The organism is Streptomyces scabichelini, assembly GCF_011045015.1.
GTDB classification, from domain to species: Bacteria; Actinomycetota; Actinomycetes; order Streptomycetales; family Streptomycetaceae; genus Streptomyces; species Streptomyces scabichelini.
In genome coordinates, this window is record NZ_JAAKZY010000039.1 from 1 (window position 1) to 55707 (window position 55707).

53 protein-coding genes and 6 pseudogenes (1 of these 59 only partly in view) are annotated in these 55707 nt (G+C 70.4%); 28 read left to right on the forward strand and 31 right to left on the reverse strand.

What is annotated here, in order from left to right; genetic code table 11:
- The 3 genes from G5C60_RS14850 to G5C60_RS14860 all read left to right on the forward strand — a co-directional run.
- Positions 1 to 657, forward strand: a 657-nt coding sequence (locus tag G5C60_RS14850; protein WP_206439539.1) for an SDR family oxidoreductase, incomplete at its 5' end; no start/stop codon positions are given.
- 206 nt (positions 658 to 863) lie between these two features.
- Complete coding sequence (locus tag G5C60_RS14855; RefSeq protein WP_053740676.1) at positions 864 to 1697, forward strand: alpha/beta fold hydrolase; 834 nt, start codon at positions 864 to 866, stop codon at positions 1695 to 1697.
- A gap of 182 nt (positions 1698 to 1879) precedes the next feature.
- On the forward strand, positions 1880 to 2536 hold the full coding sequence (locus tag G5C60_RS14860; protein WP_165259159.1) for a mycothiol-dependent nitroreductase Rv2466c family protein: 657 nt from the start codon (positions 1880 to 1882) through the stop codon (positions 2534 to 2536).
- 97 nt (positions 2537 to 2633) lie between these two features.
- Here the strand turns inward: G5C60_RS14860 and G5C60_RS14865 are convergent, their stop codons facing one another.
- A complete protein-coding gene (locus G5C60_RS14865; RefSeq protein WP_206439540.1) occupies positions 2634 to 3554 on the reverse strand; it encodes an IS3 family transposase in 921 nt (306 codons plus the stop codon).
- Positions 3542 to 3874, reverse strand: coding sequence for a transposase (locus G5C60_RS14870; RefSeq protein ID WP_165259171.1), 333 nt, complete (start codon positions 3872 to 3874; stop codon positions 3542 to 3544). Before G5C60_RS14870 ends, G5C60_RS14865 begins: the two co-directional genes overlap by 13 nt.
- A 322-nt stretch (positions 3875 to 4196) precedes the next feature.
- Here G5C60_RS14870 and G5C60_RS54130 point away from each other — a divergent pair.
- Positions 4197 to 4289, forward strand: a pseudogene (locus tag G5C60_RS54130) (transposase); the annotation flags it as partial.
- A 315-nt stretch (positions 4290 to 4604) separates the two neighbouring features.
- On the opposite strand, the gene G5C60_RS14875 reads toward G5C60_RS54130, so the two are convergent.
- On the reverse strand, positions 4605 to 4895 hold the full coding sequence (locus tag G5C60_RS14875) for a DUF4193 domain-containing protein (protein ID WP_165259173.1): 291 nt from the start codon (positions 4893 to 4895) through the stop codon (positions 4605 to 4607).
- 78 nt (positions 4896 to 4973) lie between these two features.
- A complete protein-coding gene (locus tag G5C60_RS14880; RefSeq protein ID WP_165259175.1) occupies positions 4974 to 7061 on the reverse strand; it encodes a HelD family protein in 2088 nt (695 codons plus the stop codon).
- A gap of 312 nt (positions 7062 to 7373) precedes the next feature.
- Between G5C60_RS14880 and G5C60_RS14885 the strand changes: the two genes are divergently transcribed.
- Complete coding sequence (locus G5C60_RS14885) at positions 7374 to 7745, forward strand: hypothetical protein (protein WP_241266805.1); 372 nt, start codon at positions 7374 to 7376, stop codon at positions 7743 to 7745.
- Between the two features lie 80 nt (positions 7746 to 7825).
- Positions 7826 to 8388, forward strand: a pseudogene (locus tag G5C60_RS14890) (ISKra4 family transposase); the annotation flags it as partial.
- A gap of 413 nt (positions 8389 to 8801) precedes the next feature.
- Here G5C60_RS14890 and G5C60_RS14895 read toward each other — a convergent pair.
- The 9 genes from G5C60_RS14895 to G5C60_RS14935 form a co-directional block, all read right to left on the reverse strand.
- Positions 8802 to 9476 (reverse strand): CoA transferase subunit B, encoded by a 675-nt coding sequence (locus tag G5C60_RS14895; RefSeq protein ID WP_277611328.1) that lies wholly within the window; start codon positions 9474 to 9476, stop codon positions 8802 to 8804.
- A complete protein-coding gene (locus G5C60_RS14900; protein WP_165259177.1) occupies positions 9473 to 10228 on the reverse strand; it encodes a 3-oxoacid CoA-transferase subunit A in 756 nt (251 codons plus the stop codon). Before G5C60_RS14900 ends, G5C60_RS14895 begins: the two co-directional genes overlap by 4 nt.
- Before the next feature lie 11 nt (positions 10229 to 10239).
- Positions 10240 to 11010 carry an SDR family NAD(P)-dependent oxidoreductase gene (locus G5C60_RS14905; RefSeq protein ID WP_165259179.1) on the reverse strand — a complete coding sequence of 257 codons (771 nt, stop codon included), beginning with the start codon at positions 11008 to 11010 and terminating at the stop codon, positions 10240 to 10242.
- Positions 11007 to 11768 (reverse strand): SDR family oxidoreductase, encoded by a 762-nt coding sequence (locus G5C60_RS14910; protein WP_165259181.1) that lies wholly within the window; start codon positions 11766 to 11768, stop codon positions 11007 to 11009. The genes G5C60_RS14905 and G5C60_RS14910 overlap by 4 nt, the downstream gene beginning before the upstream one ends.
- Positions 11765 to 12736 carry a fumarylacetoacetate hydrolase family protein gene (locus tag G5C60_RS14915; protein WP_165259183.1) on the reverse strand — a complete coding sequence of 324 codons (972 nt, stop codon included), beginning with the start codon at positions 12734 to 12736 and terminating at the stop codon, positions 11765 to 11767. Before G5C60_RS14915 ends, G5C60_RS14910 begins: the two co-directional genes overlap by 4 nt.
- A 104-nt stretch (positions 12737 to 12840) precedes the next feature.
- Positions 12841 to 13779 carry a VOC family protein gene (locus G5C60_RS14920; RefSeq protein ID WP_165259185.1) on the reverse strand — a complete coding sequence of 313 codons (939 nt, stop codon included), beginning with the start codon at positions 13777 to 13779 and terminating at the stop codon, positions 12841 to 12843.
- Between the two features lie 24 nt (positions 13780 to 13803).
- The gene (locus G5C60_RS14925; protein WP_241266806.1) at positions 13804 to 14889 is read right to left on the reverse strand and encodes an amidohydrolase family protein; all 1086 of its coding nucleotides are present in this window, start codon (positions 14887 to 14889) and stop codon (positions 13804 to 13806) included.
- A gap of 23 nt (positions 14890 to 14912) precedes the next feature.
- Positions 14913 to 15884 carry a cyclase family protein gene (locus G5C60_RS14930; RefSeq protein WP_165259188.1) on the reverse strand — a complete coding sequence of 324 codons (972 nt, stop codon included), beginning with the start codon at positions 15882 to 15884 and terminating at the stop codon, positions 14913 to 14915.
- Positions 15881 to 16879, reverse strand: coding sequence for a fumarylacetoacetate hydrolase family protein (locus G5C60_RS14935; RefSeq protein WP_420907374.1), 999 nt, complete (start codon positions 16877 to 16879; stop codon positions 15881 to 15883). The genes G5C60_RS14930 and G5C60_RS14935 overlap by 4 nt, the downstream gene beginning before the upstream one ends.
- 127 nt (positions 16880 to 17006) lie before the next feature.
- On the opposite strand from G5C60_RS14935, the gene G5C60_RS14940 reads away from it, so the two are divergent.
- Positions 17007 to 17948: a LysR family transcriptional regulator gene (locus G5C60_RS14940; RefSeq protein WP_165259190.1), complete on the forward strand. Its 942-nt coding sequence runs from the start codon at positions 17007 to 17009 to the stop codon at positions 17946 to 17948.
- 45 nt (positions 17949 to 17993) lie between these two features.
- Here G5C60_RS14940 and G5C60_RS52050 read toward each other — a convergent pair.
- A pseudogene (locus G5C60_RS52050) lies at positions 17994 to 18200 on the reverse strand (ABC transporter ATP-binding protein); the annotation flags it as partial.
- A 62-nt stretch (positions 18201 to 18262) separates the two neighbouring features.
- Here G5C60_RS52050 and G5C60_RS54135 point away from each other — a divergent pair.
- A pseudogene (locus tag G5C60_RS54135) lies at positions 18263 to 18399 on the forward strand (IS481 family transposase); the annotation flags it as partial.
- A gap of 181 nt (positions 18400 to 18580) precedes the next feature.
- Here G5C60_RS54135 and G5C60_RS14955 read toward each other — a convergent pair.
- A complete protein-coding gene (locus G5C60_RS14955; protein ID WP_165259194.1) occupies positions 18581 to 20098 on the reverse strand; it encodes a recombinase family protein in 1518 nt (505 codons plus the stop codon).
- A 136-nt stretch (positions 20099 to 20234) separates the two neighbouring features.
- On the opposite strand from G5C60_RS14955, the pseudogene G5C60_RS14960 reads away from it, so the two are divergent.
- The 5 genes and pseudogenes from G5C60_RS14960 (at position 20235) to G5C60_RS14980 (ending at position 25325) form a co-directional block, all read left to right on the forward strand.
- Positions 20235 to 20975 (forward strand): annotated as a pseudogene (locus tag G5C60_RS14960) (transposase family protein).
- A 45-nt stretch (positions 20976 to 21020) separates the two neighbouring features.
- Positions 21021 to 21542: pseudogene (locus tag G5C60_RS14965) on the forward strand (ADP-ribosylglycohydrolase family protein); the annotation flags it as partial.
- Positions 21543 to 21589: 47 nt separating this feature from the next.
- On the forward strand, positions 21590 to 22081 hold the full coding sequence (locus tag G5C60_RS14970; protein ID WP_165259198.1) for an NUDIX domain-containing protein: 492 nt from the start codon (positions 21590 to 21592) through the stop codon (positions 22079 to 22081).
- A gap of 167 nt (positions 22082 to 22248) precedes the next feature.
- Positions 22249 to 24528 carry a protein kinase domain-containing protein gene (locus tag G5C60_RS14975; RefSeq protein ID WP_165259210.1) on the forward strand — a complete coding sequence of 760 codons (2280 nt, stop codon included), beginning with the start codon at positions 22249 to 22251 and terminating at the stop codon, positions 24526 to 24528.
- 71 nt (positions 24529 to 24599) lie between these two features.
- Positions 24600 to 25325 carry an SIR2 family NAD-dependent protein deacylase gene (locus G5C60_RS14980; RefSeq protein WP_165259212.1) on the forward strand — a complete coding sequence of 242 codons (726 nt, stop codon included), beginning with the start codon at positions 24600 to 24602 and terminating at the stop codon, positions 25323 to 25325.
- A gap of 66 nt (positions 25326 to 25391) precedes the next feature.
- Here the strand turns inward: G5C60_RS14980 and G5C60_RS14985 are convergent, their stop codons facing one another.
- Positions 25392 to 26315 carry an RNA polymerase sigma-70 factor gene (locus tag G5C60_RS14985; protein ID WP_165259215.1) on the reverse strand — a complete coding sequence of 308 codons (924 nt, stop codon included), beginning with the start codon at positions 26313 to 26315 and terminating at the stop codon, positions 25392 to 25394.
- A gap of 199 nt (positions 26316 to 26514) precedes the next feature.
- On the opposite strand from G5C60_RS14985, the gene G5C60_RS14990 reads away from it, so the two are divergent.
- Together G5C60_RS14990 and G5C60_RS14995 are read left to right on the forward strand one after the other, a co-directional pair.
- Positions 26515 to 26997: a carboxymuconolactone decarboxylase family protein gene (locus tag G5C60_RS14990; protein WP_165259218.1), complete on the forward strand. Its 483-nt coding sequence runs from the start codon at positions 26515 to 26517 to the stop codon at positions 26995 to 26997.
- Between the two features lie 169 nt (positions 26998 to 27166).
- Complete coding sequence (locus G5C60_RS14995; RefSeq protein ID WP_165259230.1) at positions 27167 to 27559, forward strand: SgcJ/EcaC family oxidoreductase; 393 nt, start codon at positions 27167 to 27169, stop codon at positions 27557 to 27559.
- A 10-nt stretch (positions 27560 to 27569) separates the two neighbouring features.
- Here G5C60_RS14995 and G5C60_RS15000 read toward each other — a convergent pair whose 3' ends face one another.
- Together G5C60_RS15000 and G5C60_RS15005 are read right to left on the reverse strand one after the other, a co-directional pair.
- Entirely contained in the window at positions 27570 to 28073 is a 504-nt protein-coding gene (locus G5C60_RS15000; RefSeq protein WP_165259233.1) for a methylated-DNA--[protein]-cysteine S-methyltransferase, read from the reverse strand.
- A 35-nt stretch (positions 28074 to 28108) separates the two neighbouring features.
- Entirely contained in the window at positions 28109 to 29593 is a 1485-nt protein-coding gene (locus G5C60_RS15005) for an AlkA N-terminal domain-containing protein (RefSeq protein ID WP_165259328.1), read from the reverse strand.
- A gap of 264 nt (positions 29594 to 29857) precedes the next feature.
- Here G5C60_RS15005 and G5C60_RS15010 point away from each other — a divergent pair, with 264 nt between their 5' ends.
- The 7 genes from G5C60_RS15010 to G5C60_RS15040 all read left to right on the forward strand — a co-directional run bounded on the left by G5C60_RS15010 (position 29858) and on the right by G5C60_RS15040 (position 38117).
- Positions 29858 to 32116, forward strand: a complete 2259-nt coding sequence (locus G5C60_RS15010) for an MMPL family transporter (protein WP_165259235.1) — start codon at positions 29858 to 29860, stop codon at positions 32114 to 32116.
- Positions 32117 to 32228: 112 nt separating this feature from the next.
- Complete coding sequence (locus tag G5C60_RS15015) at positions 32229 to 33437, forward strand: sensor histidine kinase (protein WP_165259237.1); 1209 nt, start codon at positions 32229 to 32231, stop codon at positions 33435 to 33437.
- On the forward strand, positions 33434 to 34126 hold the full coding sequence (locus tag G5C60_RS15020; RefSeq protein WP_165259239.1) for a response regulator transcription factor: 693 nt from the start codon (positions 33434 to 33436) through the stop codon (positions 34124 to 34126). Before G5C60_RS15015 ends, G5C60_RS15020 begins: the two co-directional genes overlap by 4 nt.
- Before the next feature lie 182 nt (positions 34127 to 34308).
- A complete protein-coding gene (locus tag G5C60_RS15025; RefSeq protein ID WP_165259242.1) occupies positions 34309 to 34809 on the forward strand; it encodes a hypothetical protein in 501 nt (166 codons plus the stop codon).
- A 109-nt stretch (positions 34810 to 34918) separates the two neighbouring features.
- Positions 34919 to 35488 (forward strand): retropepsin-like aspartic protease, encoded by a 570-nt coding sequence (locus tag G5C60_RS15030; protein WP_165259244.1) that lies wholly within the window; start codon positions 34919 to 34921, stop codon positions 35486 to 35488.
- 115 nt (positions 35489 to 35603) lie between these two features.
- On the forward strand, positions 35604 to 37100 hold the full coding sequence (gene hpnR / locus G5C60_RS15035; protein WP_165259246.1) for a hopanoid C-3 methylase HpnR: 1497 nt from the start codon (positions 35604 to 35606) through the stop codon (positions 37098 to 37100).
- Positions 37101 to 37133: 33 nt separating this feature from the next.
- On the forward strand, positions 37134 to 38117 hold the full coding sequence (locus G5C60_RS15040; RefSeq protein WP_165259249.1) for a DMT family transporter: 984 nt from the start codon (positions 37134 to 37136) through the stop codon (positions 38115 to 38117).
- Between the two features lie 356 nt (positions 38118 to 38473).
- Here G5C60_RS15040 and G5C60_RS15050 read toward each other — a convergent pair whose 3' ends face one another.
- Positions 38474 to 39763 carry a glycosyltransferase gene (locus G5C60_RS15050; RefSeq protein WP_338145823.1) on the reverse strand — a complete coding sequence of 430 codons (1290 nt, stop codon included), beginning with the start codon at positions 39761 to 39763 and terminating at the stop codon, positions 38474 to 38476.
- Positions 39764 to 40124: 361 nt separating this feature from the next.
- Here G5C60_RS15050 and G5C60_RS15055 point away from each other — a divergent pair, with 361 nt between their 5' ends.
- Positions 40125 to 41015, forward strand: a complete 891-nt coding sequence (locus tag G5C60_RS15055; protein WP_165259253.1) for an SDR family NAD(P)-dependent oxidoreductase — start codon at positions 40125 to 40127, stop codon at positions 41013 to 41015.
- Positions 41016 to 41279: 264 nt separating this feature from the next.
- Here the strand turns inward: G5C60_RS15055 and G5C60_RS15060 are convergent, their stop codons facing one another.
- The 6 genes from G5C60_RS15060 to G5C60_RS15085 form a co-directional block, all read right to left on the reverse strand.
- Positions 41280 to 41972, reverse strand: coding sequence for a CBS domain-containing protein (locus G5C60_RS15060; protein WP_165259265.1), 693 nt, complete (start codon positions 41970 to 41972; stop codon positions 41280 to 41282).
- Between the two features lie 115 nt (positions 41973 to 42087).
- The gene (locus tag G5C60_RS15065) at positions 42088 to 42486 is read right to left on the reverse strand and encodes an SseB family protein (protein ID WP_165259268.1); all 399 of its coding nucleotides are present in this window, start codon (positions 42484 to 42486) and stop codon (positions 42088 to 42090) included.
- Positions 42487 to 42546: 60 nt separating this feature from the next.
- A complete protein-coding gene (locus tag G5C60_RS15070) occupies positions 42547 to 42933 on the reverse strand; it encodes a DUF2267 domain-containing protein (RefSeq protein WP_165259270.1) in 387 nt (128 codons plus the stop codon).
- A 26-nt stretch (positions 42934 to 42959) separates the two neighbouring features.
- Positions 42960 to 43358, reverse strand: a complete 399-nt coding sequence (locus tag G5C60_RS15075) for a ChaB family protein (RefSeq protein WP_165259273.1) — start codon at positions 43356 to 43358, stop codon at positions 42960 to 42962.
- Positions 43359 to 43472: 114 nt separating this feature from the next.
- Positions 43473 to 44480 carry an SDR family oxidoreductase gene (locus tag G5C60_RS15080; RefSeq protein WP_165259277.1) on the reverse strand — a complete coding sequence of 336 codons (1008 nt, stop codon included), beginning with the start codon at positions 44478 to 44480 and terminating at the stop codon, positions 43473 to 43475.
- 149 nt (positions 44481 to 44629) lie between these two features.
- The gene (locus G5C60_RS15085; protein WP_165259291.1) at positions 44630 to 45877 is read right to left on the reverse strand and encodes a cytochrome P450; all 1248 of its coding nucleotides are present in this window, start codon (positions 45875 to 45877) and stop codon (positions 44630 to 44632) included.
- Between the two features lie 171 nt (positions 45878 to 46048).
- On the opposite strand from G5C60_RS15085, the gene G5C60_RS15090 reads away from it, so the two are divergent.
- From G5C60_RS15090 to G5C60_RS15100, 3 genes are all read left to right on the forward strand, one after another.
- On the forward strand, positions 46049 to 46519 hold the full coding sequence (locus tag G5C60_RS15090; RefSeq protein ID WP_165259294.1) for a DUF2243 domain-containing protein: 471 nt from the start codon (positions 46049 to 46051) through the stop codon (positions 46517 to 46519).
- Positions 46516 to 47355, forward strand: coding sequence for a cytochrome c oxidase assembly protein (locus G5C60_RS15095; RefSeq protein ID WP_206439542.1), 840 nt, complete (start codon positions 46516 to 46518; stop codon positions 47353 to 47355). Before G5C60_RS15090 ends, G5C60_RS15095 begins: the two co-directional genes overlap by 4 nt.
- A gap of 88 nt (positions 47356 to 47443) precedes the next feature.
- Positions 47444 to 48541: a glycosyltransferase gene (locus tag G5C60_RS15100; protein WP_165259296.1), complete on the forward strand. Its 1098-nt coding sequence runs from the start codon at positions 47444 to 47446 to the stop codon at positions 48539 to 48541.
- Positions 48542 to 48583: 42 nt separating this feature from the next.
- Here the strand turns inward: G5C60_RS15100 and G5C60_RS15105 are convergent, their stop codons facing one another.
- A complete protein-coding gene (locus tag G5C60_RS15105; protein WP_165259298.1) occupies positions 48584 to 49102 on the reverse strand; it encodes an O-acetyl-ADP-ribose deacetylase in 519 nt (172 codons plus the stop codon).
- Positions 49099 to 50508 (reverse strand): phytoene desaturase family protein, encoded by a 1410-nt coding sequence (locus G5C60_RS15110; RefSeq protein ID WP_165259335.1) that lies wholly within the window; start codon positions 50506 to 50508, stop codon positions 49099 to 49101. The genes G5C60_RS15105 and G5C60_RS15110 overlap by 4 nt, the downstream gene beginning before the upstream one ends.
- A gap of 98 nt (positions 50509 to 50606) precedes the next feature.
- Between G5C60_RS15110 and G5C60_RS15115 the strand changes: the two genes are divergently transcribed.
- Positions 50607 to 51269, forward strand: a complete 663-nt coding sequence (locus G5C60_RS15115; RefSeq protein ID WP_165259300.1) for a hypothetical protein — start codon at positions 50607 to 50609, stop codon at positions 51267 to 51269.
- Here the strand turns inward: G5C60_RS15115 and G5C60_RS15120 are convergent.
- The gene (locus G5C60_RS15120; RefSeq protein WP_165259302.1) at positions 51205 to 52050 is read right to left on the reverse strand and encodes an inositol monophosphatase family protein; all 846 of its coding nucleotides are present in this window, start codon (positions 52048 to 52050) and stop codon (positions 51205 to 51207) included. The genes G5C60_RS15115 and G5C60_RS15120 overlap by 65 nt on opposite strands.
- 146 nt (positions 52051 to 52196) lie before the next feature.
- On the opposite strand from G5C60_RS15120, the gene G5C60_RS15125 reads away from it, so the two are divergent.
- Positions 52197 to 53252 carry a lipoate-protein ligase LplAB gene (locus G5C60_RS15125; RefSeq protein WP_165259337.1) on the forward strand — a complete coding sequence of 352 codons (1056 nt, stop codon included), beginning with the start codon at positions 52197 to 52199 and terminating at the stop codon, positions 53250 to 53252.
- A 120-nt stretch (positions 53253 to 53372) separates the two neighbouring features.
- Here the strand turns inward: G5C60_RS15125 and G5C60_RS53165 are convergent, their stop codons facing one another.
- The 3 genes in view from G5C60_RS53165 to G5C60_RS15140 are tightly spaced (at most 35 nt apart) and all read right to left on the reverse strand, a layout consistent with a single transcriptional unit that may run on beyond the window.
- Complete coding sequence (locus G5C60_RS53165; RefSeq protein ID WP_165259304.1) at positions 53373 to 53999, reverse strand: DUF4232 domain-containing protein; 627 nt, start codon at positions 53997 to 53999, stop codon at positions 53373 to 53375.
- A 35-nt stretch (positions 54000 to 54034) separates the two neighbouring features.
- Positions 54035 to 54703: a response regulator gene (locus tag G5C60_RS15135; RefSeq protein ID WP_165259307.1), complete on the reverse strand. Its 669-nt coding sequence runs from the start codon at positions 54701 to 54703 to the stop codon at positions 54035 to 54037.
- On the reverse strand, positions 54700 to 55707 hold the 3' portion of the coding sequence (locus G5C60_RS15140; RefSeq protein ID WP_165259309.1) for a sensor histidine kinase. It continues 93 nt past the right edge of the window; 1008 of the gene's 1101 nt are visible here — the last part of the coding sequence; its start codon lies off the right edge, out of view; its stop codon occupies positions 54700 to 54702. The genes G5C60_RS15135 and G5C60_RS15140 overlap by 4 nt, the downstream gene beginning before the upstream one ends.

Below are 55707 nucleotides of genomic sequence, written 5' to 3' on the forward strand. Positions count from 1 at the left end.
GCCCCCGACCCCGTGGAACCCCGCCGCATCCTCCTCACTGGCGCCACCGGATTCCTCGGCGCCCACCTCCTGTTCGACCTGCTGCGCCGCAGCGACGCCCACGTCGTCTACCTGGTCCGCGCCACCGACCAGGAAGCGGCCGAACGCAAGCTGGCCGACGCCCTCACCGGCTACTTCATGCCCTGGTCTGACGCGCTTTCGCCGGACGATTTCCCGCCGGGGGTTGAGACGCTCGAGGATCTGCTCGCCATGAGGAAGCGCAGCTGGGCTGCGCTCCAGGCCACAGGCATCGACGGCGAGGCGGGCTATGTCAGCCTGGACCCCGACGAGGCCGAGGCCGAGCTGCGCCGACTGTTCGACGGGCAGTCGTTCGGGGTGGTGCTCATCGGTGGCGGCATCAAGGCGGCCCACGGCGCCGGCCACCGCCGGGACCTTGCCCAGCAACGGCAGCAACTGCGTGACGTCGCCTGCGGCTTCCTCTGGTCAGCGACACCGCGAGCGGGTGCTCCACCTGTTTCCACTGCCCGTCCAGCAGTAGGCACCGCAGATGCACCCCCGCCCCGCCGGCGCCGATCCGCCCGAGCGAACGGCTCGAACACATCGCCGCGAAGTCCTCCAGTCCGCACCGGACTTCAGGCATCACGCACCGGTCAATGACACAGCCCTCGACCGGCCACGCCACCAACAAACGAACCTGACCAGGCCCTGCCTCCAGTGCGCCACGCCTTGAACAGGCGGGAGGGGGGCGTTGACCACATCAATAGTTGATGCATCGTCAACTTGGTCGTACCTCCTCCCGTATGCGCCGTCCCGCACGCGGGAGCCCCCACCGCAGAAATGATCAGCCCGAATAGGAGCCACACATGCTTGAAGGATTCGAAGACCGTTATGCCGACGTGAACGGCACCCGGCTCCACTACGTCATCGGCGGCGAAGGCGAGCCGCTGGTCCTCATGGACGGGTTTCCGCGCACCTGGCACGGCCTCCACAAGATCATGACCCCGTTGGCCGAACACTTCCGCGTCATCGCCGTGGACTACCGCGGCCAGGGAGAGTCGGACAAGCCCGAGGGCGGCTACGACAAGAAGACCATGGCGAAGGACATCTACGAACTGGTCCGCGGCCTGGGCCACGAGCAGGTGAACATTGCCGGTGCTGACATCGGTGCGATGGTCGCCTACAGCTTCGCCGCCAACTATCCGCAGGCCACCAAGAAGCTCGCCCTGTGGGAAGGCGCCCCCTTCTCGCAGGCATTCCAGCACTTCGCCAAGCCGTTCCCCGGGCCCGGTGATCTGAACCTGTGGACATACCCGTTGAGCCAGATCGAGGGACTGCCCGCCAAGCTTCTCGCGGGGCGGTTTCGGCACGTGATCGACTGGTCGGCCGAACACCTCGCGCGCCACCCCGAGCGGATCAGCGAGGAGAGCCGGGCCATCTACGCCCGGGCCTACGACACACCCGAGGCACTGACCGCGGGCTTCGGCGTATTCCACACCTTCCACCAGGATGTGGCCGACAACGACTCGTATCCCCCGCTGGAGATGCCCGTCTTGGCCATCGGCGGCGACTTCATGCGGCCCATGATGGAAGACAAGGCCAACGACATCCGCTACAGCGGCATCGAGGACAGCGGCCACTTCGTCGCGGAGGAGCAGCCGGAGGCCCTGGCAGCCGAACTGGAAAAGTTCTTCGGCTGACTCCCCGCACGGTGAGCGGCTTGAGCCGCAACCTCCCACAGTCGGCAAGGTCGTCACCACCCTCACCGCCTACCTGCTCGACCAGGCGGCCACGTCCCAGCAGGCCGGCGACGCGGGCGGTCCGGCGACAGCACTCAGGCAGCGACCGTTGCCGCCCCTTTTGCCCTTTTTCGAGGAGAGCCATGTCCGAGCAGGCCTCAGTCAAGACCCCCGTCGACTTCTGGTTCGACCCCCTGTGCCCCTGGAGTTGGATGACCTCGCGCTGGGTCCTGGAGGTGGAGAAGGTCCGGGACATCGAGGTCCGCTGGCACATCATGAGCCTCGCCGTCCTGAACGAGCCGAAGCTGGACGAGCTGCCCGAGGAGTACCGGGAGCTGCTGTCCACCAAGGCCTGGGCCCCGGTCCGGGTGGTGACCGCCGCCTGGCAGAAGCACGGCGCCGAGGTGCTCGGCCCGCTCTACACGGCCATGGGCACCCGATTCCACAACCAGGGCGAGGGCCCGACCCGCGAGGTGATAGCGGCCGCCCTCGAAGACGCCGGCCTCCCCGCGGACCTGATCGAGTACGCGGACCAGGAGGACTTCGAGTTCGACGCGGAGCTGCGCGCCTCCCACAAGGAAGGCATCGACAAGGTGGGCCAGGACGTCGGCACCCCCGTCATCGCCGTGCCCGGCGCCGACGGCGAACAGCTCGCCTTCTTCGGCCCCGTCGTCACGCCGACCCCCAAGGGCGAGGAGGCCGCCAAACTCTGGGACGGCACCCTGCTGGTCGCCTCCGTCCCGGGCTTCTACGAGATCAAGCGCACCCGCACGGCGGGTCCGGACTTCAGCAACCTGTGAGGGAGCGGGGGCTCGAAGCGGGGGCTCAATCGGGCTTGGGCATCTTCACGGGAGGGTCGAAGGGGTTGTGTCAATCCCCTCGCAGCGTGGAGACGATCTATGCGGCCAGTCCCTCGGCGAGGGTGGCTCGGTAGTCACGTTCGTAGTCGATCGGGCTCTTGAACCCGCACACGCTGTGTAGCCGCCTGGCGTTGTAGAAGTCGGTGATCCAGGTGGCGATCTTGATGCGTGCCTCGGTGCAGGTGCGGAAGGTGTGCCGGTGGACGTACTCGACTTTGAGGACGCTGTTGAACGCCTCGCTCACGGCGTTGTCGAAGCAAGATCCGACTCTGCCCATGGACTGGACCACGCCGAGCTTGCGACAGGCCCGCCTGAACCGCCGCGAGCAGTACTCGCTACCCCTGTCCGTGTGCATGATCACGCCGCGCACGTCGCTGCCGCGGGTGGCCGCGGCCATGTTCAGCGAGGCGACGACCAGGTCGGCGTCGTGACGCTCGGCCATCGCGTAGCCGAGCAGGCGGCGGGAGAACAGGTCGATGACCGTCGCCAAGTACAGCTTGCCCTCGCCAGTTTCGATCTCGGTGAGATCGCCCGCCCAGACGAGATCGGGCTCCTCGGCGGTGAAGTCCCGGCGCACGAAGTCCGGGGCGGCAGGCCGCTTGCCCGGCCTGGTCAGCGACCGGCGGCGGCGCACCTTCCGTCCGGCCAGCCCAAGCTCGGCCATGACCTTCGCGACCGTGTTCACCGACACTCGCCAGCCTCTGCGCGCCAGCTCGATGAACACCTTCGGCGAGCCGTAAGTGCCGCCCGAGCCGTGGAAGACCTCCTCGATCTCCTCTGCCAGCTGCTGCCAGCGCGCCTCACGCGCTGTCGGCGGACGATCCCGCCGCTTGTAGAACCACGACTCGGACACCCCCAGCGCCCGGCAGGCGGTGCGGTACGGAATCTTCTGCTCGGCCTTGCAGCTGCTGATCACCCCGACCGCAACGGCCGGGTCCGCCTCAGCTACTTCACCCACAAGGCCACGAATCGCTTGCACACATCACGCTCCATCTCCAGCTCGCGGATGCGCTTGTCCTTCTCCCGAGCCTCGGCCCGCAGCCGCTCCAGCTCCGCCCGCTCACTCTCCCGCAGACGACCGCCGGGCGACGGCTCGGCCACCGGCTGGTCCCGCGACGGCGACCCGTTGCGCCGCGCCCGCGACACCCAGCTGTGCAACGTCCCCGAGTGGATGCCCAGATCCTCAGCCACCTCCGGAATCGGCTTCCCGGTCTCCGTCACGATCCGTACCGCTCCCTCGCGGAACTCAGCGTCGTAGATGCGCTTCCTGGATGCCATGACCCCCAACTATCCCTCCGGTCACGGTCTCCACAGTAGGAGGGGAACCTCAAGGTGCGAGAGTGCGGCCTTGAAACCCGTGGCCGCCCACAGGATCACGTCGACCGGCGTGAAGGAGCCGTCCTCCTCGCGCACTCCCCCGGTTCGATCGCGGTGAACATGGGACGGCGTTCGAGGACCCCGCGCTCCTTGGCCGCCAGCGCGTACGGGGTCCAGCCCAGAGCGGTGTAGGAGACGACGCTCCCGGGGCGGGCCGGCCCGCCTCCACGTCGGCGGCGACGTTGGCGATGATCTGACGTCCCTCGGGATCGAACCCGCCCTCCAGCGGGACTTCATCGCACTCGTCGACGGCGTCCACCAACTCGTCAAGGCGCCGATCCTGTTGGTCTGGGACCGTCTGAACACTCACGTCACCTAAGCTTCTAAAGCCGAATCCTGAAGGTCTCAGACCGGGAACTGGTGGCAACTTGCACCCGGTCACGCGCGGTCTGACGTGGGGGTTCGCGTGCTTTGGGGTACGCGCCGGCCGGCCGCGAGGACCTACTTTTCGGTGGAGGTGCCCGCAACGCCCCCGATGAGGACACAGTGACCGGCTGAGTGAAGGACACGTGGACCAAGCGGCAGCGCCGGTTCTGTGTCGCAGACTTCAGAAGATCCCATACCGGTCCGACCCCATCGACAGCTACCTCGCCGCGACTGACCTCCCAAGGACGACATCACGCGCGCACGGTCAGACGTCACAGTCGCGGCAGACGGGAGGGCCGCTGCTCGCATCGGCCAGTTGGCTGCGGTGGCGCACGAGGAAGCAGACCGTACAGATGAATTCGTTGTCCAGCTGCGGAAGCACCTGGATTGTCAGCTCCTCGCCCGAAAGATCGGCACCGGGCAGTTCGAGGCCCTCGGCGGCCTCGGACTCGTCCATGTCGATGGCAAGAGTGGATTTGCTGGTGCTTCGGGTGTTGAGCTCCTCAAGGTTGTCGATGATGCCGTCGTTGCGTGGGGTGTCGAAGTCCTTCGCCATCTTGCCTTCTTTGTCTTGGTGTTTGCCGTGCTCGCGTATGTCTGCGCTGTCTGAGCGGTGGGAAGCGGACGGAGTGTGTCAGGCGGGCTGGACGGTGATCGTGCAGAGCCGCTTGGTCGCCCGGGTCAGGGCTACGTACAGGTCCCTCTCCCCGCCGGGGCGCGCCGTGGTGATCTCTTCGGGGCTGATGACGACGACTCCGTCGAACTCCAGCCCGCGCACTTCGGATGCTGGAACGATGCGTGCGTGCTGTGCGATGTCAGAGGCTGTCAGGTCGTCCACCCTCGCCTCTGCGCAGATGACCCCGAGGAACTCGCCCGGGTACGCGGAGCTCTGGTCGCGAAGTTCCTGGACGACGGTGGCGACCAGCTTCTCAGCAGGTGTGGTCACGGTGCGGGGAGTCTCGCCAGTGCGCAGTGACCGTGTCGGCTCCTGGTCCGGAGCGATCCGGGCGAGCAGTTCTCGGGTACTCGCGAGAATCTCCTGCGTGGTGCGGTAACTGACCGTCAGACTGTGCAGCTGGAACCGCGGGCCGACATGCGGACTCAACGCCTCCTTCCAGTCATGCGCCGTCGTGACCGGGCCCGCCTGGGCGAAGTCGCCCACCAGCGTCATGGCTTTTGCCGGGCAGCGGCGGACGATCATCCGCCACTGCATGGCGGTCAACTCCTGTGCCTCGTCGACGACAACGTGCCCGTACACGCGCTCCGGCGGGCCGTCGACCAAGCTGGCCGCCTCGTCCAGCAGCGCTACATCGGCATCGGTCCACGGCGCGTCCGGGGCACGCAGCAGACGCGACCGCTCGTCCGGTGTCAGCCAGGGAAGGTACTCGGCGAGAGTGCCGAGGTCTGTCAGGAGAGCCCGCACGAGGCCACCGGGTGTCAAGTGCGGCCACAGCGCTTCCACGGCCTGGTCGACGTGGGGGTCGTCGAGGAGCTCGGCCCGGACGACGTCCGCGTCGAAAAGGGCGGCCGATCCCGAGGCGGCTGCATCGTCGGGGCTGGGGTGGGCCAGGTCCGCCGCCGTGAATCGGTCGAGGTTCCGGCCCGTCAGCTGGGCCACCTCGTTGTCGATCTGCTCCAAGAGGTCAGCCGTATTGCGTTCCAGCGTCTCGGTGAGGGCGTCGACCAGAAGCTCCTTGAACACCTGGCGCGCTGGATTGTGTCCCAGCCCGGTCGCCACAGCGGCGTCGCGTGCGGTGCGGACTGTGGCTTCCGTAAGGTGAACCACGTCCTGCCCGACACGCAAGGTGAGGTCGCCGCGCGGACTTTGACGGGTGCGCAGCAGGTCGGCAAGTGCGTCAGCGAGAGCGGAACTGCCCTTGAGGCGCGCGGTGTCGAACGACTCCACCGCGGTGGGGACCACTCCGGCCAGTTCCTGGCATGTCGCCAGCACGACGTCGTTCTCGCCGAGCGAGGGCAGGACCTGGGAGATGTAGTCGAGGAACCGCGCGTTGGGCCCGACCACCAGGACGCCTTCCTTCGCAGCGCGCGGGAACGCGTACAGGACATACGCCGCCCGGTGCAGCGCGACCACCGTCTTGCCCGTCCCGGGCCCGCCCTGCACCACCGTCACGCCGCGGTGCGCGGAGCGGACGATCTTGTCCTGCTCGGTCTGCAACGTTGCGACGGCCGCGCGCATTCGGCCCGTACGCCGTGCCGAAAGGGCCTCGGTCAACGGGCCGTCGCCCACGACGTCCTCGGTGGTCGGGGCGGAACCGTCCAGCAGCTCGTCGCTCACCGAGACCACCGCGCGCCCGTCCAGGCGCAGGTGCCGGCGTCGCCGCAGGTTCATCGGGTGAACGGGCGTGGCCTCATAGAAGGGCCGCGCCGCGTGCGCACGCCAGTCGACGAGCAGGGGCAGGTCGTCGTCCTCTGTCTGCAGGCCGATCCGGCCTATGTGCAGTGTGGTGCCGTCCGCCCAGTCGATGCGGCCGAAGGCCAGTCCGTTTTCGGCCCCTTCGAGCCGTCCGATCTCCTGCGTCAGGCGGTCGGCGGCGATCCCGCGCTCGTATGTCTCGCTCGCACTCTCGGCCGGGGTCCTGAGTACTTCCGCCAGACGTGTCCGTGCCTCGGAGATCCGCTCTGTGAGCAGCTCGTACAGCGTGGAAACTCGCGCCCGTTCCCACTCGACCTGACGCGCAGCGGAGTCGTTGGACAGTGACAACGGAGGGCTCCTCTCGATTCGGGTGCCCACTATCGACTAGAGCCCAGGGAAAGTAAATTTTGACCTATTCGAGAAAGTAGTCACCGTCACCAGAGGTAATGCTGAGCCGCTTTGGCCTCCGTCTCAGTGCTCACGCGTGCGTGTTTTTGTCAAGAGTGATTTTGTCTGCATCGCGTAGGAGTCGCGGTGATCCTGTCTTCGGTTTTGAAGGGTCTCATGGATGTATACCTGGATCTTTATTTACTGAGCCCATTCCAACCTCAGGCGACAGCCGATCGGCGCTGTGTCACGGGCATCTGGTAGACCCTGGCTATGACTTTCTTGGCGGTGGTCGAGGGTGAGGCCGGCGGATGGCGCATCGATCGGGACGCGCTGACAGACGCGATCCGTGACCGGTGGTCTGAGGTCGAGATCCACTCGGTGCACCGCAGTGAAGCGCGCAGCCTCGTATGGCAATTTGAGACGGGGAACGGTCCAGGGGAGGCATATCTGCACGAAGACGGGACCTGCCTGTACATGGACGTCTGGGAGGAAGACGCGATCTGGCTGGCGATCGTCTTCCGCAGGCTGGCACCCATGGACCTTGACCTGGTGTTCTGCGATGAGGGTTACACCTTCGACGTTTGTCTGCGGGCTGGGACGACCGAGGCCGAATTGACGGACCTGGTAAATGCTGCGGGTTGATCTCAGCACGTGGCAGCGAGCTGGAGGACCAGGACGGCTTGGACAAGGCTCGTGGTCCGGGTCGTCGAGCAGCGGAGTTTAACGGCGCCCACCACCAGCTCGGCCTCATCCACGCCGAAGCCGAACGCCGCAACATCACCGTCCACATCCTGCTCGACTTCGTCCACGTCGCGGAGTACGTCTGGGCCGCCGCACACGCCTTCCACACCCCGGCAACCGCGAGGCCGAGACATGGGCCGCCGACCATCTCACCACGATCCTCGCAGGCCAAGCCCTCCGCGCCGCCGACGAGATGCTGACCCAGGCCGACCGTGAACGCCTGCCCGGCTCACGCCGCCAGGCCGTCACCGCATGCCACCGCTACCTCACCGGCCACCTCGACCAGCTCCACAACGACACCGCACTCGAAGCCGGCTGGCCCATCGCCACCGGCGCCATCGAAGGCACCTGCCGCCACCTCATCGGCGACCGCCTCGACATCACCGGCGCCCGCTGGAGACTCGAAGGAGCCGAAGCCGTCCTCCGCCTCCGCGCCCTCACCGCCAACAACGACCTCGACGCCTACTGGACCTTCCACACCCAGCGCGAACACCAGCGGCTCTACCCCAGCCCCGACCAGGCCGGACACACACCGACCGCCTGATCCACGACCTTCACTTCAAAGAGCCGCACCCGTCGCCAATTGAGCGGGTTGAGAACACTGCTACGGACCGGCTCGCTGAACACCAGGTCGACAAACCCCTGATCGACTGCGGCGGCAGAAGCCCCGGGAACGGTCAGGGCGTTGAGGACCATGGCACAGAAGCGCAGAACTACCTCCACGGGAACACGCTGCAACTGTCGCATGGTGTAGTCAGCAGTCAACGGTGCCCCGAAGATCTCATCCGGCGTGAGGAAAGCCGCAGCCAAACCGATCGGTGCCGGTTCCGCTCAAGCGGTTCGGGCGGAAGCGGACCGCGATTGCGGGCATGCCCGAGACCTACCGGGTCGGCCGCGTTCGGGCAGTGGTGACGGGCCGCTGCCCGAACCTGCGAGCGGGGTCGTGGACGACCGCGTTCAGCAGGCAGCGGTGACGGAGTCGGTCCGCAGGGGCGCGGCCGTCTTCGCGGTGATCTCGTCGAGGGTGATGCCGGGTGCGGTCTCGACGACGGCAAGGCCGTCGGGTGTGATGTCGAGGACGCCGAGGTCGGTGATGACGCGGTGGACGCACCGTTCGCCGGTGAGCGGCAGGGTGCACTCGGTCAGGATCTTCGGGCTGCCGTCGTTGGCGGTGTGCTCCATCAGGACGATGACGCGGCGGGCGCCGTGTACCAGGTCCATCGCTCCGCCCATGCCCTTGACCATCTTTCCGGGGATCATCCAGTTGGCCAGGTCACCGCGTTCAGACACCTGCATGGCGCCCAGCACCGCGGTGCCGATGTGACCGCCGCGGATCATGCCGAAGGACAGGGCCGAGTCGAAGAAGGACGCGCCGGGCACGACGGTGACCGTTTCCTTGCCCGCGTTGATGAGATCCGGGTCGACCTCGTCGGCGGTCGGATAGCGGCCGGTGCCCAGGATGCCGTTCTCGGAGTGCAGCACCACCTGCACGCCGGGCGGGAGGTGGCCGGGGATGAGGGTGGGCAGGCCGATGCCCAGGTTGACGTAGGAGCCGTCGGTGAGTTCGGCGGCGGCGCGGGCGGCCATCTGGTCGCGGGTCCAGCCCCGGGGCGTGTCCATCGTCGGGCTCATGCTCGTACCGTCCTCTTCTCGATCTGCTTGTCGGCGGCCTGAGCGGGGGTGAGCTCCACGATCCGCTGGACGAAGACGCCGGGGAGGTGGACGGCGTCGGGGCTCAGCTCGCCCGGTTCCACGAGCTCTTCGACCTCGGCGATCGTGATCCGGCCAGCCATCGCCGCGAGCGGGTTGAAGTTGGCCGCGGCGCGGCGGAAGACCAGGTTGCCGTGCCGGTCCCCCCGCCAGGCCCGGACGAGGGCGAAGTCGGTGGTGATGGCGTGCTCCAGGACGTGCGGTCGGCCGTGGAAGTCGCGTGTCTCCTTGGGCGGGGAGGCCACGGCGACCGAGCCGTCCGCCGCGTACCTCCACGGCAGACCGCCGTTGGCGACCTGGGTGCCCACACCGGCCGGGGTGTAGAACGCGGGGATGCCCGCGCCGCCGGCGCGCAGCCGTTCGGCCAGTGTGCCCTGCGGCACCAGTTCCACCTCCAGCTCGCCCGACAGGTACTGGCGGGCGAACTCCTTGTTCTCGCCCACGTAACTGCCCGTCACGCGGGGGATCCGGCCGGCGGCGAGCAGCACGCCCAGCCCGCGGCCGTCCACGCCGCAGTTGTTCGACACGACCTGCAGGCCGGTGGCGCCCTGTTCGTGCAGGGCCCGGATCACCACTTCGGGGATGCCGCTGAGGCCGAAGCCGCCGACGGCCAGTGACGCGCCGTCGGGAATGTCGGCGACCGCCTCGGCGGCGTTCGTGCTGACCTTGTTCACTGAGCGACCTTTCAGCCGGGGAGTACGGATGACCAGCCGCCGTCGACGACGAGGTTGGCGCCGGTGATGTACGAGGCCTCGTCGGAGGCGAGGAAGACGGCGGCGCCCACGACCTCGTCGGGGAGGCCGACGCGGCCGAGGGGGATGTGGCGGGCGATGGTGCACATGGGGTGATCGGCGGCGAGCAGGTCACCGCGCGAGCCCTCGGTGTCGACCATCCCGGGGCTGACGCAGTTGGCCCGGATGCCGTGCGGGGCGCCTTCGGCGGCGAGTTGGCGGGTCAGGGCGATCACGGCGCCCTTGGAGGCGGAGTGCGCCGAGCGCTGGTTGGTCAGCGAGCCGGTCAGTCCGGCCGTCGAGCCGACGGTGAGGACGCAGCCGCGGCTGCGCACCAGGTGCGGCCAGGCGCCGTGCGCGGCCAGCCATACTGAGTCCAGCTCCGTGCGCAGGGTGAAGGTGAAGTCCTCGTACGGCTGGGTGTCCACGGCTCCGAAACGGACGGCGCCGGCGTTGGCGTAGAGGATGTCGATCCCGCCGAAGGCGTCCACAGCCTCCTGCACCCACGCGCGGACGGACGCCTCGTCCGTGACGTCCAGCGGGCCTGGAGTCAGGGCCGTGCCGCCCGCCTCCCCCACGAGCCGCTGAGTCTCCAGCGCCTCCTCGTGCAGCAGGTCTCCGCCGACGACGATCGCGCCCTCGGCCGCGAAGCGCAGCGCCGCCGCCCGGCCCTGGCCACGGGCGGTGCCGGAGATCAGGGCCACCTTGCCTTCGAGGCGTCTCATGACGCCTCCGGGCGCAACGCGTCGGCGATGGACTTCACGCCGCCGTGCGCGGTGAGTCCGCCGTCGACCGGGATCTCGGCGCCGGTGATGAAGGAGGACTCGTCGGACAGGAGGAAGACCACGAGCGGGGCGACCTCGTCCACCGTGCCGGTGCGGCCGAGCGGGGTCTCGCGGATGTTCGCCTCGCGGAAGGCGGGGGCGGCGGAGGCGGTCATCTCGGTCTCGATGAAGCCGGGGTGGATCGTGTTGACGCGGATGCCGCGCGGGCCCAGCTCCGTGGCCGCGGTCTTCGACAGGCCGCGCAGTGCCCATTTGCTGGTCGTGTAGGCGACCGGGTAGTGGCCGGTGAGCGCGGCGGTGGAGCCGACGTTGACGATGGACGAGCCGGGCGGCACGCGCCGCGTCAGCGGCGTCAGGTGCTGGATGGCAAGGAGCGGGCCGGTGACGTTGACGGTGTGGACGCGGGCGAAGTCGTCGGGGGTCACTTCGCCGAGGCGGGCACGCCAGGTGATGCCCGCGTTGTTGACCAGACCGTGCACCCGGTCATACGACTCCCGCAGTTCGGCGGCCAGCTCCGCCCAGTGCTCCTCGTCGGTGACGTCGAGTTGGCGGCAGCCGGGGGCCTCGGTGACGTCGGTGGCGATGACGCGGGCGCCCTCGCGGGTCAGGGCCTCGGCCTCGGCGGCGCCCTGGCCGCGCGCGGCGCCGGTGACGACGACGACCTTGCCGAGGAGTCTCTTGGGGTGCAGGTCGTTCACGGCCGTTCCCGGGTGCGGCGGCGGGCGGTCGGCAGGGGCTCCGGATTCCTCCCCGCGACCACGGTGTTGGAGACGGTCCCGATGCCCTCCACGGTGAGGGTGACGGTGTCGCCCGGCTTCAGCGGGGGCGGGGACTGCTCGCCCCGGACGCCCCACAGCTCGGCGAGGCAGCCGCCGTTGCCGCAGGTGCCGGAGCCGAGCACGTCGCCGGGGCGGACGACGGTGCCACGCGAGGCGTAGGCGACCATCTCCTCGAAGGTCCAGCTCATGTTGGACAGCAGGTCCTTGCCGATGACCTCGCCGTTCACCGACGCGGTCAGCGCCAGGCGCAGAAAGCCGTCGGTGTCCCGGTACGGCTCCAGTTCGTCGGCGGTGACCAGGTACGGGCCGAGGGTGGTGGCCGTGTCCTTGCCCTTGCACGGGCCGAGGCGGACCTGCATCTCGCGGGACTGCAGGTCGCGGGCCGACCAGTCGTTGAAGACCGTGTAGCCGATGATGTGGTCCCGTGCCTGTTCCGGCGTCAGGTCCCGCCCTTCGCGGCCGATGACGGCGGCGACCTCCAGCTCGAAGTCGAGGACTTCGCTGCCCGGCGGCACCGGGACGTCGTCGTGGGCGCCGATGACGGCGTACGGGTTGGTGAAGTAGAACGTCGGGGCGTCGTACCAGGCTTCGGGCGCCCCGCCGACGCCGTCCATGGACCGCCGTACCCCTTCGACGTGCTCCTCGAAGGTGACGAAGTCCCGCACGGTGGGCGGCTGAAGCGGTGGCAGCAGCCGCACCTCGGACACGTGAGGGCCCGGCGGGACGTCGAGCGTGGCGGCGCCGGCGCGCAGGAGTGCGTCGAGTCCGTCGCCGCCGCTGATCAGCTCCGTGAGCGAGCGCGCCCCGGGAACCGGGTGGAGGGTGCCGTCCTCCTCCACGACGGCGACCCTGCGCTGGTGTCGGTGTTCATAGGTGGCGAAACGCATGCACGGCTCCAGGCTCTGGCGGTCTTCGACAGCGGTGGGAAGCGGGGACGCGGCAAGGGCGTCAGGGCGGTGACAGGGCCACCGCGTCCCCGCGGTTCGAGGCGTCAGACCGGCGGGGCGACGAAGCAGCCGCGGTCGACGTCGTTGAACGACTCCTTGGCGATCAGCTCGTTCATCGGGTTCGCCGTGCCCCACTGGTCGGCGACCCCGGGCTGGGAGAAGTCGTAGACGTGGGGGTGCCAGGTGTCCTCGTCCAGCAGCTCCAGTTCCGTCGTGTATTCGACGGTGTTGCCGTGCGGGTCGAGGAAGTAGGTGAAGGTGTTGTCGCCCGCCAGGTGCCGGCCGGGCCCCCAGACCTTCTGGAAGCCGGCGCGGATCACGCGGCCGGAGCCGCGCATGTACTCGTCGATGCCGCGCATCTCGAAGGAGACGTGGTGCAGGGCGGTGTGCGGCCCTTGGGCGATGGCCATGGAGTGGTGCTGGTTGCTGATGCGCATGAAGTGCATCGCCTCGCCCATCTTCGGATGCATCAGCGTGTCGGAGAGCCGGAATCCGAGGTGACGCTCGTACCACTCCCGAGTGCGGTTCAGATCCGGGGAGTTGAGGACGACGTGCGACAGCTTGACCGGGATGGCCTCCTTCTCCTCGATCTTGCGGTGCTGCCGGACGTTGACGTCCGCGGAGACCTCGATGGTGCGTCCGTCGACGTCGAAGAACCGGAAGCCGTACCCGCCTCCGGGGGTGTCGACCTTGCCCGGCTGGGAGATCAACTGCACTCCTCCGGCGAGGAGTTGCTCGGCGAGGGTGTCCACGTCCGCCGCGCTCGCGGCGCCGTACGAGACGAGGTCGAGGCGCTTCTCCTCGGCCTTGCGCAGCCGTACCACGTACTGCTCGGGGCTGCCTTCGGCGGCGAGGAAGGAGATGCCGGAGTCCTCGGCGACCTTGGTCAGGCCCCAGACGTCGGCGTAGAAGTCGAGTTGCTTGTCGTAGTCGGGCACGGCGAGGTCGACGTGCCGGAGATGGGTGAGCAGGCGTGCGCTCATGATGGGTTTTCCTCCTGCGGGGGGTCAGGTGAGGCGCAGCAGCGTTGCGGCGTTGCCGCCGCGCACGGCGTGGAAGTCGTCGTCGGGCAGGCGGGCGGCGCGCAGTGCGCCGACGGGGTCCTCGGTGCCCATATCGAAGGGGAAGTCGGAGCCGAGCAGCACACGGTCCGGGCCGGCCGCGCCGATCAGTGCCCGCAGTACCTGCGGGTCGTGGACCAGTGAGTCGAAGTACAGGCGCTTGAGGTAGCTGCTGGGCAGGTGGGCGCAGCCCGCGCCCGCGTCGGAACGGGCCGACCAGGCGTGGTCGGAGCGGCCGATGTGGGTGGGCAGATAGCCGCCCCCGTGCGCGGCGATGACCTTCAGCTCCGGATGCCGGTCCAGCACCCCGGAGAAGATCAGGTGCGAGAGCGCGACGGCGTTTTCGGTGGGCTGGCCGACGGTGTTGGACAGGTACCACTGGTCGAGGCGTTCGTCGAGCGTGCAGCCGAAGGGGTGCAGGAAGAGGATCGCTCCCGTTTCCTCGGCCCGGGTCCAGAAGGGTTCGTAGGCGGGGTCCGACAGCTCCCGGCCAGGCGCGTGCGAGGAGATTTCGACACCCAACAGGCCCATACTCACGGCGAGGTCGAGCGCGCGCACCGCCGATTCCGGGTGCTGCAGGGGGACGAGGCCCAGACCGTGCAGCCGGCCGGGCACCTGGGCGCAGTGGGCGACCGTCGCCTCGTTGGCCAGGCGGTACACCTTCTCCGCCGTCTCCTCGTCCGCCCAGTAGTGGTAGTGCGAGGGCGACGGGCTGACCAGCTGGACGTCCACGCCCTGCGCGTCCATCGCGGCCAGTCGTACGGCGACGTCCGTCAGCCTCGGGATGCGTTCGGCGACCATGGGGCCGGTGACGGCGAGGGCCGCGGGCCCGTTGCGACGGGCATCGAGGGCCTTGGCCTGTGCCAGGCCCGGCAGGCCGGCCACCAGGGCATCGACCTCGGGGATCAGGACGTGCGCGTGGACGTCGACCGTCGGGGAAGTGTGCGCGTCCGTGCTCGACGAGGGGCGGCTCCCGGCGGTAGCCGGGGGCTGGGTGCCTCCTCCGATGACCAGTGCTCTCTGGCCTTCCATCGCCAACTCCTTTGTTGGGCGGATTACTTGACGGCGACCGGGTTGACGGGGGAGCCGACGGCTCCGGTGATGGGCAGGGGCGCGGCGGTGAGCCAGAACTCGTACACGCCGTCGGAGGCGCAGTCGTCCGCGAGGGCGTCGGGGTCCCATATCTCGCCGATCAGCAGGCCCATGTGGGGGATGACGACCTGGTGCAGCGGCTGGAAGGCGCGGTCGAACTCGTTCGGCCGTACCTCGAAGCCCCAGGTGTCGGTGGCGATGGCGGCGATCTCGCTCGTGTGCAGCCAGCCGGCGGTGGTGAAGGACAGGCCGGGAGAGTCGCCGCCCGCATAGTCGCCCCAGCCCTCGCGGCGGGCGCGCGCCAGCTGCCCGGTCCGGACGACGACGATGTCCCCGCGGCCGACGGCCACGCCGTGCGCCTCGGCCGTCGCGGTCAGGTGTTCCTCGGTGATCGCGAAACCGTCCGGCAGCTCTCCGCGTTCACCGCCGATCACCCGGCCGACATCGAGGAGGACTCCGCGCCCGGCGACGTACGGGGCCATGTGCTCGATGCCGGTGACGAGGTCGCCGTCGGAGGTGACGACCTTCTCCGCCGCCCGACCGTTCCATGCCTTGCCATGGTCGAAGATGTGCCCGAGCCCGTCCCACTGGGTGGAGCACTGCAGCGGCATCGCGATCACGTCGTCGGCGCCGCCGAAGCCGTGCGGCATGCCCTGGTTGCCGAGGGCCGCGTCCGTTCCCGTGGCCAGCATGGTGTGGACGGGGTTGGTGCGGCGGCGCCAGCCCTTCTGCGGGCCGTCCATGTCGAACGGCTGCGACAACGAGAAACTCACGCCCCGGCGGACCAGTGCCGCACCCTCGCGTCGCTTGGCTTCGTCGAGGAAGTTCAGCGTGCCGAGCACGTCGTCCTCGCCCCAACGCCCCCAGTTGGAATACCGCTTGGCGGCCTCGTTGATCGCGCCCTCGGCGTCCGTGGGGTCGAGCGGGGCCGTCACGACGCGGTCCTGTCGGCGACACAGCGGGTGCGCTGCGCGCCCAGACCCGTGATGGAGCCCTCCATGACGTCGCCGTCGCGCAACAGCCGTCCCCAGTACATGCCGTTGCCGGCCGGGCTACCGGTCAGCACCAGGTCGCCGGGCAGCAGCCGGGAGGTCTGGGAGATGTAGGACACCAGCCGGGCGATGCCGAAGAGCATGTCCTTGGTGGACTCGTCCTGCATGGTCTCGCCGTTGAGCTTCAGTGTGACCCGCAGGTCGCCCGGGTCGGCGATTGACTCGGCGGGCACGATCCACGGGCCCAGCGGGGTGAAGCCGGAGGCGTTCTTGCTGCGCAGCCAGTCGGTGCCGATGGCCTTCATGTCCCGGCGGAAGACGGTGGCGCGGTCGGTGAGGTCGTTGGCGATTGTGTACCCGGCGACGTACTCCAGGGCCTCCTCGACCGTCACCCGGTAGGCGGGCTTGGCGATGACGGCCGCCAACTCGAGCTCCCAGTCGGGCTGTTCGGCCCAGTCCGGGAGTACGACATCGTCGAAGGGGCCGGTGATTGCGCTCGGCAGGCCGATGAACACATACGGCAGGTCCTCAGCGGCCCGGCGGTCCATGACCGCGGCGACCTCCGCGCGCGCCTCCTCCACGGTGCGCGGGTCGTCGGGCGAGCGGTGGGCGACCTCCAGGTCGATCACGTGCTGCCGGTAGTTGGCGCCGGACTGGAAGACCTGGCGGGGCTCGACCGGTGCGTGCACCCGCAGGCGCTCCGACGGTAGCCAGTCGGCCGTCTCGTCGGCCGCGAGTTCGTGCGGGCGAGGGAGCATCTCGTCCCAGCGGTCGAAGATCGCCCGGGCCGTCAGGGCCGGCTCCCCGAGGGCCGTGCGAAGATCCAGCACGCGCCCCCCGGGGATCACGAGACCGGGGAAAGGCGCCTGGTCAGAGGCGGAGAGAACGCCAAGGGCGAAGGGTCCGGAGAAGGACGCGGGAGCAGCTGCGGGTTTCACGGGAATGTCCTCCAGATTGCGGTGGGACCACTGTCGCCCTCAACGAGTAATCTGGGAAATCGATTCTTTAGATGTTGATCATCCGTGGTGCAAATGCCGCTGCCTGCGGCCTCGCTCTGGAGGCGTCGTGTCCCTCGCCGGCCTCGATCTCAATCTCGTCCTGTCCCTGCGGGCCCTGCTGGAGGAGCGCAACGTCACCCGCGCCGGGCAGCGCGTCGGGCTCAGTCAGCCGGCCATGAGCGCGGCCCTGGCCCGCCTGCGCCGCCACTTCGACGACGACCTGCTCGCGCGCGCCGGCAAACAGTACGAACTGACCGCCCTCGGCCGCGCTCTGCTGGACCGCACCTCCACCGCCTGCGACCTGCTGGAACTAGTCTTCAGCAGCAGGGCCGACTTCGCCCCGGGCAGCGAGGAGCACGAGTTCACCCTGCTTGGCTCCGACTACGCAGTCGCCGTGTTCGGCGCCGAGCTCGCCCGGACCGTGCACGCCGAGGCCCCGGGGGTACGGCTGCGCTTCCAGCGGACGCCCCTCGACTTCATGGAGGACACCGCAGCGCAACTCAGCACGGCCGACGGGCTTCTGATGCCGCACGGCATCATCAGCGGTTTCCCCGCCGTCGACCTGTTCACCGACCGCTGGGCCTTCCTGGTGGCCGAGACCAACGACGAGATCGGCGACCAGCTGACCATGGACGACCTGGCACGGCTGCCCTGGGTCATCTACCAGCGCGCCTACGACTCTCCGGCCGCCCGGCAGCTGAGCATGCTCGGTGTCGATCCCCGCGTGGAGATCTCCGTCGACAGCTTCCAGTCGCTGCCCTTCCTGGTCGCCGGGACCCGCCGGATCGCCCTGGTACAGCAGCGCCTGGCCGAGCTGCTGCGCGGCGTGGCCGCCGTACGCCTCATGGAACCGCCCTACGGGGCGGTGCCTCTCCAAGAGGCACTGTGGTGGCACCCGGTGCACACCCACGACGCGGCCCACATCTGGCTGCGCGAGACCGCGGCCCGCGTGGGAGCGCAGCTGGCCGCTTCCGATCCCGGCCGTAGCGCCACGGTCGCACCGAGATAGCGGGCTCCTACAGGTGCCCAGCATCCAAGGCCCGGACGAAGCTGGTGGTGGCCAGGGGGAGGTGTCCCTCGGCAAGGCCTGCATGCCGGCGAGGTAGAGCGAGGTGTGGAACATTGCGGCGCCGTTGATGACGACCTGGGCGAGAGCGGCCAGGGTGGTCTGGACGGCAACCACCGCGGTGGCCGCGATCGGGAGGGCGATGCGGCCGGTGATGGCCAGGGCGGCGAGCGTGGCCCAGGTGCACAGCAGGAAGTGTCGTCTAAAACTGACGATCACCGTTGACACCTGGGTCTCCGATCGCTATGGAGATCCGCATGCCGAAGTCCGCTCCCACCACTCCGCCGCTTGACCGTGAGTCCAAGCGGCGCCTGGCGGTGATACGCCACGTCGAAGAGGTCACCGGGAACGTCTCGCGATGTCCTGTCGGTACTTCGGGATCAGCCGGCAGGCGGAGTGCACCGTGCCGGAGTTCGGGCCCGAGTACGCCGACCTGCACGCCGACTGTCGCCAGACCAAGGACGTGCCGTTGATCCACAGCGGCGGCATCCTGCTCGTGCGCCGGTGCAGATGCGGGTGTCACCGAGGCAAGTAGTCCCCCGCACAGCACTGAGCCCCCGTCACGCGACGGCCGCTCAGCGGCTCGACGGGGTCACGTCGCGGCCGTCGGCGTCCACCCACGTGAGCCGGTCCGTGACGTCCGGCGAGGCGCTGGCGGACACCTGCTTGACCCGCACCTGCCCGAGCACGTCAGGCGCCAGCAGCATGCGGGCAATGGAGCGCTGCGCCTCCACGGGCGTGGCATCCCAGCGCTTCTCCACGTCGGGCCCGTAGCCGAACAGGGCGGCCAGCGGCGACGGGCCGGGCGTCAGCTCCATCTCGCCATTCTCCAGCTCACGGATCTCGCCGGACAGCCTCTCGATCTTGCGGCCGATGAGCCGCGCCTCGCCCGGGGTCTCCACGTCCTCGGCCTCGAACGCCTCCAACTGGCTCCGCTTCAGGATCAGTTCAGCCTGCACGGTAACCAGCTTCGCGCCGAGGTATGCGAACACCACCGTGCGGAGCAGGCAGTCCGTCTTCTCCTTGTTGATGCGGGTGCAGCCCCGGCCATGGCACTGGTAGGCCGGGGGCTGGGGAGTACCGGCCGCCTTGCGGTAGGTGACGGTCATGGGGGCGTCACAGACGTCGCACACCAGCGTGCCGCTGAAGGCGTGCCGGGCACCGCCCGAGAAGTTCGTGCGCCGGTCGCCGTCCTTGAAAATGCCCTCCACCTCGTGGAACACCTTGACGAACTCCGCCACGCTGACGGGCTTGCCGTCGTACGAGGCGCCTTCAAAGTCAGCGACGACCGGCCACGACGCGGGCAGCTCCTTGCCCTTGTGGGTGCGCTTGCCGATGTAGGCGACGCGCTGCGCCATGCCGCGCATGGTCCGCGCGTTCAGCGGCTTGCCCTGGCGGCCGACGAGGCCGCGCGCCTTGAAGTCCCGCTCGATGGCGGCCATGGAGTGCCCGGCCCGGATGCGGAAGAACAGCTCGATGACGGCCTGCGCCTCGTTGGGCTTGGGTCTCTGCTCGGTGGGGCGCATGACCCGGCGGCCACTGGCGTCCCGAACACGCTCGTAGCCGCGCTCGCAGCCGAAGGGGCATACGCCGTGGCCCCTGGCTCCGCCGGGATGGTTGAGGTTGGTCTTCACGCCGCGCGTCACCCTCTTGTGGGTCTTGTAGCTCTCGTACTCAGAGTCGACCGCGTCCAGCAGCAGCGTCCGCCGGTCGTTGCCGTTGCGGGGGTCGAGGATGCGCTCGTGGGTCTGCACGTAGAAGCGCACGCCCTTCTCCTCGCACAGGTCGAGCAGCGTCACCCACTCGCCGGTCTTCCGGCTGCCGCGCGAGGACTCCCACAGCCACAGCAGGTCGGCGCCGAACCGGTTGTTGCGCAGGTCGGCGAGCAGCCGCTCGAAGTCGTCGCGGGCCTTCTTAGCGTACCGACTGGCAGAGCCGATGTCCTTGTAGGGCTTGCCGAGGGTGACGCCGAGGTCGGCGGCCGTCTCGGAGTGCTCCGCGTGCTGCTGCTCGGGGCTGCGCTCGGTGCCCGACTTGTCGACGCTGACGCGGAGGTACTCGCGGGCGGTGAGCGCTGCTGTGGCGGTGGTCATCGGTCCTCCCCTGGGTCACTGAGCCCTTTCAGCACGGCCACTGATCGGGTGACGACGCCGACGTCCGCAACAGACAAGGCTCCTGTGCCGTTGAGGGAGGTGTTCGACGTCTCAACTCATCGGCGCAGGAGCCCTATTGCTTCCCTATCCTGCCGCACTCGACCTGCCGCATGCCCTGGTCGAGTGGGTCACCCTGCTCATCGTCACCCGGGAGGGTGACCGCCGCTGCAAGCTCCGCCGCACCAGCGTGCGCTGGTCGGCCTGGTGTACCTCCGCCGACATGACACCCTCGCCAAGCTCGCGGTCGGCTTCGGTATTTCTGTCGGCGCCGCCCACGCCTACGTAGCAGCCGTCGTCGACCTGCTGGCCAACCGCGCGCCCGGCCTGCTGCGCGCCCTGCGCGAGGCCGATCCCGACTTCGTCCTGCTGGACAGCACTCTCGCGGAGTGCGACCGGGTCAGCGACAGCCGAGCCGACTTCTCCCACAAACACCGCCGACACGGGGTGAACGTGCAGGTCGTGACCGACCCGGCCGGGCGACTGCTGTGGATCTCGCCTGCGCTGCCCGGCCGCACACACGACCTCACTGCGACCCGAACCCACCGGATCATCCGGATCTGCGAGCGCCAAGGCGTCCCGGTCCTCGCCGACCGCGCCTACATCGGGGCCAGCTCGTGGGTGACGACAGCCCTCAGACGTCCGCCGGGCAGTGCCCACCCAACAGAGCCTCAACCGTGCGCTGTCCTCAGCCCGGGCACCGGTCGAGCGCGGCATCGCGCGGCTGAAGGCATGGGGGATCTTCCACAGAACTCGGTGCAGCCCGAATCGAATGACGTCAATCGCCTCCGCCGTCCTCACCCTGGAGCGGCAACGCTGAAAACGCCCACTTCCTGTACCCCTTCCAAGGTAGCGCTTAGAACGGGGTTTTAGCGTGTACGGGGCGATGTGGGCGGCGGCGCTGGTGGCCGCCGCGTTCACCGCGCCGAGTGTGCGCGCCGCCCTGGACACCGCGCTGACGGTGATTCCGGCGAGCAGCCGCCTGGCCCGCACCGTACGCCGGGTGCACTCACTCCACGCCTCCCGGCTGACCTGGGAGGAGACGCTCACCACGCTCGCCGAGGAGACGTCCGGGCTCGGCTGGATCCACACCGTCCCGAACGCCGCGGTTCTGACGGCCGGACTCCTGTACGGCGACGGGGACTTCACCCGCACCATCGCCCTGACCGTACGCGGCGGCCTCGACACCGACTCGAACGGCGCGACCGCGGGCTCCGTGGCGGGCGTCCTGAACGGAGCCACCGCGATCCCGGCCCAGTGGAAGGACCCCCTGGAGGACACGGTGCGCAGCGCGGTGTTCGGCTTCGACGGCGTACGCATCAGCGAACTGGCCGAACGGACACTGCGCTTGACGCAGACGAAGCCGAAGACGAAGACGGAGCCGTGAACGCTTCACGGCTCAGCTCCATGTCGTGGCCTCGTTAGGCTTTCCCAATGACCACTCTTGACTACGCCGCATACATCGCCGGCCTCCCCCGCGTCCTGGCCGGTGCCGCCGCGCTCATCCGTGACGGCGCGGGCCGGGTTCTGCTCGTCGAGCCCAACTACCGCGAGGGATGGGCGTTGCCCGGGGGAACCGTCGAGTCCGATGCCGGTGAGACTCCGCGGCAGGGGGCCCACCGGGAGACCGTGGAGGAGATCGGCCTCGATGTGGAGCTCGGCCGGCTGCTCGCGGTGGACTGGGTGCCGGGTGCGGCGCGGCCTCCGATCGTGGCGTACCTGTACGACGGCGGTGTCCTGGAAGAGGACCAGTTCAAGGCGATCCGGCTCCAGGAGGAGGAACTGCTGTCCTGGCGCCTCGTTTCCCCCGAGGAGTTCGGCGAGTATCTGCCGGGCGCGCTGGGGCGGCGGGTGCTGGCCGCGCTGGACGTTCTGGCGGACGGTTCGGGGGCGGTGGAGCTGGAGAACGGTCACCGGGTGGCCTGACTGACGGATACTGACCGTTTCGGCCAACCAACTAACTGAAAATCGCCCCCAGTTGTCACTCCAGCCTCTATTCTAACTTTCAAGTGTGCACGGGCGATCCTGCCGGCACGCCTCGTCCCAGAGCTGGGGCACTCCTGCGCATGCCCCGAGAACAGGCAGCTGAGGTCATGGATCCACTGGGCCCAGACGATCCCGAGGAGCTAGGTCCCTACCGCCTCCTGGCGCGGCTCGGCGCAGGGGGCATGGGCCAGGTCTATCTGGCCGCCTCCTCGCACGGACGCGCGGTCGCGGTCAAGGTCATCCGCCCCGAGAAGCTTGCGGACCGGACCTTCCGTATCCGCTTCCGTCGGGAGGTGGCGGCCGCGCAAGCGGTCGGCGGCAGATACACGGTGCCCTTGGTGGACGCCGATCCGGATGCCGCGACGCCCTGGCTGGCCACCCCCTACATACCCGGTCCGACCCTGGAAGAGGCGGTCGCCGAGCATGGGCCGCTACCGGTGCCGTCGGTGCTGGTGCTGGGAGCCTGCGCAGCTCAGGCGCTGCTCGACGTGCACTCCGCGGGACTGGTGCACCGCGACCTCAAACCGTCCAATGTGCTGCTCGCCGCCGACGGTCCGCGCGTCATCGACTTCGGCATCGTCCGGGCGAACGACGGCTATGACCTCACCAACGCCGGAACCATTTTCGGGTCCCTCGAGTACATGTGCCCCGAGCAGGCCACCGGTGCTCCGACCGGGCCGGCCGGGGACGTCTTCTCCCTCGGTTCGGTGCTCACGTACGCCGCTTCCGGTCACGCCCCGTTCATCGGTTTCGCGGCGGCCACCCTTCTCTACCAGGTGGTGCACGACGCGCCCGACCTGACGGGCGTACCCAAGCCGTTGGACGAGATCATCAGCCTGTGTCTCCCCAAGGATCCACGTCTTCGGATCACCGCGGACCGGTTGTACGCGGCCTGTGCGCCCGGTGGCGTGGAGCAGACGCTGGAGCGCGGCTGGCTGCCCGCGCCGGTGGCGTCGTCGATCGCCCGCCGCACGGCGGCCTTGAGGGCTCTGGACACCCCGTCGCGCAGCCGATCGCGCGACCGGGTCCCGGTCTCCGCCGTCCGGGGCGGCTCGGCTCCGCGCGCGTACGGCCGGTATGGGGCGCCCGCCACCCCGGCGTCGCCGCCGACAGGCCACTCCTACGGCTCCGGCCACGCGTCCGAGGTGCCCGCCGTCCCCCAGCCCTGCGGGCCGGAACCCTCCGCCTCCCCCGTGCATCGCCGAGCCCCTGCGCGACGTGGCCTCTCCCGGCGCGCGATTCTCGCCGCGTCAGCGGGCACCACCGCCGTCGTCGTCAGCACCACCCTGCTGATCACCCGAGGAGACAAGGCGGACAAGCAGGCCGTGGAACCGCTCGGCCCGGCTCCGCGACCGCTCTGGACGTACCGCAGCGATCCGCTCGTTCAGGCACCCCCTGTGTTCCGGGGCGGAACGGCACTGGTCAAGACCCGCCCGGGCAACATGGTCGCCCTCGACCTCAAGGACGGAACCCGGCCCAAGTGGGTCTACCAGGGCATCAGCCAGTCGCCCACCCCGGTCGTTTTCGCCCGCGGCGCCGCGGTCGCGCTGGGCGAGGGCGCGACGGTGATCGGTGTCGACCCGGACAAGGGCACGGAGCGTTTCACGTTCGACTTCGGAGCGGATTTCCGGTTCGACACGCTGTTCGGCAGGATCAGTGACCGTGTCGTCACCGTCTTCGGTCTCCGGCTCCAGCGCCGGTCCGATGAGCAGGGCGTCGCGACGTCCACGAACACGGTCTTCGGCATCGACCTCAAGGCCGGCCGGGCCGACATCACGCCCATCAGCCCCGAGGACGTCGGTATCCCGCTGGAACCGGTCGTCTCCCCCGGCAATTTCATCTATGCCGACGGGTTTCGCAATGTGACGGCCCGGGACACCGACAGCAGCGACAGCCCTGTCCGGTGGAGGCATCCCGTCGGCTACGATCTCCGGCCGGGTCTGGCAGTGCTGGGCCAAACGGTCTTCGCCGTCGGCCGGGAACTCATGGCGCTTCACCTCGCCACCGGGGGAACCCGCTGGAATGTGCGCGCCGAACGCGGCCAGTTCGCCTCCCTCGGCGTCGCCGGCAACACGGTCTACGCCACCGGCACGGCCCCCTCCGGCGTGTACGCCTTCAACGCGGCGAACGGCAACAAGCGCTGGTTCTGCCCGACCCCACGCCTCAACACCGACCACCCGATCGTCGCCACCCCCCGTGAGGTCTACGTCCCGGCCTTCCAGAACGGCAACGGCTTCTACGCGATCGACGCCGCTCGGGGCAAGCTCCTGTGGAACTTCACCGACGGCCTGGAGACCGGCGTCCACGACTGGCAGCTCGCCAGCGACGGCGCCGGGCACCTGGTGGCCCACCATTTCGACCGGACGTACGGGGTGCCGACTCCCTGACGAGACCTGTTTCCCCTGCCAAGACCTATTTCCGCTGGCTCGGATCGGACGGGGGTCCTTACCCTCGCCACATGGACAAGCCTCTCGTCGCGATTCTCAGCGGGGCCGGTATCAGCACCGACTCCGGCATCCCCGACTACCGCGGCCCGAACGGGCTGTGGCAGCGGGATCCGGAAGCGCAGAAGCTCGTGACGTACGAGTACTACATGGGTGATCCGGAGATCCGACGGCGGTCGTGGCAGATGCGGCGCAAGAACCGGACGCTGCTGGCCGAGCCGAACGCCGCCCACCGGGCGGTGGCCGATCTTGAGCGGACCGGGGTGCCGGTGCGGGTGATCACGCAGAACGTGGACGGGCTGCACCAGCTGGCCGGGATGCCGGCCAGGAAGGTGCTCGAACTGCACGGCACCGCACGGACCGTGGTGTGTACGGGCTGTCAGGCGAAGGCCCCGATGGAGGACGCCCTGGCGCGGGTCGCGGCGGGCGAGGAGGATCCGCCGTGCCTGGAGTGCGGCGGGATCCTGAAGTCGGCGACGGTGATGTTCGGCGAGCGGCTCGACCCCGCGGTCCTCGGTGAGGCGATCGCCATCACCAAGGCCTGCCAGGTGTTCATCGCCGTCGGCACCAGCCTCCAGGTGCAGCCCGCCGCCGGTCTCGCCGGTCTCGCCGCCGAGCACGGGGCGCGGCTGGTCATCGTCAACGCCGAGCCGACGCCGTACGACGACCAGGCCGACGAGGTCGTACGGGAGCCGATCGGGACGGCCCTGCCGGAGCTGCTGCGCAAGATCGCCGGTTGATCTGCAGGACCTCGGATGGCACAAAGGGCAGCAACAACGTGTCCCTGCATGCGGATCGGTCCGGGCTCAGCGGCCCACTGCGGTTTCCCGGTCGATGCGTGACAGCTTCTCGGGGTTGCGAACGGCGTAGAGCCCGGTGATGAGGCCGCCTTCGAGGCGTACCGCCAGCACGGTGTCGATCTCGCCGCCCGTGCGCAGGATCAGGGCCGGGTGGCCGTTGACCTGGGCCGGCTGCCAGGTCGCGGACGTGAGCCTGCTCAGCACGTCGGCCACCGCTTCGGCGCCCACGACGGGCTCCAGTGCGGCCCGTACGACTCCGCCGCCGTCGGTCAGCAGCACGACGTCCGGAGCGATCATGTCCAGCAGGTGCTGCAACTCGCCCGTTTGGACGGCCTGTTGGAAAGCCGCGAGCGCACTGCGCGTCTGGGCCGGGGAGACGACCTCGCGCGGCCGGCGCGCCGCGACGTGGGCTCGTGCGCGGTGGGCGATCTGCCGGACCGCAGCGGGGGACTTGTCGACGGCCTGTGCGATCTCGTCGTACCCGAGATCGAAGACGTCGCGCAGCACGAACACGGCCCGCTCGGTCGGCGCGAGCGTCTCCAGCACGAGCAGCATCGCCATGGAGACGCTGTCGGCCAACTCGATGTCCTCGGCGACATCGGGCGCGGTGAGCAGGGGTTCGGGCAGCCAGGGGCCGACGTAGGACTCCTTGCGCCGACGCAGCGTACGCAGCCGGGTCAACGCCTGGCGCGTGGTGATGCGGACCAGGAAGGCACGCGGCTCCCGCACCGTGTCGTGGTCGACGTCCGCCCAGAGCAGCCAGGTCTCCTGAAGGACGTCCTCGGCGTCGGCTGCGGAGCCGAGCATCTCGTAGGCGACGGTGAACAACAGGTTGCGATGGGCGACGAACGCCTCGGTGGCGGAGTCCGTCCGCCCGGCGCGAGGGCCCTGCCCGGTCACGCCGGTCGCTCGCTCGGTGCGCTCGTCCATCGTCGGCTCCCGCCTGTCGCGTCTGTGGTTCGTGTCGCGCACAAGACGCCGCCACTCCCTGTCTTGTGACACAGAAGCTCGGTGGTCTACGTCACATCGCCGTGCTGTCACAGGGCCGTGGCGACCTGCGCCTTGTGTGCGTCAGGACGCTGCGCGGACGATCCGCGCGGCACACGATTCCACAAGCGAGGACGTTGTGATGGAACCCCGTATGAACCTGTTCGCCCACGAGATCGGCACCAAGATCGCCAAGCGGATCTTCGCCGTCAGCCAGGTGATCCAGGAGTCACCGCTGCCCAAGCCGACCCAGGAGTTGGTGCAGTTGCGCGCCAGCCAGATCAACGGCTGCGGTTTCTGCGTCGACATCCATGGCAAGGACGCCGCGGCCGCCGGTGAGACCTCGGCCCGGCTGAACCTGGTCGCCGCCTGGCGCCACTCCACCGTGTTCACCGAGGCCGAGCGGGCCGCACTGGCCCTCACCGAGGAAGGCACGCGCCTCATCGCCTACGAGGGTGTCTCCGACGAGACCTGGGGCCAAGTGCGCAAGCACTACGACGACGACCAGGTCATCGCGCTGGTCTCCCTGATCGCCATGATGAACGCGACCAACCGGCTCGGCGTGATCTTCAACAACCAGGGCGGCGCCTACGAGCCCGGCAATCTCGCCACCATCGCCGTCTGATCGCCGTCTGATCGCCATCGATGCCGCCGGGCCGGCCCTGGATCGTTCGACCCGGGCCGGTCCAGCAGCGCGGTCACCTCCACCCCCGCGGGTCTCAAGCCCTTTAAGGACTCGTGTTCGAGCCCGTGCGCTTGACCTCAAGCATGCTTGAGGTCACAGAGTGATCTGCATGAACACTGAAACCGCAGATCTCAAGGCCATCGAACAGGTCGTGGCCACCGTCGAGCGCACTCAGCGCACCAAAGACGCCGAAGGGTTCCTCGACCTGTTCCACCCCGACGCCCTGTGGACGACCGCCCACGGCAAGGTCCTCATCGGCTTGGACGCGATCGCCGAGTTCACCCGCGCCGTTCTGCCCCAGGCAAGCTGGGACGGCGAGGTCACGTACGAGGTGGCCCACACGCAGTTCCTGCGACCCGATGTGGCGGCCGTGAAGGTCCGGCAGGTCTACCACTCGGCAGAGGGCGACTCGGAGGGCGCCCCGCTGTACGTCATGACCAAGCAGCCTGACGGGAGTTGGCGGCTGCACGCCTGCCAGAACACCGAAGTGCAGGACCATTGAGGCTCATCTGTCAGGAGCTCTGAAAGAGGCCCGCACCCCGTTCGAAGTCCAGCAGCCGCTTCTTGCGGTCGAGGCCGCCGCCGTAACCCGTGAGGCTTCCGTTCGCGCCGACCACGCGGTGGCAGGGCACGATGATGCCGACCGGGTTCCTGCCGTTGGCGAGGCCCACCGCGCGGGAGGCCTTCGGGTTGCCGAGGGCGTCGGCGAGTTCGCCGTATGAGCGGGTCTCGCCGTAGGGGATGCGCCGGAGTTGGTCCCAGACCGTGCGCTGGAAAGGTGTGCCGTCGAGGCGCAGGGGCAGGTCGAAATCCTTCAACTCGCCCGCGAAATAGGCCTTCAGCTGGTCGATCGTCTCGCCGAAAGGCGTGTCGTCGGGTACGCCGAAGGTCTCCTCCGGTGGTCGGTGGCGCTGGTCGGTCATGTAGAGGCCGGACAGGACGCCGTCGGTGGCGACGAGCGTGAGGGGTCCGTACGGGCTGTCGATCACGGTGTGCTGTTTGGTGTGCTGTTTCATGAACGTCCTTTACCGGCTCATGCAGGCTTACGGGCTTATACGGGAAGGAAGTTGATCGGGTGGTCGCCGGTCGCCCACAGGTACTGGACGGCGTACGCCCGCCAGGGGCGCCAGGCCGCGGCGCGGGCCGTGAGCGCGGCGGGTGTGGACGGCAGGCCCAACTCCTGTGCGGCGTAGCGGACTCCGAGGTCGGTGGGCAGGAAGGCGTCGGGATCACCGAGGGCACGCATCGCGATGACGTCGACGGTCCACGGCCCGAACCCGGGCAGCGCGAGCAGCCGGGCACGGGTCTCCTCCCAGTCACTCTCGACGCCCAAGTGAAGAGCCCCGTCGGCGAGTTGGCGTACGAGCGTGGTGAAGGTCGTGCGGCGGGTGGCAGGCATCGCGAGGGACTCGGGGTCGAGCGCGGCCAGCGCCTCGGCGGACGGGAAGAGATGGGTGAGGCCGCCCTCGGGATCGTCGACCGCCTCGCCGTGGGCCGTGACCAGGCGTGCCGCGTGGGTGCGGGCAGCGGCGGTGGACACCTGCTGACCGAGCACCGCACGTATCGCGAACTCGGCCTCGTCGACCGTACGCGGCACCCGGCGGCCCGGTGCCTTGTCGACGAGCGGGGCCAGCAGTGGATCCGTACGCAACTGGTCGTCGACCGCGACCGGGTCGGCGTCGAGGTCGAGCATGCGGCGGCAGCGGCTGATGGCGACGGTCAGGTCGCGCATGTCGCTGAGGGTGAGCCGGCAGCCGATGTGGTCGGACGCCGGGCTCGCCGGGGTGAGCGCGACGACGCCGTGTCCGTACGGCAGGCGCAGGGTTCGCCGGAAGGCGCCGTCGCGCCACTCCTCGACGCCGGGTACGGCGGTGGCGGCAAGGTGGCCGAAGAGGTTGTCGGGGTTGAGCGGGGCCCGGAAGGGCAGGCGGAGCGTCAACACCCCTGATGTGACAGGGGAGTTGGTCCGCTTCTTGGGGACTCTGGCGCGTAGTTCGCTCGGTGCGAGGGCGAAGACCTCGCGGACCGTGTCGTTGAAGGTGCGGATGGAGGAGAAGCCCGCCGCGAAGGCGATCTCGGCCATCGGGACCGAGGTCGTCTCGATGAGCAGACGTGCGGTCTGGGCACGCTGGGCGCGGGCGAGGGCGAGTGGTCCGGCGCCCAGTTCGGCGCGGAGCTGGCGCTCGATCTGCCGGGTGCTGTAGCCGAGCCGCGTGGCGAGCCCGGAGACGCCCTCGCGGTCCACGACTCCGTCGCCGATCAGCCGCATCGCGCGGGCGACCACGTCGGCGCGCTGGTTCCACTCGGGCGAGCCGGGGCTGGTGTCGGGCCGACACCGCTTGCAGGCCCGGAATCCGGCCTGCTGACAGGCCGCCGCGCTCGGGTGGAACGTCATGTTCTCCGGCTTCGGCGGCACCACGGGGCAGCTCGGCCGGCAATAGATGCGTGTGGTCAGCACGGCGGTGAAGAACCATCCGTCGAAGCGGGCGTCCTTCGACTGGACGGCGCGTACGCAGCGCTCGGTGTCGGTGTGCATTCCCGTCCGGGTCCCGTTCTGCATGCCCTCCAGCATCGGCCATGGTCATGGCGGTGGCTGGCGAGAATCCGACATCTACCTGGGGCCCATCGAGGACTCACCGTCGAGGGCTCCTCATCAAGGGCTCCTCATCAAGGACTACGAGCGGGGGCCGCGTACTGCGTTCTCAGTAGCGGCATTGTCGGCAGGCGCACGACGACGGGAGGGGTGCTTCCCCGACAGCCTTGCAGGGTCCCCGAAACCAGATATGGAGACCTCCGCCCCATGGCTACCTTCCTCTATCGACTGGGCCGTACGGCCTTCCGGCGGCGCTGGTGCGTCGCCCTGCTGTGGGTGGCGGTCCTGGCCGCCGTCGGCCTCGGTGCGGCCAAGGCGCCCGCCGCCGCCGACGAAGGGATGTCGATGCCCGGCATCGAGTCCCAGAAGGCGTTCGACCTGATGGAGCAGCGCTTCCCCGGCTCCACGGCCGACGGCGCGACGGCCCGGGTCGTCTTCGTCGCTCCGGACGGGCAGAAGGTCACCGCGGGCGGCAACCGGTCCGCGATCGAGGAGTTCGTGGGCGAGGCGTCCGCCGGGTCGCAGGTCACGAGCGCGGTGAACCCCTTCCAGGCGAAGGCGGTGAGCAAGGACGCCTCGACGGCGTACGCGACCGTCAACTTCAAGGTGAAGGCCGACGAACTCGGCGACGCCGACAAGAAGTCCCTGGAAGCCGCCATGGACGAGGTCCGGGACGCGGGCCTGACGGTCGAGGTCGGCGGCGACGCGCTGGCCACCCAGCCCGCGGCGGGCGCGGCGGGCGAGGTGATCGGTATCGCCATCGCGGCCCTCGTGCTGGTGCTGACCTTCGGCTCGATGGCCGCCGCCGGGCTCCCGCTGCTGACGGCGGTCCTCGGCGTCGGTGTCAGCATGGCCGCGATCATGGCGCTGGCCAGCACCTTCGGCCTGACCGGAACGACCGGCACGCTGGCCACCATGCTCGGTCTCGCCTGCGGCATCGACTACGCCATGTTCGTCGTCTCCCGCTATCGCGAGGAACGCGCCAAGGGCCACCTGCCCCAGGAGGCGGCCTCCCTGGCCGCCGGCACCGCCGGTTCGGCGGTCGTCTTCGCAGGGCTCACCGTCGTCATCGCGCTGGCCGGTCTTTCGGTGGTGGGCATCCCGATGCTCACCAAGATGGGCCTGGCCGCGGCGGGCGCGGTCGTCGTCGCCGTCCTCATCTCACTGACCATCGTCCCGGCCCTGCTCGGCTTCTGGCCGAACGCCGTGCTCTCCCGCACGGCCCGCAAGAGCGGGCGGGTCAAGAGCGGGCGCGTCAAGGGCGGGCGCGTCGAGGAGGGCGGTGTGAACAACGGAGGCAGCCGCTGGGCCCGCTTCGTCCTGCGCCGCCCCGTCACGGTGCTGCTTCTCAGCGTCGTGGGCCTGGGAGCGGTCGCGATACCGGTCACGGGCCTCCAGCTGGGCATGCCCGGCGACGAGGTCAAGTCCACCGCCACCACCGAGCGCCGCGCCTATGACGCCCTCGCCGACGGCTTCGGTCCCGGCTTCAACGGGCCCCTGACCATCGTCGTGGACGCCAAGGGAGCCGACGACGCCAAGGCCGCGGTGACGACGATCTCCGAGAAGGTCGCCGGCACCTCGGGGGTCGTCTCCGTCTCGGCGCCCCGGTTCAACCCCGCCGGTGACACCGCGGTGTTCTCCGCCGTGCCGGCCACCGGCCCCAGCGAGGAGAAGACCAAGAACCTCGTCCACGCCATCCGCGGCGAGCGCCCGGCAACCGAGTCCGCCACCGGCACGACGTTCCAGGTCACCGGCACCACCGCGGTCAACATCGATGTCGCCCAGAAGGTGCAGGACGCGCTGGTCCCCTACCTCGTGGTCGTGGTGGGCCTGGCCGTCGTGCTCCTGCTGGTGGTCTTCCGGTCGATCCTGGTGCCCCTCAAGGCGGCCTTCGGCTTCCTGCTGTCGGTGCTGGCGGCACTCGGCGCGGTCGTCCTGGTCTTCCAGGAGGGCCATGGAGCCGAACTGCTGGGCGTGGAGCAGACCGGCCCGATCATGAGCCTGATGCCGATCTTCCTGGTGGGCATCGTGTTCGGTCTGGCCATGGACTACGAGGTGTTCCTGGTCTCGCGGATGCGGGAGGCGTACGTCCACGGGGACGGACCCCGCCAGGCGGTAGTCTCCGGCTTCCGCTACAGCGCCCGCGTGGTCGTGGCCGCCGCGCTGATCATGATGGCCGTCTTCTCCGGCTTCATCGGCGCCGGCGAATCGATGATCAAGATGATCGGGTTCGGGCTGGCCATCGCCGTCCTGTTCGACGCGTTCGTCGTCCGCATGGCGTTCGTCCCCGCCGTCCTCGCCCTCCTCGGCGACAAGGCCTGGTACCTGCCCCGCTGGCTGGACCGGCTGCTCCCCGACATCGACGTGGAGGGAGAAGCCCTCACCCGCCGGTCCTCTCTCACTCCGGTCCCGGCCGGATCGGCCGACCCTGCCGATCCGGCCGACCGGGAGGCGGCGCGCGTCTGATCCCCCCGGACCCGCGCCCGAGGGCCGCCCGTGGTGGACGCGGGCGGCCCTCGCCGACGGTGCGGACACGGCGTCGTCCACCATGGTCCCGAACCCTCTGACCGGAGATCCCATGATCATCAGCCTGGAACGGTACACGGAGCGCCATCCCCGTGCCGCCGACCTGGCGGCAGCCACCGCGGTGTTCGGCTTCGCCGTCCTCGGCGGCACGCTCAGCATTCCGGAGCACGAGCAGCCGGATCAGCTGATGCCCGCCGCGCTGCTCGCGGTCGTCTCCTGTGGCGCCCTGCTGTGGCATCGCCCCCACCCCCGCACCGCCGTCGTCGTCACCACACTCTGTGTCACGACCGCCGGCGGTCTTGGCTACATGCTCAATCCCCTCCTGATGACACCGGTCATGGCGGCGCTCTACTGGCTGGCCGCCCTAACCGACCGCAGGACGACACGCGTCTACCTGCTCGTCGCCGTCGTGCTGCTGGTGACCACCGTGGTGATCGTCAGGCGCGCCGACTATCCGCTGGTTCTGCAGGCGATCGCCCCCACCATCTGGGTACTGCTGCCGGTCGCGGCCGGCAGCGGGGCCCGGGTGCGCCGTGCCTATCTGGAGGCCGTGCAGGCCCGCGCCGAGTACGCCGAACGCAGCCGCGAGGAGGAGGCACGCCTCCGGGTCGCCGAGGAGCGTATGCGCATCGCCCGTGAGCTGCACGATGTCGTCGCCCACCACATGGCCCTGGCCAACGCCCAGGCCGGCACCGCCGCGCACCTCGCGCGCAGCCACCCCGACCAGGTCCAGGGGATCCTCGACGACCTTGCCGGTACGACCTCCTCGGCGCTGCGTGAACTCAAGGCGACCGTCGGCCTGATGCGCCAGACGAACGACTCCGAGACGCCGCTGGAACCGGCCCCCGGACTCGCCCGGCTCCCCGAACTGACCGCCGCGTGCCGGACCGCCGGCATCAAGGTCACCGTCACCGCCGAGGGCACGCCGCGACCGCTCTCACCGGGAGTGGACCTGACGGCGTTCCGCATCGTGCAGGAGGCCCTCACCAACGTCACCAAACACGCCTCCGCGAAGGCGGCGTACGTACAGCTCGCGTACTCCCGGGACCGGCTGACCGTGACCGTCACCGACAACGGGACCGCCACCACTCCCGCCACCCCGGCCCCGGGGCGTGGCTTCGGCCTGGTCGGCATGCGGGAGCGCGCCCACTCGGTGGGCGGCGACCTCCAGGCCGGGCATCGCCCGCAGGGCGGTTTCGAGGTCACGACCACACTGCCCCTGCACCCCCAGGACGTGGCACTCGAGGAACGGAACACATGACCATCCGCGTACTGCTCGCCGACGACCAGGCCCTGCTGCGGGCGACCTTCAGGATCCTGATCGACTCCTGCGAGGACATGGAGGTGGTCGCCGAAGCCGCCGACGGCAGCGAGGCCCTGGACCTCACCCGCGTCCACCGCCCCGACCTCGTCCTGATGGACATCCGCATGCCCGGCACGGACGGCCTGGCGGCGACGGCCGCGCTGTGCGCCGACCCGGAGCTGTCCGCCACCCGCGTCCTCATCCTCACCACCTTCGAGACCGACCAGTACGTCGCCCAGGCCCTGCGTGCGGGCGCGAGCGGCTTCCTCGGCAAGGACGTCACCGCCGACGCGCTCCTCGACGGCATCCGCACCGTGGCCGCCGGGGAGTCCCTCCTCTCGCCCGTGGCCACGCGCGCCCTCATCACCCGCTTCCTCACCACCCCGGAGGCCGGCAACCAGCTGGCTCCGCCCGAACGTCTCGCCGCGCTCACCGCCCGCGAACGCGAGGTGATGGCCCTGGCTGCCGAGGGCAAGTCGAACACCGAGATCGCCGACATCCTCGTCCTCAGCCCGCTGACCGTACGCACCCATGTCCAGCGCGCCATGACCAAGCTCGACGCCCGCGACCGCGCCCAACTGGTCGTCATCGCCTACCAGTCCGGCCTCGTACGGCCCGCCCCGCTGCCGCCGAACAGAACCGCGTAGGACAGGCCCCCGCCTCCTTGCCGGCACGGCACGCCCGTACGAAAGTGGAATTGCGCCCTCGGCCATGTCCCACATCCCCACGCAGCCGGGGGCGTCGGCCCCGGACCCCGGCGGAACGTTCACAAGGGAGATCCGTAACCGTCCGTGCCCCGTCACGAGGGCACTCGGCGGAGGGCCGAGCCGTGGATCACAGGCAGCTGAGCGAGCGAGAGTGCCATGACGTGCTGGCCTGCACCCCGGCCGCCCGGCTTGCCGTCACCCGCCGCGGTCAGCCGCACATCGAACTCGTCGCACTGATCCACCTCGACGGAGAACCGGTGGCCCTTCTCCCGGAGTCGAGCGAGATCCGGCACGACCTCAGCGCGGTGGTCTCGCCGCGCCGCCCCGTCGTGCTCCAGTGCGACGACCTGACCGACTTGCCCCGATCGGCTCTCAGCGTCACCGTCACCGCGAGGCCCCGCTGGGTCGTCAGCCTCCCCGGCATCCGGGCATGCCGCCGCACCGCCGCCGCCCACGGCTTCGCACTCTCCCCCGACACCTGGTTCCTAGCCCTCACCCGGCCCCAGCTCACCGGCCACCGCATCCCCCTGGGTCACCGGACGGGCGCTCCCGAGGCGGGCGGCGATACGGCGTACCCCTCAGGGCCGTTTGCCGCACAGGCGCGCGGGCACTCCGGCGGGTGAGAGCGGCGAGTAACCAAGAGGAGACGGACGAGAGCCGAGACACGGACAAGAGCCGAGACACGGACAAGAGCGGAGACACGGACGAGAGTGGAGACAAGGAGTCGCCATCATGTCTCTTTCCCTTTCGCGTCACGCCGGAAGGGCACGCGGCGGTGCGGTCGCCCTGTGTCTGACCGCGGCGCTGCTGGCGGGGTGTGCCGAGATCTCGACCGATGGCTCCGGCAAGTCCGGCGCGTCCGGTGAGTCCGGCAGCTCCCCGAGCCGGTCGGCCGAGGCCGCCCGGGAGGTCCCGCTGACGGTGGTCGAAGGGGGCGGACAGAGGATGGTCTTCGTTCGCGTGAGCATCCTCGGCGAGGGGCCTTTCACGTTCGCCCTGGACACCGGTGCCTCGTCGAGTGCCGTCGACGACGACGTCGTACGGAGGCTCGATCTGGCCAGGACCGGCGAACGGCAGCTCATCAGCGGTGTCACCGGCACCGACACGGTGCCGGTGGTCGAGGTGCCGCGCTGGAGTGCGGGCGACGTACGCCTGGACCCGGCCGAGGCCACGGTCATCGACCTCGGCGGACTCGCGGGTGGCCGGAACATCCACGGCCTGCTCGGCTCCGACGTGCTCGGCGACTTCGGGTGGATCACCGTGGACTACGAGGACGAGACGCTCCGGTTTCCGCCGGGCTGACGGGGTGAGTCGGCGGATGACCCGGTAGCGGTGACCGATATTTCCCGAAGAGCCGAAAACTGTGGGCTTTGGCATTGTTTGAACAGCGGCAGCCGTCTCCGTCTCGAGGTGACCCATGCGCCTACTGCTCGTCCACCCCAGTGCCCTGATGTACTCGGAGATCTTCCTCAGGCTGGAACCGCTCGGTCTTGAACGAGTGGCCGGCGCCGCCCGCGACGCAGGTCATGACGTACGGGTCGTGGACCTCCAGGTGCTCGACCACGCCGATCTGAGGACGGAACTGGCGTCCTTCCAGCCGGACGCGCTCGGCATCTCGCTCAACTACCTCGCCAACATTCCGGAGGCCATCGAGATCGCCGAACGGACGAAGCAGGCCGTACCCGGCTGTTTCGTCTTCTTCGGCGGCCACAGCGTCTCGTTCGTCGCCGAGGATGTGCTCACGCAGGCGGAGGGATCCGTCGACGCGGTGATCCGTGGTGAGGGCGAGCCGGCCGTGGCCCCGCTTCTCGAGGCGGTCCGCGAAGGCGGCGTGGCGGGCGTCCCGGGCGTGGTCACCCTTGACGGCCACGGACCCGCCCCTCGGCTGCTGCACAGCATCGACACGCCCCGCCCGGCCCGCGACCTCATGCGTCACCGCCGCCGGTACTTCATCGGGGAACTCGACCCGTGCGCCTCCATCGAATTCACCCGCGGCTGCCCCTGGGACTGCTCGTTCTGTTCGGCGTGGACCTTCTACGGCCGCAGCTACCGCAAGGCGTCCCCGGAAGCGGCGGCCGACGAGCTCGCGTCCATTCAAGAGCCCAACGTGTTCATCGTCGACGACGTCGCCTTCATCCGCCCCGAGCACGGTGACGCCATCGCCGCGCAGGTGGAACGCCGCCGGATCCGCAAGCGCTACTACCTGGAGACCCGCAGCGACGTGCTGCTGCGCAACACGGAGGTCTTCGAGCGCTGGGCCCGCCTGGGTCTGAGCTACATGTTCCTCGGCATGGAGGCACTCGACGAGGCGGGCCTCGAGCTGTACCGCAAACGGGTCAGCCCCGACGAGAACTTCCACGCCCTCGAGGTGGCCCGCAAACTCGGCATCAACGTCGCCATCAACCTGATCGTGGACCCGGCCTGGGACGAGGAACGCTTCCGGATCGTCCGCGAGTTCGCGCTGTCCGTACCGGAGATCGTCCACCTCACCGTGATGACGCCCTATCCGGGTACGGAGATCTGGCACACCGAGTCGCGCCGGCTGACCACCCGCGACTACCGGCTCTTCGACATCCAGCACGCCGTCGTGCCCACGGCACTGCCGCTCGACGTCTTCTACCGGGAACTGGTCCGCACCCAGGCCGTGCTCCACCACAAGCACCTGGGGCTGCGCACCGCCTTCGGCGCGGCACGCGTCCTCGGCCGCAACCTCGCCCACGGCCAGACCAATTTCGCCCGCATGCTGTGGAAGTTCAACCGGGTCTACAACCCGCAACGGCAGCTCGACGACCACGCCCGTCCGGTGCGCTACGAACTGCCCCTGCCCCCGCATGCCGACCTCGGCGACCGCCGCGAGCTGTACGTCCACACCCGGCCCGCCGCCCACGCGAAGCCTCCCGGACCGCAGCGCTGACCGGCCGCGACCCCCAAGGACAAGGCATCCGGCATGCCGATCGCCGTCCTCGCCTCACTCGCCGCGGGCGCCTGCTTCGCCCTGGCAGGAGTACTCCAGCAGCGGGCGGCCAGTGCCCGGCCGGCCGAGGAGGCTCTGTCCTTGACCCTGCTGCGCCATCTGGCCCAGCAGCCGATGTGGCTGTCCGGGATCGCCTTCGCCTTCCTCGCGTACGGGTTCCAGGCCCTGGCCCTGGCTTCCGCGCCGCTCAGCCTGGTGCAGCCGCTGATCGTCTGTGAGCTGATCTTCGCCGTGCCGCTGTCGGCGCGACTGGGCCGGATGCGGCTGGGGGCCCGGGAGTGGGGTGGCACGCTCGCGGTGGCGGCCGGTCTGGCGGCCGCTCTGTCCACCGCACGGCCGCACGGCGGCAGCTCGACGGGCGCGGATCTCGGCCCCTGGCTGATGACGCTGGGTTCGGTCTGCGGGGTGACGGTCTGCGCGCTGGTGGCGCGCCGCTTCGTCGGCGGTACCTGGCAGGCGTCCCTCGTGGCCCTCGCCGGCGGAACGGTCATGGGCTTCCAGTCCGTGCTGCTGGCCATCACGGTCGCGCACATGGAGCGGGGGCTGCTCGCGCTGTTCACGGCGTGGCAGACGTATCTGCTGGTCATCGCCAGTGTCGCCGGGCTGCTGCTGATCCAGAGCGCGTTCCAGGCGGGGCCGCTGGCCGCCACGATGACAGTGATCGACGCGACCGAACCCGCCGTGGCCATCGCGACCGGAACAACGTTGTTCGGAGAGACCCTGCACCTCGGCTGGCCCACCTCGGGCTTCACCGTCCTGGGCGTATGCCTGACGGTCTTCGGGATCGTCCGGCTGAACTCGTCGCCCGTGATCGCCGCGCTCCACCGGGGGCAGGCGCATGACCGGCGGGGGCTCGCGTCCAAAGGCCCCGGCGGGCCTGGCGGGCCTGGCGGACCCGGCGGACCTGGCGGCCTCGGCAGCCCCCGCGAGGCCGGCAGCCCCGAACGCCCCAGCTGACCCAGCAGCCCATGAGGCCAGCAGCCCCGAACAGGCCAGCTGGCCCGGTAACTCTGGCAGGCCCAGCAACCCCGCCGAGCCCACCGATCCCGGCGACCCCGGCCCCAGTGACCCCGGCGGGCCCGTCAGCCCCAGCGACCCCGTTGCGCCCGGCAGCCCCGGCTGCCCGGCAGCCCAGATCACCCCGGCGGGCCCGGCTGGCCGGCGGGCCCGGCTGGCCCGGCTGGCCCGGCTGGCCCGGCGGGCCCGGCTGGCCCGGCTGGCCCGGCGGGCCCGGCTGGCCCGGCTGGCCCGGTGACGGGCACGCGGAGCCCGAGCACACCACGGACTTCCGGCCGTGATGCGCGCCGGTGGGCTCACGCGCGGGAAGCGGCCGGTCTGATGGGCGCGGCCGAGGGCTTGGCCGCGGCCTCGTGCCAGACCGGGAGCAGGTCGTCGGCGAAGACCTGGGCCCAGGTGGGGTGCCGGTTCCGGGCCGTGGCGACCGCCCGCGCCCCCACCACGCGGCGCAGCTCAGGCCGCGTCACCAGCTCGGTCAGCATCCGCGCCCAGCCCTCCGCGTCGTCGTGCCGTACGACCAGACCGTCTCGTCCCGGCTCGGCGAGCCACTGTGTGGTCCGGGCGTCCGCGGGCAGCACGACGGGGAGGCGGCAGGCCATGGCCTCGGCGACGACGTTGCCGACGGTCTCGGTCCGGGACGGGAAGGCGAACACATCGCAACCGGCGTACACACGGGCCAGCCAGTCCTGAGGCTGCGGCCCCAGCAGCGTCACCTCGGGGCCGAGCAGCTCCGCGACCCGGCCCGCGTCGGCGCCCGACCCGACCATCAGCAGATGGACGTCGTGTCCCTGGCGCCTCATCCGGTGCACCGCCTCGGCGAGCAGCAGGGCGCGCTTGGAGGCGTCGACACGGCCCACGAACAGGATGAGCGGCCGGTCCACGGGCACACCATGGGCACGGGCGAGTGCGCCCCGGGCCCAGGGATCGGGCCGGAACCGCTCGCGGTCGATGCCGCGCCGCAGCAGCGAGACCCGGTCGGAGTCCGTCACCGCGCCGATCTCGGCGCGGTCCTTCGGCGAGGCGACCAGCACGTGGTCGCACAAGCGGATCAGCCCGTCGCGCCGCCGCCGGGCCAGCCTGGCGACCGCCTCCGGCGCGCCGCCACCGGGGAACCGGCCGGCCACCCAGGACAGGGCAGGAGCTTTGTCGACCAATTGACGTACGTACACGGACGCCAGGGCCGGCACGTCCGTGTGGAGGGAACCCACCACGGCCTGCCGCACCGGTGTCCCCGCCCGAGCCCCGCGGCGGACCAGGTGGGCCGCCGTCGAGGCGAACGCGAAGGTGTGCGTGAGGTGCCAGACGTCGTGGCGCGGCAGCAGCCTGGACAGTCGGGGGTGGAACGGCGCGAGATCGGCGATGTCGACTCCGCCGACCGCGGGCATCAGGGCCGCCGTGCTGAGCACAGGGCGCAGGGACACGAACCGCACGCGGGGCGACAGCGGCTCCACACACTCCCGCTCACCGAGGACGTACACGGTCAGGTCCACGCCGGGGCCGGGCCCGGAGTAAGTGGCCGCCGCCTCGGCGAAGTGCTCCCAGCACTTGACGTGACCGCCTGCCGAGCCGTCCCTGAGCAGTTCCACCAAGACCGCGACGGAGGGGACGGCATGCTGCGGGCCGGTGCCGGGAAGCCCGTATACAGAGGCGGCGGAAGGAGGTCCGGAAAGTTCCGAAAGCCCGGAAAGTGATTCGCCCATGGCACCCGAAGTACCCGTCACCCTGCGCTCGTATCACGGGTGTGGCGCCGTACGCGTTATGAGGCCCAGGAACAGGCCCTGGAACAGGCAGGGCGGACCGGACGGTCTCTCCCTACACTGGCCTGGGGTACCCCGTCGCCCGCCCCGCTTTCCGAGACGGGCGGCCACATCCGGACGTTCGGCGTCTGTCCGGCCGGGATACTCCTCGGAATCCTCGCCGCCGAAACGGCGAGTCGTTCGGGTCGACATGTGGCTTCACCGGTTGCAGAGGACGACTACCGTGCCCCACAACTCATTCCACAGCGGCTCCGAAGCCACCGCGCCCGTCGGCACCACGGCGGCGGGGACAGGCCCTGACACTCACCCGCACCTGGTCGACATCTCAGCACCCAGAGCGAGCGTGGCCCTGGTGACGGGCGCGTCCTCGGGCATCGGCGCCGCCGTCGCACGGCGCCTGGCGGCCGAGGGCAACTGGCACCTCGTACTCAACGGACGCGACCGGACCCGGCTCAGGGATGTCGCCCATGACACGTCGGCCGCCGCCTTCCCCGCGGATCTGGCCGAGCCGGGGGCCGATCGTCGGCTGGCCGAGTACGTCCTCGACTCCGTCGGCCGGGTGGATCTGCTGGTGGCCGGTGCCGGCGTCGGCTGGTCGGGACCGTACAACACCATGCCGCCGCAGGCCATCGACGAAGTGTTCTCCGTGGACGTACTCGCGCCGGTCCGTCTCGTACGGCTTCTGCTGCCCGGCATGGTCAGCCAGGGCACCGGCCGCGTGGTGCTCATCGGCTCCGTGGCGGGCAGCCTCGGGGTGCGGGGCGAGGCCGTCTACTCCGCCGCAAAAGCGGCCCTCGGCACCTTCGCCGAGGCACTCCGCTACGAACTGCGCGGCACCGGCGTGGGCATCAGCCACGTCGTGCCCGGAGTCGTGGACACCCCCTTCTTCGAGCGGCGCGGTACCCCCTACGCACGCGCGCGCCCCAGGCCCGTACCGGCCGAACGAGTCGCCGACGCCGTCTGGCAGGCCGTCACCCGGAACCGCGACGAGGTGTACGTACCCGGCTGGCTCCGCCTGCCCGCCCGGCTGCACGGCGCGGCACCGTCTCTCTACCGCCGACTCGCCGCCCGGTTCGGATGACGCAAGAGGTTCTCCCAGTGCCAAGAGGTTCCCCCAGCGCGCAGGAGGCGACTGTGCCAGTGCGAAGGAGGCGACTGTGATCGAGCCGCCCAGCCCCGTACCTCCCGGACCGACGCCGTCACCGCCGGGCCCCGGCCGCCCCGACCCGCCACCGGGCCCTCCGCCACCGCGTCCCGTGCCTGAGCCTCCGCCCGGCCCTTCGCCCAAGCCCAATCCCGTTCCCCGGCCTCCGGCGCCTTTTCCGGATCCATCACCGGGTGCGCTTCATCGTCCGTCCCCCGCGCGGTCGATGTGTTCGCGTTCCAGAAGTCCGATCAGGCGCCCTTCGGGATCGGTGACCGGAAGAGCCACCGCCCCGGAATCCTCCATGCGTTCCTTGAGAGGGCCGAGGGGCTGGTCGGCCCGTACCGTCGTCGGCCCCGGCCGCATGGCGTCCTCCACCAGGCCGTCGATGTGGGAAGCCGCGTCCTCGTGTGCGAGAAGACCGACGACCACCTGGTCATCGCCGACCACCACGCCGACTCGCCGCCCCGCTCCGTCGAGCGCGGCCAGGACGTCATGGACGGGCTCGTCGGCCGTGCAGGTCGGCGCGTCCGGATCGGCCGCGTCCGCGGCCCGAGTCCTGTGCGCCGACGTTCCCTCCCTCGGCATTCCCGCGGCGAGCCAGTCGGCCTTGCCCGGAACGTAGTCGTAGACCCGGCGGAAACCGAGCCGCTCGAGCTGGACGGCGGCCCGCGGGCTCATGTCACACAGGTGGTCGGCGCAATAGACGATCACCGGCAGCCCGCCATCCAGCCGCTCCGGGGCCCGCTGCTCCAGATCACGCAGTGGAATGTGGAGAGCGCCCGGCAGATGGGCCTGCTCATACGGCTCGCGCGGCAGCACCTCGACGAGTGCGGCCTGTTCCTGCTCGACGAGACGGCGTACCTCCTGCCGGTCGAACAGTTGCGTGGCCATCCGTTCCGCCTCCTTCCCGCCTTCCTGCTCTGCCGCCGCGTACCCGACGGACCGCCGTCCACACCGACGGCCGCGCAGCGAGAAGGTCCACGTGAAGCAGGGAGAGAAGTCAGCTTCAGCTGTCGTCGCGGTCGAGCAGTTCCCTGACACCACGAGCTGTGAGCGCCAGCTCCTCCGGCGTGCCGGCATCGATGACCAGTGACAGCTTCTCCGACGGCCAGCCACGGGCGAGCGCACCGAGCACCACGCTGCGATGACGCCCCGTCTGTGGGATGGCCTGCTGCATACGTGCCTGGGTGGTGAAGACCGGCACCAGCTCGGTGCCGTCGCCGAGTTCGTACACGGGCAGGCTCAGAGACCTGGGATCCGGGCCCGCTGCCTCGATATCGGCGGGAATCAGCACCTCGCTGCCGGCCAGCATGCGCAGCGCCGCGTCGTCCGCTCCGTTCTCGACGACCGCGCGCAGGGCCTGCCGGACGGCAGAAGCAGCGCTGTCGGACGGGGAGTCAGTCATCGTGCATCCAGTCCAGTCGGTCCAGTCACTGTGCGGAATTCAAGTTTCCGGTCGGTCAGGTCAGGTCAGTTCGGCGTGGCCGAAGAGCTCGGCGTAGCCGGCCGGGAGTCGGCTGAGCAGCTTGTTCAGCTCACCGCCCGACACCGTGCGGGCCAGCGCGGTGAGCACCGCCTCGGCGTGCAGCCGGGCGGTCTCCTCGTCGTCGTCGGCTGTGACCGCCACCTGGTGGAGGAACTCCTGCACACCCCAGGTCCGGCCGCTCTCGCCCACACCGGTGAGGAACTCGCCGATCTCCAGGGGGAGTTGGTCGGCCAGATGATCAGCCGCCGCCGGCTGCAGACGCTCGCCGAGGGTGCTCAGTACGGCCTCGGCGACGCGTGCGGCCTCATCGATGTCCGCGTATTCCCCTTGTTCCCGGACGACTGCCAGGAATTCCGTGTGCGTCATCGTTCGCTCCCTGAACTGCTCCTGTTTCAGCTCCGGGCCTTGCGGGTGGAGCGATTTTCCTTGCGTACGGCATCCAGCAGCTCGGACTTCGTCATACGGGACCGTCCCTCGACACCGAGTTCCTTGGCCACGTCGTACAGATGCTGCTTGGAAGCCTGCTCGTCCACCCCTTCGCCGCTGCGCCCGCCCTTCTGCCGCGGCCGTGCCGCCAGCGGATCGGACGGGCCCTTGCGCCGTTTCTCCTTGCGCTCCCAGCGATCGCCGACCTTCTCGTACTTGTGCTTGAGTGCCGCGTAGGCCACCCGGTGCGCCCGCTCGCCCTCGCCGTACTGTTCGACGGCGGAATCATGGGCTTTGACCCAGGTCCGCTGCGCGTCTTTGGGCGACCGATCCAGAGTCGACGGCAGTTCCTGCTGTCCCGGCACGGGACTCACCTCCCATTTCCGGTGCGTGTGGTCATGGCGCCGGCCTTCTCGCCCAGGGCGCGTCCCGGTGGGCGCCTCTGTGCGGCGAGTACCCCCGGCGCGTCTTCGCTATCTTCAGCGCGTCCCCGTCCCCGTTCCTGCCCCTGCCCCTGCTGCCCTCGCGCGTCGCGCCGCCACCGTGGCGGCGGCGGCCAGCCCTGTGGTGGCGATGCGGCGTACGGCGGTACGGCGGCGACCGCCCCAGCCGCCGTCCACCGCTCCCGTCCCGGGAGCGGGCCGGCGCAGGTTGCCCTGGGTGGCAGGGGCCGACTCGTGGCGCGACAGGTGACTGCGATCGGCCTGAACGGCCATCAGCCGCTCCACGAGGCCGGGAGCGAACCTCGACTGCAGGACCAGTCCGCGTGCCGCGGGGCCGACCACGACTTCCCTTCGGGGCACGCGCACCAGGTCGACGATCGTCCGGGCCACCCGCTGGGGCGCGTACACCGGCGGCATGGGCACGACCCGCCGCCCGGTGTAGTTGGCCGCCTGCTCGAACAGTGGGGTGTCGATGGAGGCCGGCAGCACCGTACAGACCTTGACGTGCCGCGCTCCCGCCAGGCGCAGTTCCTGGCGCAGGGACGAACTCAGCGCCCGGATCGCGTACTTGGACATGCCGTACGCGTGCGTGTAGGGCTGCGAGATCACACCGGCGACGGAGGACACGTTCACCAGCACACCGTGCTCCTGCTCCCGCAGGACGGGCAGGGCGGCGCGCGCTCCGTGCACGTATCCCATGAGGTTGACGTCGATGACGCGCCGGATGTCCTCCAGCGGTGTCTCCTCGAACGGGCCGAACACCGTCACGGCGGCGGCGTTCACCCATACGTCGATCCGGCCGAACCGCTCCACCGCACGTGCCGCCAGGTCCTCGACGGCCTTCGCGTCCGTCACGTCGGTCGGCACGGCCAAGGCCTGCGCGCCGGACCGCTTCCGGCAGGCGTCCGCCGCCGCCTCCAGGGCGTCCCCGCGGCGTGCCGCCAGCACGACCGAGGCTCCCTTGTGCGCGAACGCCAGGGCGGCGGCGCGGCCGACGCCGCTCGATGCCCCGGTCACGACGACAACAGCACCCTTGACCCGCATGGGCAGCCCCCTTCGATGAGACGGACGGAAGACGACGTACGGAAGGCACGGACGGTACGTGGTCCTGCCGGGTACCCCCCCGCTCACCGAGGCAATCGCCTCATCGCGACGCGGCGACAGCCCGGGAAGGGTACGCATCGGCCTGGTCGTCAGGCGGCCGTGGTCCGTACGCCGGCGATGACGACGCCGCTGCGCGGGCGCGTCGGGATGCGCCTCAGAGGGATCGTCAGGTCCTGGTCCGGGACGTCGTACTCCAGTCGTGCCAGGCGCGTCGCGAGGGCCTCCAGCAGCCCGACGGCGATGCCCTCGCCCGGACACCGGTGTCCGGTTCGCGGATCACCGCCGCCCTGCGGTATCAGTTCGTCGCGCTCGACGGGCCGCTCCAGGAACCGCCCCGGGCGGAAGGCGTACGGGTCGCCCCACAGGCCCTTGTCGTGGTTCTGCCCGTAGACGTCCAGCAGCACGATCCCGCCGGCCGGAATGCGCTCACCGTGCCAGGACAGATCCGTGGCGGCCCTGCCGCCGAGGAACGGGGCGAAGGGGTAGAAGCGGCGGACTTCGTGGACGAACGCCGCGGCGAACGTGACGTCGCCGGCCCGCAGTCGCTCGCGGTTCTGCGGCCACCGGTGCAGCGCGTGCGCCGTGAAGGCGATGAACCAGCAGAGGGCGACCGTGGGGCGGACGACGTTGAGCAGTTCCACCGCGGCTGTCCGTGCGTCCAGTGGTTCGCCCGACGCGTCGCGGTGCCCGGCTACGCGGTCGAGCACGGAGTCCGACGGTGCGGGGACCGTGCCGGAGCGGACGTCCTCGACGAGGCGCGCCAGCCGGGCCTCCTGCCGGCCGCGGGCACGCCGGGCACGCCAGTGACGCGGGCCCGGAGTCGCGAAGCCGTCGACCATCGCGACCAGATCGTGGGCCACCGGCTCCGCTTCGGCCTCGTCCAGCGGCACACCGGCCCACCGGTGGACCCCGCGGGTGATCACCACGCTCGCCTCGTCGAACAGGACGACTTGGGGACGCCTGCGCCAGGAGGGAACGGCCTCATCCCATTCCGCGGTGATCTCCTCTGCCGAATCGGCAATCCAGTCGCGGGTCAGCAAGGGCAGGAACAGCTCCTTGCGGGCGCGATGGGGCTCCCCGTCGAGCGTATGGACCGCGCCCTGACCGAACAAGGTGCCCAGCACGGGCCCAGGGACAGCGCCGTGGCGGCGTATGTGCCGCTCGTCGTAGAAGAACCGCACCGCTTCCGGCCCGCGTACAGCCGCCGCGCGCCGGCCGAGGAGCCGGAGGCGCACGACGGGGGCCGTGCTTTCGCGCATGCGGTTGGGAAGCCAGCCGTAGCCTTCGGCCAGAAGCGGCAGGGTGCCCTCGGTCAGGGGGCGGCGGTGTACGTCCATGGCGGGCGAGTGCCCAGCCGGTCGGCAACGACGCCCTTGGTTCCAGCCACAGGTGGTTCCAGCCACAGGTCACCCGGGCCGCCCGTTTGGGGACGAAGGCGGCGGGTACCCAGCGGCCCCGTCGGACCGTCCGTCGAGGATGCGGCCGTGGGAAAGGACGGATGAGGACGGATGAGAAGGCGCTCGCTGGCCGGCGGCCTGCTCGCCGGGATCGGTGTGGCGGCCTTCGTCGATGAGACCGTCTTCCACCAGCTGCTGCACTGGCACCACTTCTACGACAAGTCCACCCCCGACGTGGGACTGGTGTCCGACGGCCTGTTCCACGCGGGGGGCTGGCTGGCGATGGTGGCGGGCCTGGTCCTCTATGCCGACCTGCGGCGCAGGAACGGCCCGCTGCGCCCGGCCTGGTGGTCGGGGGTATGTCTGGGGATCGGCGGCTTCCAGCTGTACGACGGCACCATCCAGCACAAGCTGCTGAGGCTCCATCAGATCCGCTACGACGTCGATCCGGCACCGTACGACTGGACCTGGAACGTGATCGCCGTACTGTTCCTGGCCGCCGGTGTGCTGCTGTGGCGGCGGGCTCGCCGCCGGCGGGCCGAGCCGTACCGCTGGACGTCCGGCATCGGTGCCCGCGGGTGACGGCCGTCCTCGTCCTGGTCTGCTGCTCGCTGTACACGTTCGCCGCCGGCCGGTTGCGGGGCCGCGGGGACTCCTGGCCGCGTCGGCGCGATGCCGTCTTCTGGCTGGCCGGCGCGACGCTGGTCTGCTCGGTCGCCGTGCCGTGGAACGCGTATCTGCCGCCGTTCGCCGGACACATGGCCCGACACCTGGGCGCGGGTATGGCGGCGCCGCTGCTGGTCGTGCTCGCCCGACCGGTCACGCTGGCCCTGCGCGCCGTCCCGGTGGCGGTCCGGCGCACGCTGGTGTCGGTGACGCGGTCCCGGCTCGTCGCCGTACTCGCGTTCCCGCCGGTCGCCGCGGTGATCGACGTCGGCGGACTCTGGCTGCTGTACCGGGCTCGCCTGCCGCACGGAGTGCATGAGAGCCCGTGGCTGTACGTGCATCTCTTCGCGGCCGGGACGCTGTTCACCTTCTCCGTACTGGCCCTGGACCCGCTTCGGCACCGCGCCGGGCTGCCTCTGCGCGCCGGCACCCTCCTGGCCGCCGCGGCGACCCACGCGGTCCTCGCCAAGAGCCTCTACGTGGCGGGCCCGCCCGGCACGGCCTACACGGCGGCCGATCTCCACCTCGCCTCCCAGGTCATGTACTACGGCGGAGACGTGGTGGAGATCGGCCTGGCGCTGGTGATGGCACACCAGTGGTACCGCGCACAGGGACGGGCGCTCACCCGAGGGACCGGCCGGGAGCGTCGGCAGCCGGGACCTCCGCACCCCGTCATACACACGTGCATCCCTCGCAAGGCCCACCTCGGAAACCTCGGAAGAACCGCCGTTCCCCCGCGTGACGGCCGGTGACGGGGGTACTTGGGAGTGCCGCGCGTTGCTGAACCTCCGCGTTGCTGAACCTCGGGGACAACCCACCGCGAGGAAGGGGTTGACGTCGGTGCGGATCACCCACGTTGCTCCGACCTGTTTCGGGGTCGACGGTCTGTTCGGCGGCGGTGAGCGCTACCCGGTCGAGCTGGCCCGGGCGCTGGCCCGCGAGGTCGACTGCGAGGTGGTGACGTTCGGACGGCATCCGCGTCGTGTGCGGGAGCGGGGCGGGCTACGGATCCGGGTACTCCGGCCGTGGCTGCGGCTGCACGGCCATCCCGCCCACCCGGTCAGTCCCCTGCTGCCGTCGACGGTGTCCGGCGCCGACGCGGTCCACGTCCACCACATGCGCAGCGCCCCCGGCCGGACGGCGGCGCTGGCCGGGAGCGTCCGCGGCCAGGCGTTGGCGGTGACCGATCACGGCCTGGGCGGCGGCGGCTGGGGCGGACTGCTGCCCAGGCTGTTCGACCGCTTCCTGACGGTCTCCCGTTTCTCGGCGCAGACCCTCGATGCGCCACCCGACCGGACGACGGTGGTCTACGGGGGTGCCGACCCGGCGCGGTACTTCCCCGCCACCGGGGCCGAGGAGGATGGTGCGGGTGTGCTGTTCGTCGGACGGCTGACGCCTCACAAGGGCGTCGACCGGCTGCTGCGTGCGCTGCCGCCGGATGTACCGCTGACGGTGGCGGGCACCGCCGGGCACGATCCGCGGCCGCCCGAATCCGGCTATCTGCACCTGCTGGCCCGACTCGCCAGTGGCAAGCAGGTCCGCTTCGTCCATCAGGCCGACGACGCCGAGGTGGCCGCGCTGTACCGGCGGGCGGCCGTCTTCTGCCTGCCTTCGGTGCCCCTGACCTGTTACGGCCGCCCGGTCGCCATCTCCGAGCTGCTGGGCCTGGCGGTGATCGAGGCTATGGCCAGTGGCACCGCCGTGGTGTGCAGCCGGGTCGGCGGACTCCCGGAGGTGGTACGGGACGGGGAGACGGGCTACCTGGTCGATCCCGGCGACGTGGCCCAGCTGCGGGACCGTATCCGCACGCTCGTCGCCGACCGGCCGCTGGCCCGGCGGCTCGGAGAGAACGCCCGCCAGCTGGTGCTGGAGCAGTTCACCTGGGACGCGTGCGCACAGCGGTGTCTCGCCGCCTATCAGCAGATGGGCGTACGGTAGCCGCCGAACGCGGCAGATGGCCCCCACCCCACTTCGTGACCGTCATCCGAGCTGCGCGGCGAACGCCTCGTACGCCCGCTCGTCGAAGAGGACGAACCTGACCTCGTCGACCGCCGTTTCCGTGGCCCGTACCGTCTCCACGGCGATCCGCGCGCCGTCGTCGATCGGCCACGCGTAGATACCGGTGGAGATCGCGGGGAACGCGACCGTACGCGCCCCCAGCTCGTCCGCGGCCAGCAGCGACTCCCGGTAGCAGGAGGCGAGCAGGTCGGAGCGGTCCTCGCTCCGGCTGTGGACCGGGCCCACCGTGTGGATCACCCAGCGGGCGTCCAGGTCGCCCGCGGTCGTGGCGACCGCCTGCCCGGTCGGCAGGCCCTTGCCGTACTGGGACGCGCGGAGCTTGCGGCACTCGTCGAGGATGGCGGGGCCGCCGCGCCGGTGGATGGCGCCGTCGACGCCTCCGCCACCGAGCAGCGAGGAGTTCGCGGCGTTCACGATGGCGTCGACGGACTGCCGGGTGATGTCGCCCTGGACGAGTTCGATGGCAGTCGTGGCGCTCATGACTGGCGCAGCCTCCTCCACACCGCCTTGGCGGCGTTGTGCCCCGACATGCCGTGCACACCCGGCCCCGGCGGGGTGGCCGAGGAGCAGATGAACACGGCCGGATGCGGGGTGCTGTACGGGAACAGGGACGGCTTGGGGCGCAGCATCAGCTGAAGTCCGGAGGCCGCGCCGCAGGCGATGTCGCCGCCCACGTAGTTCGCGTTGCGGGCGGCGATCTCGGGCGGGCCCGCCGTGGCGCGGGCCAGGACGCGGTCCCGGAAGCCCGGCGCGAACCGCTCGAGCTGGCGCTCGATCGCGTCGGTGAGGTCCCCGGTCCAGCCGTTCGGCACATGGCCGTACGCCCAGAAGACATGCTTTCCGTCCGGTGCCCGGGACGGGTCGACGACGCTGGGCTGCACGGTGATCAGGAACGGCGCGTCGGGTGCCCGGCCTTCCCGCGACGCCTCGCGCAGGGCGGTACTGATCTCGGCCCTGCTCGCGCCGACCTGCACCGTCCCGGCGCGGCGCGCCTCCTTCGCGGCCCAGGGCACCGGTCCGTCAAGGGCGTAGTCGATCTTGAAGACGCCCGCCCCGTACCGATACCGCTCGTAGTACCGCCCGAAGCCCGCGATCCGGCTGAGCGCGGCGGGCGAGGTGTCGAAGACGTACGCGCGCGCAGGCGGCAGGTCGTCCAGGCGCTTGACCTCGTAATCGGTGTGGACGGTGCCGCCGAGGTCCTTGAGATACGCGGTGAGCGCGTCGGAGATCGACTGGGAGCCGCCGCGCGCGACGGGCCAGCCGCCCGCGTGCGCGGACAGCGCGAAGACGAGGCCGACGGCGCCGGTGGCGAAGCCGTCGAGCGGGGACATGATGTGCGCGACCAGACCGGCGAACAGCGTCTTGGCCCGCTCGTCGCGGAATCTGCGCGTCAGCCACGTCGAGGGCGGCAGTCCGACCAGGCCGAAGCGGGCGAGCGTGACCGGGTCGCGGGGCAGTGCGGTGAGCGGCAGGGACATGAAGTCCCGGGCGAGCGTGTCCCATCTGGCGACGAAGGGCTCGACCAGCCTGCGGTACGTCCCCGCGTCGCGCGGTCCGAAGGATGCGGCCGTCTCGGCCACGGACCGGGACAGCACGGCCGCCCTGCCGTCCGGGAAGGGGTGGGCCATGGGCAGATCCGGGTGCAGCCACTCCAGGCCGTACCGCCGCAGGGGCATCGCCTTGAACGCGGGCGAGTTGACGCCCAGCGCGTGCGCGGCCGAGCACGGGTCGTGCCGGAAGCCGGGCAGCGTCAGCTCCTCGGTGCGGGCGCCCCCGCCGACCGTGTCGCGTGCCTCGAAGACGGCCACACTGAAACCGCGGCGGGCCAGCTCCACGGCAGCGGTCAGTCCGTTCGGCCCCGCACCCACCACGACCGCATCGAGCATCGACGGCACCTTCGGACTCCTTCGTCAGCCGATGGCCACTCGGGATCAGGATATGCCGGGCCGCCGACAGCCCCGGGGGCGCGGGTAGTCTTCGCCGGATGACGCGCCGGTTCCGGATTCAGGTGCCCGAGGAGGGCTGCTGGTACTGGTTCGAGGTGGAGGAGGACGGGTGGGCGTCGCGGGAGGCGGTGTTCGACGCGACGCTGGAGGTGCCGCGTCTGCCTGAGCCGTTCGAGAGACTCGCCGGAAGCCCTGCCGGTGGTGCGTCGGTCGCCGCCTCGCTGGCCGAACTGTCCGTCGTGCGCGAGAAGTTCGGGCTCGTCGGCGTGCAGCTCTACGAGACGGTGTACGGCGTCCTCGCGGAAGGTCCCGTCGAGCGGCCGCCGCACGCGGAGGACGTCACGGAGGCGGAGTTCGAGCGGGCGTGGTCCGCGGCCGTACGACACCGGCACTTCACGCGCTACGACACCGGGCCGCTCCCGGTGGGCTCATGCGTCACCGGCACGGTCTCCGCCCTGCCCTGGGGACCGGGAAGAACAGGCCTGTTCGTGGACATCGGATCACCGGCGGCGGGTTTCGTGGACATGGGGTGGCTGCCCCACGACCCGGACGGCTGGCCGCCCGTCGGCACCGTGGCCGAGTTCGAAGTCGTCACCATCCGCTTCGACCTGCGGCCCGAGTACACCGGACTGCAGGTCAGGCTCCGCCCGACAGCAACCCCGCCACCCGGCGAGCCGTGGCCGCGTCCCGGGCGGCGGTGAACGGAAGGGCGTTGCCGCCGGTTATGCGGAACGGCTCCCCCGCGCGGGTCAGATGGGCGCCACCCGCCTCCTCGACCAGCAGCAGCCCCGCCGCGTGATCCCAGGCCGCCTCCCAGGAGAACGCCGTGGCGTCCAGCTCACCGCGCGCGACGTTCAGATACTCGAGGCCGGCGGAGCCGCAGGGCCGTGTCCGCACTCCCTCCGTGCGCAGGCCGAGCAGCGCGCGCTTCTGGGCGTCGGTCGTGAAGTCCGGGTGAGATGTGGCCACTTCGAGCAGTCGGTCGGGCGCGGGCGAACCGGAGCGCAGCGGCACCCCGTCGAGAGCGGCGCCCCCGCCCCGTACCGCCGTGGCGAACCGGTCGAGCGCCGGGGCGTACGTCCAGGAGGCGAGCACCTTGCCGCCCAGCGCGAGCGCGACCAGCGTGCAGAAGCCGGGGTTGCCGTGCACGAACTGCCGTGTTCCGTCGACCGGGTCGACGATCCACACCGGCGCCTCGCCCTGTATCGCCTCGTACGTCTCGGGGTTCGCGTGCACCGCTTCTTCGCCGACCACGACCGAACCGGGCAACAGGGCGCCGAGCGCCGCCGTGAGGTACTCCTCGGCCTTGCGGTCGGCGTCCGTCACCAGGTCGTGCGGGCCGGTCTTCTCGTCCACCTCGTGCGCGGCGAGCTGCCGGAAACGCGGCATGATCTCCGTCGCCGCCGCCTTGCGGACTGCTTCCTCTACCTCGGACGTACCGTGCGCGAGAAACTCTTCGATGGTTTCGTTGTCTTCGATCACCACTCCATGAGAGCACGGGTCACTGACAATCCCCGCCCGGCCGGTGCACTCCGGGTGGAATCGGCATGAACTCCCCACGCCTGGTGACCGGAATCAACGACCCGGAGTCGGCGTTGATCCCCGAGGGAACTGAACGGAGGCCGATCGTGCACGGTGAGTACAAGATCCCCGGCGGCAAGCTCGTCGTCGTGGACCTGGACGTCGAGGACGGAGTCCTGCGGCACCCGCGCGTGGCGGGCGACTTCTTCCTCGAACCGGACGAGGCCCTGGACGCCGTGAACCACGCGCTGAACGGCGCCCCGGCCGACACCGACGCGACCGGCCTGGCCGCCCGCATCGACGCCGCGCTCCCCGAGGGCACCGTCATGTACGGCCTGACCTCGGAGGGCATCGGGATCGCCGTACGCCGTGCCCTCGCACACGCCACCGACTGGACCGACTACGACTGGCAGCTCGTCCACGAGGGCCCGCAGTCGCCCGCGCTGCACATGGCGCTCGACGAGGTGCTGACCGCGGAGGTCGCCGCGGGCCGCCGTCCGCCGACTCTGCGCGTGTGGGAGTGGGGCGCCCCGGCTGTGATCATCGGCAGCTTCCAGTCGCTGCGCAACGAGGTCGACCCGGCGGGAGCCGCGCGGCACGGCATCGAGGTCGTGCGCCGGATCTCCGGGGGCGGCGCCATGTTCGTGGAGCCCGGCAACACGATCACGTACTCGCTGTCCGTGCCCGAGGCCCTCGTTCAGGGCCTGTCCTTCCAGGACAGTTACGCGTATCTCGACGACTGGGTCCTCGGCGCGCTCGGCGACATGGGGATCAAGGCGTGGTACCAGCCGCTGAACGACATCGCCACGGAGCAGGGGAAGATCGCGGGAGCGGCCCAGAAGCGGATGGTCGGGTCGCACGGTGCCGTGCTGCACCACGTGACCATGTCCTACGACATCGACGCCGACAAGATGCTCGAAGTGCTGCGCATCGGCCGGGAGAAGCTGTCCGACAAGGGCATCAGGAGCGCGAAGAAGCGGGTGGATCCGCTGCGCCGGCAGACGGGACTGCCGCGCGAGGCCGTCATCGACCGGATGATCGAGTCGTTCCGCGGCCGGTACGGACTCACGGACGGCAAGGTGACTCCGGAGGAGCTGTCACGCGCGGAGGAACTGGCACGGACGAAGTTCGGCTCGCCGGAGTGGACGGCCAGGGTGCCCTAGCGCTCCGCTGGGAGGGCGGTCAGGGATCTGCGGGCCGTCTGTGGCTGGTCGCGCAGTTCCCCGCGCCCCTTAAGCGCGCCCCTAGGGGCGCGCTTAAGGGGCGCGGTACAGCACCGGGCTTCAGCCCCGACCAAGGCGCTTCCACGCCGTCGTCCCGAGAATGTTCTCCGGGCCGATGTCGAGGTAGTCCTCCGCGCGTACGGTCGTGGCGGCGCGCCCCTTCTCGGGCGCGACGCGCAGAAGCGTGGCCTTCTCGTAATGGGTTCGCCAGTACAGGCTCGCGTACGCGGTCTGGCCCGGAGCAAGGGTCAGCCGCTCGGGGCCCGGGTCCTGTGGGGCCATGGGCACCTGGTCCGTGCCCTCGACGGTCCGTACTCCCGTGAGGGGATCGCCCGCCTCGTCGAGCACCTGGATGGAGGGGTAGCCGTTCAACTCGTACGGCTGTGAACCGCAGTTGGTCAGGTGGAGGCTCGTGGCGCGCAGCCCCATGGCGGAGTTGACCATGTCGGTGCGGAAGCGCAACCCGGACGGCGGGCAGCCGGACTCCGGCTGGACCGACACGGTCGGCTCAGCCTTGGGGGTCGCGGCCACGGGTGGCGGCGCGGCCCGGGTCGGCGTCGGTGTCGGCTTGCGGTCAGGGTTACGTTCACGGTCCAGTTCGGCCGAGAAACCGCAGCCGCTCGCGGTCACCGCCAGCGCGCAGGCGAGGACGGCCAAGCGGGCTGGTCTGCGGCGTGTCGCGATCACGCGCCGATCATCGCACGCGTCCTCGGCGGAAGGGTTCACTCCGCGTGACCGCGTGCCGCCACCAGTCCCGACTCGTATGCGAACACGACCAGTTGGGCGCGGTCGCGGGCGCCGAGCTTGGTCATCGCGCGGCTGATGTGGGTCTTGGCCGTGAACGGGCTGACGACCATGTGGGCGGCGATCTCCTCGTTGGTGAGGCCGCGCGCGGCGAGTGCCGTGACCTCGCGTTCGCGGCGGGTCAGGCACTCCAGGCCGGGAGCGGTGGCCCGGTCCGGTGGCCGGGACACGAACTCGCCGATCAGCGTGCGTGTGATGGACGGCGACAGCAGTGCCTCGCCGCGCGCCACGACCTCGATGGCCTGGAGGAGGTCGGCGGGCTCGGTGTCCTTGAGCAGGAAACCGCTTGCTCCGGCACGCAGCGCCTCGAAGACGTATTCGTCCAGGCCGTAGTTGGTCAGGATGGCGACGCGTACGCCGGACAGTTCGGGGGCGGCGGCGATGCGGCGGGTGGCCTCGATGCCCGACATCACCGGCATCTGGACGTCGACGAGGGCGATGTCGGGGACGTGGGCGCGCACCAGCTCCAGTCCCTGTGCACCGTCGGCGGCCTCGCCGACCACCTCGATGCCGTCCTCGGCCTCCAGGAGCGCCCGGAACCCGGCCCGCATCAGCGCCTGGTCGTCGATGAGCGCGACCCTGATCACGGGGCGTCCAACGGCAGTTGGGCACACACACAGAAGCCGCCCTCCGCGCGCGGGGCGGCGTGCAGCGTGCCGCCGAGTGCCGTGACGCGTTCGCGCATGCCGGTGAGGCCGATGCCCTCGGTGGGCGGCCGGGCCGGGTCGGCGGTGCCGTCGTCTTCGACACGTATCTCCAACTCGCTCTCCCCGTAGTCCAGTTGGACGGTGACCTTGGCGGGGCCCGCGTGTCGGGCGGCGTTGGTGAGGGCTTCCTGGACGATGCGGTAAGCGGCGCGGTCCACGGTCGCCGTCAGGGGACGCTCTCGGCCGCTCACGGTCAGGTCGACGGCGAGGCCGGCCGCGCGGGCGCGCTCCACGAGCAGGGCAGGAGTGCCGGTGGGCTCGTCGGTGCGCAACACGTCGAGTGTGGCGCGCAGTTCGCGCATCGCCTCACCGCCGGCCTCCTGAATGGCGAGCAGTGCGGGCGGCACCTCGTCTCCGCGCTTGCGGGCGAGGTGCACGGCGACGCCTGCCTGGAGCTTGACGATCGAGATGCTGTGCGTGAGGGAGTCGTGCAACTCCCGGGCGATGCGCAGGCGTTCCTCCCCCGCGCGGCGCAGGGCGGCTTCCTCGCGGGTTCGTTCGGCCTCCAGCGCGCGCTGTTCGGTCTGGCGCAGATACGCCTGCCAGTTGCGGCCTGCGAGGCCGGTGACGACGGCGACCAGGAACCAGCCCGCGAGCAGCGCCGTCCGCTCGACGGTGTCCTGGGACGTGGGATCGGTCGCGAGATACCCCCCGAGGAACACGGCACTCGCGACCGCGCCCACGCCTCGATGCCCCGCCTGAGCCGCCGTGTGGACGGCTCCCACCACCGGCAGGGCGGACACGGGTCCGGGATGGGCGTGCAGCACATAGCCCGTCAGGGCGACCGTGGTCACGGCGAGCACCACGCGCGGCGCCCGCCGGTACGCCGCCAGCGCCAGCGAACCAGCCACGATCAACGCATGGTCGAGCGGGGTCGTGTCCTG

What these genes read in the sequence shown, in the direction of transcription:
- G5C60_RS15020 (WP_165259239.1), top strand. Translation starts at nt 33,434, where the DNA reads ATGACCATCCGCGTACTGCTCGCCGACGACCAGGCCCTGCTGCGGGCG.
- G5C60_RS14905 (WP_165259179.1), bottom strand. Translation starts at nt 11,010, where the DNA reads ATGAGACGCCTCGAAGGCAAGGTGGCCCTGATCTCCGGCACCGCCCGT.
- G5C60_RS14895 (WP_277611328.1), bottom strand. Translation starts at nt 9,476, where the DNA reads ATGAGCCCGACGATGGACACGCCCCGGGGCTGGACCCGCGACCAGATG.
- G5C60_RS14955 (WP_165259194.1), bottom strand. Translation starts at nt 20,098, where the DNA reads ATGACCACCGCCACAGCAGCGCTCACCGCCCGCGAGTACCTCCGCGTC.
- G5C60_RS15090 (WP_165259294.1), top strand. Translation starts at nt 46,049, where the DNA reads ATGAGAAGGCGCTCGCTGGCCGGCGGCCTGCTCGCCGGGATCGGTGTG.
- G5C60_RS15005 (WP_165259328.1), bottom strand. Translation starts at nt 29,593, where the DNA reads ATGCACACCGACACCGAGCGCTGCGTACGCGCCGTCCAGTCGAAGGAC.
- G5C60_RS15010 (WP_165259235.1), top strand. Translation starts at nt 29,858, where the DNA reads ATGGCTACCTTCCTCTATCGACTGGGCCGTACGGCCTTCCGGCGGCGC.
- G5C60_RS14870 (WP_165259171.1), bottom strand. Translation starts at nt 3,874, where the DNA reads ATGGCATCCAGGAAGCGCATCTACGACGCTGAGTTCCGCGAGGGAGCG.
- G5C60_RS15105 (WP_165259298.1), bottom strand. Translation starts at nt 49,102, where the DNA reads ATGAGCGCCACGACTGCCATCGAACTCGTCCAGGGCGACATCACCCGG.
- G5C60_RS14985 (WP_165259215.1), bottom strand. Translation starts at nt 26,315, where the DNA reads ATGGACGAGCGCACCGAGCGAGCGACCGGCGTGACCGGGCAGGGCCCT.
- G5C60_RS15110 (WP_165259335.1), bottom strand. Translation starts at nt 50,508, where the DNA reads ATGCTCGATGCGGTCGTGGTGGGTGCGGGGCCGAACGGACTGACCGCT.
- G5C60_RS14855 (WP_053740676.1), top strand. Translation starts at nt 864, where the DNA reads ATGCTTGAAGGATTCGAAGACCGTTATGCCGACGTGAACGGCACCCGG.
- G5C60_RS14920 (WP_165259185.1), bottom strand. Translation starts at nt 13,779, where the DNA reads ATGAGCGCACGCCTGCTCACCCATCTCCGGCACGTCGACCTCGCCGTG.
- G5C60_RS14990 (WP_165259218.1), top strand. Translation starts at nt 26,515, where the DNA reads ATGGAACCCCGTATGAACCTGTTCGCCCACGAGATCGGCACCAAGATC.
- G5C60_RS14970 (WP_165259198.1), top strand. Translation starts at nt 21,590, where the DNA reads ATGACCACTCTTGACTACGCCGCATACATCGCCGGCCTCCCCCGCGTC.
- G5C60_RS15000 (WP_165259233.1), bottom strand. Translation starts at nt 28,073, where the DNA reads ATGAAACAGCACACCAAACAGCACACCGTGATCGACAGCCCGTACGGA.
- G5C60_RS15115 (WP_165259300.1), top strand. Translation starts at nt 50,607, where the DNA reads ATGACGCGCCGGTTCCGGATTCAGGTGCCCGAGGAGGGCTGCTGGTAC.
- G5C60_RS15070 (WP_165259270.1), bottom strand. Translation starts at nt 42,933, where the DNA reads ATGACGCACACGGAATTCCTGGCAGTCGTCCGGGAACAAGGGGAATAC.
- G5C60_RS14980 (WP_165259212.1), top strand. Translation starts at nt 24,600, where the DNA reads ATGGACAAGCCTCTCGTCGCGATTCTCAGCGGGGCCGGTATCAGCACC.
- G5C60_RS15030 (WP_165259244.1), top strand. Translation starts at nt 34,919, where the DNA reads ATGTCTCTTTCCCTTTCGCGTCACGCCGGAAGGGCACGCGGCGGTGCG.
- G5C60_RS14975 (WP_165259210.1), top strand. Translation starts at nt 22,249, where the DNA reads ATGGATCCACTGGGCCCAGACGATCCCGAGGAGCTAGGTCCCTACCGC.
- G5C60_RS15085 (WP_165259291.1), bottom strand. Translation starts at nt 45,877, where the DNA reads ATGGACGTACACCGCCGCCCCCTGACCGAGGGCACCCTGCCGCTTCTG.
- G5C60_RS15015 (WP_165259237.1), top strand. Translation starts at nt 32,229, where the DNA reads ATGATCATCAGCCTGGAACGGTACACGGAGCGCCATCCCCGTGCCGCC.
- G5C60_RS14915 (WP_165259183.1), bottom strand. Translation starts at nt 12,736, where the DNA reads ATGCGTTTCGCCACCTATGAACACCGACACCAGCGCAGGGTCGCCGTC.
- G5C60_RS14995 (WP_165259230.1), top strand. Translation starts at nt 27,167, where the DNA reads ATGAACACTGAAACCGCAGATCTCAAGGCCATCGAACAGGTCGTGGCC.
- hpnR (WP_165259246.1), top strand. Translation starts at nt 35,604, where the DNA reads ATGCGCCTACTGCTCGTCCACCCCAGTGCCCTGATGTACTCGGAGATC.
- G5C60_RS15055 (WP_165259253.1), top strand. Translation starts at nt 40,125, where the DNA reads ATGTGGCTTCACCGGTTGCAGAGGACGACTACCGTGCCCCACAACTCA.
- G5C60_RS14875 (WP_165259173.1), bottom strand. Translation starts at nt 4,895, where the DNA reads ATGGCGAAGGACTTCGACACCCCACGCAACGACGGCATCATCGACAAC.
- G5C60_RS14925 (WP_241266806.1), bottom strand. Translation starts at nt 14,889, where the DNA reads ATGGAAGGCCAGAGAGCACTGGTCATCGGAGGAGGCACCCAGCCCCCG.
- G5C60_RS15040 (WP_165259249.1), top strand. Translation starts at nt 37,134, where the DNA reads ATGCCGATCGCCGTCCTCGCCTCACTCGCCGCGGGCGCCTGCTTCGCC.
- G5C60_RS14860 (WP_165259159.1), top strand. Translation starts at nt 1,880, where the DNA reads ATGTCCGAGCAGGCCTCAGTCAAGACCCCCGTCGACTTCTGGTTCGAC.
- G5C60_RS15065 (WP_165259268.1), bottom strand. Translation starts at nt 42,486, where the DNA reads ATGACTGACTCCCCGTCCGACAGCGCTGCTTCTGCCGTCCGGCAGGCC.
- G5C60_RS15080 (WP_165259277.1), bottom strand. Translation starts at nt 44,480, where the DNA reads ATGCGGGTCAAGGGTGCTGTTGTCGTCGTGACCGGGGCATCGAGCGGC.
- G5C60_RS14885 (WP_241266805.1), top strand. Translation starts at nt 7,374, where the DNA reads ATGACTTTCTTGGCGGTGGTCGAGGGTGAGGCCGGCGGATGGCGCATC.
- G5C60_RS15060 (WP_165259265.1), bottom strand. Translation starts at nt 41,972, where the DNA reads ATGGCCACGCAACTGTTCGACCGGCAGGAGGTACGCCGTCTCGTCGAG.